This window comes from Nostoc cf. commune SO-36, from assembly GCF_023734775.1.
GTDB lineage: Bacteria > Cyanobacteriota > Cyanobacteriia > Cyanobacteriales > Nostocaceae > Nostoc > Nostoc commune_A.
The window spans coordinates 1,384,118-1,441,788 of the sequence record NZ_AP025732.1 but is presented as its reverse complement, the minus strand read 5'-3'; the positions used below and the strand labels follow the sequence as shown (position 1 = coordinate 1,441,788).

Annotated in this window: 51 protein-coding genes and 8 pseudogenes (1 of these 59 cut by a window edge); 20 read left to right on the top strand and 39 right to left on the bottom strand. The window is 41.4% G+C overall.

The genetic code is table 11. The features are described 5' to 3' along the window. The 4 genes from ANSO36C_RS06415 to ANSO36C_RS06400 form a co-directional block, all read right to left on the bottom strand. On the bottom strand, positions 1 to 227 hold the 5' portion of the coding sequence (locus ANSO36C_RS06415; protein WP_323374570.1) for a ribulose bisphosphate carboxylase small subunit. It extends 1,777 nt beyond the left edge of the window; the window shows 227 of its 2,004 coding nt (coding positions 1–227); its start codon is at positions 225 to 227; the stop codon falls past the left edge of the window. 109 nt (positions 228 to 336) lie between these two features. Then, on the bottom strand, positions 337 to 639 hold the full coding sequence (locus ANSO36C_RS06410) for a EutN/CcmL family microcompartment protein (protein WP_094327600.1): 303 nt from the start codon (positions 637 to 639) through the stop codon (positions 337 to 339). A 6-nt stretch (positions 640 to 645) separates the two neighbouring features. Beyond that, entirely contained in the window at positions 646 to 990 is a 345-nt protein-coding gene (locus ANSO36C_RS06405; protein WP_039748664.1) for a carbon dioxide-concentrating mechanism protein CcmK, read from the bottom strand. 92 nt (positions 991 to 1,082) lie between these two features. After that, positions 1,083 to 1,391, bottom strand: coding sequence for a carbon dioxide-concentrating mechanism protein CcmK (locus ANSO36C_RS06400; RefSeq protein ID WP_012410633.1), 309 nt, complete (start codon positions 1,389 to 1,391; stop codon positions 1,083 to 1,085). 658 nt (positions 1,392 to 2,049) lie between these two features. Between ANSO36C_RS06400 and ANSO36C_RS06395 the strand changes: the two genes are divergently transcribed. The 3 genes from ANSO36C_RS06395 to ANSO36C_RS06385 all read left to right on the top strand — a co-directional run bounded on the left by ANSO36C_RS06395 (position 2,050) and on the right by ANSO36C_RS06385 (position 6,712). Next, a complete protein-coding gene (locus ANSO36C_RS06395; RefSeq protein WP_251958860.1) occupies positions 2,050 to 3,906 on the top strand; it encodes an NAD(P)H-quinone oxidoreductase subunit F in 1,857 nt (618 codons plus the stop codon). A gap of 84 nt (positions 3,907 to 3,990) precedes the next feature. Further along, entirely contained in the window at positions 3,991 to 5,496 is a 1,506-nt protein-coding gene (locus ANSO36C_RS06390; RefSeq protein ID WP_251958859.1) for an NADH-quinone oxidoreductase subunit M, read from the top strand. Positions 5,497 to 5,581: 85 nt separating this feature from the next. Further along, a complete protein-coding gene (locus ANSO36C_RS06385; protein WP_251960259.1) occupies positions 5,582 to 6,712 on the top strand; it encodes a CO2 hydration protein in 1,131 nt (376 codons plus the stop codon). Between the two features lie 3 nt (positions 6,713 to 6,715). Here ANSO36C_RS06385 and ANSO36C_RS06380 read toward each other — a convergent pair. From ANSO36C_RS06380 to petH, 6 genes and pseudogenes are all read right to left on the bottom strand, one after another. Continuing rightward, positions 6,716 to 7,420 (bottom strand): annotated as a pseudogene (locus tag ANSO36C_RS06380) (Uma2 family endonuclease). Further along, positions 7,374 to 7,532: a hypothetical protein gene (locus ANSO36C_RS34755; RefSeq protein WP_410174676.1), complete on the bottom strand. Its 159-nt coding sequence runs from the start codon at positions 7,530 to 7,532 to the stop codon at positions 7,374 to 7,376. Before ANSO36C_RS34755 ends, ANSO36C_RS06380 begins: the two are co-directional and overlap by 47 nt. 48 nt (positions 7,533 to 7,580) lie before the next feature. Further along, positions 7,581 to 7,979, bottom strand: coding sequence for a helix-turn-helix domain-containing protein (locus tag ANSO36C_RS06375; RefSeq protein ID WP_251958858.1), 399 nt, complete (start codon positions 7,977 to 7,979; stop codon positions 7,581 to 7,583). Beyond that, on the bottom strand, positions 7,963 to 8,262 hold the full coding sequence (locus ANSO36C_RS06370; protein WP_251958857.1) for a type II toxin-antitoxin system HigB family toxin: 300 nt from the start codon (positions 8,260 to 8,262) through the stop codon (positions 7,963 to 7,965). The genes ANSO36C_RS06375 and ANSO36C_RS06370 overlap by 17 nt, the downstream gene beginning before the upstream one ends. Positions 8,263 to 8,501: 239 nt before the next feature. Next, positions 8,502 to 9,788 (bottom strand): homoserine dehydrogenase, encoded by a 1,287-nt coding sequence (locus ANSO36C_RS06365; protein ID WP_251958856.1) that lies wholly within the window; start codon positions 9,786 to 9,788, stop codon positions 8,502 to 8,504. Between the two features lie 187 nt (positions 9,789 to 9,975). Further along, positions 9,976 to 11,290: pseudogene (gene petH / locus ANSO36C_RS06360) on the bottom strand (ferredoxin--NADP reductase). A 1,205-nt stretch (positions 11,291 to 12,495) separates the two neighbouring features. On the opposite strand from petH, the gene ANSO36C_RS06355 reads away from it, so the two are divergent. The 4 genes and pseudogenes from ANSO36C_RS06355 (at position 12,496) to ANSO36C_RS06340 (ending at position 16,337) form a co-directional block, all read left to right on the top strand. Beyond that, positions 12,496 to 13,500, top strand: a complete 1,005-nt coding sequence (locus tag ANSO36C_RS06355; protein WP_251958855.1) for a phosphoribulokinase — start codon at positions 12,496 to 12,498, stop codon at positions 13,498 to 13,500. A 436-nt stretch (positions 13,501 to 13,936) separates the two neighbouring features. Beyond that, a pseudogene (metK, locus tag ANSO36C_RS06350) lies at positions 13,937 to 15,210 on the top strand (methionine adenosyltransferase). A 256-nt stretch (positions 15,211 to 15,466) separates the two neighbouring features. Next, the gene (locus ANSO36C_RS06345; RefSeq protein WP_251958854.1) at positions 15,467 to 15,658 is read left to right on the top strand and encodes a hypothetical protein; all 192 of its coding nucleotides are present in this window, start codon (positions 15,467 to 15,469) and stop codon (positions 15,656 to 15,658) included. A gap of 103 nt (positions 15,659 to 15,761) precedes the next feature. Further along, positions 15,762 to 16,337 (top strand): sulfite exporter TauE/SafE family protein, encoded by a 576-nt coding sequence (locus ANSO36C_RS06340; RefSeq protein WP_251958853.1) that lies wholly within the window; start codon positions 15,762 to 15,764, stop codon positions 16,335 to 16,337. Positions 16,338 to 16,584: 247 nt separating this feature from the next. On the opposite strand, the gene ANSO36C_RS06335 is transcribed toward ANSO36C_RS06340, so the two are convergent. Next, positions 16,585 to 17,040 (bottom strand): pentapeptide repeat-containing protein, encoded by a 456-nt coding sequence (locus tag ANSO36C_RS06335; RefSeq protein WP_251958852.1) that lies wholly within the window; start codon positions 17,038 to 17,040, stop codon positions 16,585 to 16,587. Between the two features lie 264 nt (positions 17,041 to 17,304). After that, positions 17,305 to 18,177, bottom strand: coding sequence for an alpha/beta fold hydrolase (locus tag ANSO36C_RS06330; RefSeq protein WP_251958851.1), 873 nt, complete (start codon positions 18,175 to 18,177; stop codon positions 17,305 to 17,307). Between the two features lie 253 nt (positions 18,178 to 18,430). Here ANSO36C_RS06330 and ANSO36C_RS06325 point away from each other — a divergent pair, with 253 nt between their 5' ends. The 4 genes from ANSO36C_RS06325 (at position 18,431) to ANSO36C_RS06310 (ending at position 20,767) form a co-directional block, all read left to right on the top strand. Then, positions 18,431 to 19,576: a glycoside hydrolase family 10 protein gene (locus tag ANSO36C_RS06325; RefSeq protein WP_251958850.1), complete on the top strand. Its 1,146-nt coding sequence runs from the start codon at positions 18,431 to 18,433 to the stop codon at positions 19,574 to 19,576. Positions 19,577 to 19,588: 12 nt separating this feature from the next. Then, positions 19,589 to 20,017: a DUF2358 domain-containing protein gene (locus tag ANSO36C_RS06320; RefSeq protein WP_410174675.1), complete on the top strand. Its 429-nt coding sequence runs from the start codon at positions 19,589 to 19,591 to the stop codon at positions 20,015 to 20,017. 65 nt (positions 20,018 to 20,082) lie between these two features. Then, positions 20,083 to 20,382, top strand: coding sequence for a type II toxin-antitoxin system HigB family toxin (locus ANSO36C_RS06315; protein WP_251958848.1), 300 nt, complete (start codon positions 20,083 to 20,085; stop codon positions 20,380 to 20,382). After that, on the top strand, positions 20,366 to 20,767 hold the full coding sequence (locus ANSO36C_RS06310; protein WP_251958847.1) for a helix-turn-helix domain-containing protein: 402 nt from the start codon (positions 20,366 to 20,368) through the stop codon (positions 20,765 to 20,767). The genes ANSO36C_RS06315 and ANSO36C_RS06310 overlap by 17 nt, the downstream gene beginning before the upstream one ends. Before the next feature lie 92 nt (positions 20,768 to 20,859). Here the strand turns inward: ANSO36C_RS06310 and ANSO36C_RS06305 are convergent, their stop codons facing one another. The 5 genes from ANSO36C_RS06305 to uvrA all read right to left on the bottom strand — a co-directional run bounded on the left by ANSO36C_RS06305 (position 20,860) and on the right by uvrA (position 24,863). Continuing rightward, positions 20,860 to 21,078 carry a hypothetical protein gene (locus ANSO36C_RS06305; protein WP_251958846.1) on the bottom strand — a complete coding sequence of 73 codons (219 nt, stop codon included), beginning with the start codon at positions 21,076 to 21,078 and terminating at the stop codon, positions 20,860 to 20,862. Positions 21,079 to 21,174: 96 nt separating this feature from the next. After that, entirely contained in the window at positions 21,175 to 21,366 is a 192-nt protein-coding gene (locus ANSO36C_RS06300; protein ID WP_251958845.1) for a DUF3387 domain-containing protein, read from the bottom strand. Beyond that, a complete protein-coding gene (locus ANSO36C_RS06295; RefSeq protein ID WP_251958844.1) occupies positions 21,344 to 21,562 on the bottom strand; it encodes a DUF4926 domain-containing protein in 219 nt (72 codons plus the stop codon). The genes ANSO36C_RS06300 and ANSO36C_RS06295 overlap by 23 nt, the downstream gene beginning before the upstream one ends. Positions 21,563 to 21,579: 17 nt before the next feature. Next, positions 21,580 to 21,912 carry a DUF6883 domain-containing protein gene (locus ANSO36C_RS06290; protein WP_251958843.1) on the bottom strand — a complete coding sequence of 111 codons (333 nt, stop codon included), beginning with the start codon at positions 21,910 to 21,912 and terminating at the stop codon, positions 21,580 to 21,582. 62 nt (positions 21,913 to 21,974) lie between these two features. Continuing rightward, complete coding sequence (gene uvrA / locus ANSO36C_RS06285; protein WP_251958842.1) at positions 21,975 to 24,863, bottom strand: excinuclease ABC subunit UvrA; 2,889 nt, start codon at positions 24,861 to 24,863, stop codon at positions 21,975 to 21,977. Between the two features lie 182 nt (positions 24,864 to 25,045). On the opposite strand from uvrA, the gene ANSO36C_RS06280 reads away from it, so the two are divergent. Continuing rightward, on the top strand, positions 25,046 to 25,792 hold the full coding sequence (locus ANSO36C_RS06280) for a Uma2 family endonuclease (RefSeq protein WP_251958841.1): 747 nt from the start codon (positions 25,046 to 25,048) through the stop codon (positions 25,790 to 25,792). A gap of 63 nt (positions 25,793 to 25,855) precedes the next feature. Beyond that, positions 25,856 to 26,563, top strand: coding sequence for a Uma2 family endonuclease (locus tag ANSO36C_RS06275; RefSeq protein WP_251958840.1), 708 nt, complete (start codon positions 25,856 to 25,858; stop codon positions 26,561 to 26,563). Positions 26,564 to 26,987: 424 nt separating this feature from the next. On the opposite strand, the pseudogene ANSO36C_RS34750 reads toward ANSO36C_RS06275, so the two are convergent. The 7 genes and pseudogenes from ANSO36C_RS34750 to ANSO36C_RS06235 all read right to left on the bottom strand — a co-directional run. After that, positions 26,988 to 27,745 (bottom strand): annotated as a pseudogene (locus tag ANSO36C_RS34750) (AAA-like domain-containing protein); the annotation flags it as partial. 95 nt (positions 27,746 to 27,840) lie between these two features. Beyond that, the gene (locus tag ANSO36C_RS06260; protein WP_251958838.1) at positions 27,841 to 28,467 is read right to left on the bottom strand and encodes a type I restriction enzyme HsdR N-terminal domain-containing protein; all 627 of its coding nucleotides are present in this window, start codon (positions 28,465 to 28,467) and stop codon (positions 27,841 to 27,843) included. Positions 28,468 to 28,597: 130 nt separating this feature from the next. Continuing rightward, positions 28,598 to 29,170 (bottom strand): Uma2 family endonuclease, encoded by a 573-nt coding sequence (locus tag ANSO36C_RS06255; RefSeq protein WP_251958837.1) that lies wholly within the window; start codon positions 29,168 to 29,170, stop codon positions 28,598 to 28,600. A 94-nt stretch (positions 29,171 to 29,264) separates the two neighbouring features. Then, the gene (gene recQ, locus ANSO36C_RS06250; RefSeq protein ID WP_251958836.1) at positions 29,265 to 31,424 is read right to left on the bottom strand and encodes a DNA helicase RecQ; all 2,160 of its coding nucleotides are present in this window, start codon (positions 31,422 to 31,424) and stop codon (positions 29,265 to 29,267) included. A 61-nt stretch (positions 31,425 to 31,485) separates the two neighbouring features. Continuing rightward, on the bottom strand, positions 31,486 to 31,722 hold the full coding sequence (locus ANSO36C_RS06245; RefSeq protein ID WP_251958835.1) for a hypothetical protein: 237 nt from the start codon (positions 31,720 to 31,722) through the stop codon (positions 31,486 to 31,488). A gap of 270 nt (positions 31,723 to 31,992) precedes the next feature. Further along, on the bottom strand, positions 31,993 to 33,555 hold the full coding sequence (locus ANSO36C_RS06240; protein ID WP_251958834.1) for an AAA-like domain-containing protein: 1,563 nt from the start codon (positions 33,553 to 33,555) through the stop codon (positions 31,993 to 31,995). 183 nt (positions 33,556 to 33,738) lie between these two features. Next, complete coding sequence (locus tag ANSO36C_RS06235) at positions 33,739 to 35,136, bottom strand: AAA-like domain-containing protein (RefSeq protein ID WP_251958833.1); 1,398 nt, start codon at positions 35,134 to 35,136, stop codon at positions 33,739 to 33,741. A 367-nt stretch (positions 35,137 to 35,503) separates the two neighbouring features. Between ANSO36C_RS06235 and ANSO36C_RS06230 the strand changes: the two genes are divergently transcribed. From ANSO36C_RS06230 to ANSO36C_RS06225, 3 genes are all read left to right on the top strand, one after another. Continuing rightward, positions 35,504 to 36,463 (top strand): protochlorophyllide reductase, encoded by a 960-nt coding sequence (locus tag ANSO36C_RS06230; RefSeq protein ID WP_251958832.1) that lies wholly within the window; start codon positions 35,504 to 35,506, stop codon positions 36,461 to 36,463. Positions 36,464 to 36,525: 62 nt separating this feature from the next. Next, positions 36,526 to 36,651 (top strand): hypothetical protein, encoded by a 126-nt coding sequence (locus ANSO36C_RS33825; RefSeq protein ID WP_267145357.1) that lies wholly within the window; start codon positions 36,526 to 36,528, stop codon positions 36,649 to 36,651. Positions 36,652 to 36,756: 105 nt separating this feature from the next. After that, entirely contained in the window at positions 36,757 to 37,230 is a 474-nt protein-coding gene (locus ANSO36C_RS06225; RefSeq protein WP_251958831.1) for a DUF29 domain-containing protein, read from the top strand. A gap of 29 nt (positions 37,231 to 37,259) precedes the next feature. Here the strand turns inward: ANSO36C_RS06225 and ANSO36C_RS06220 are convergent. Next, positions 37,260 to 38,459 (bottom strand): annotated as a pseudogene (locus ANSO36C_RS06220) (ISAzo13 family transposase). Positions 38,460 to 39,309: 850 nt separating this feature from the next. Between ANSO36C_RS06220 and ANSO36C_RS06215 the strand changes: the two are divergent. Then, positions 39,310 to 39,929 (top strand): annotated as a pseudogene (locus tag ANSO36C_RS06215) (TMEM165/GDT1 family protein). 185 nt (positions 39,930 to 40,114) lie between these two features. On the opposite strand, the gene ANSO36C_RS06210 reads toward ANSO36C_RS06215, so the two are convergent. After that, a complete protein-coding gene (locus ANSO36C_RS06210; RefSeq protein ID WP_251958830.1) occupies positions 40,115 to 41,008 on the bottom strand; it encodes a tetratricopeptide repeat protein in 894 nt (297 codons plus the stop codon). A gap of 378 nt (positions 41,009 to 41,386) precedes the next feature. Here ANSO36C_RS06210 and ANSO36C_RS06205 point away from each other — a divergent pair, with 378 nt between their 5' ends. After that, entirely contained in the window at positions 41,387 to 42,409 is a 1,023-nt protein-coding gene (locus ANSO36C_RS06205) for a hypothetical protein (protein WP_251958829.1), read from the top strand. A gap of 95 nt (positions 42,410 to 42,504) precedes the next feature. Here the strand turns inward: ANSO36C_RS06205 and ANSO36C_RS06200 are convergent, their stop codons facing one another. From ANSO36C_RS06200 to ANSO36C_RS06165, 8 genes and pseudogenes are all read right to left on the bottom strand, one after another. After that, complete coding sequence (locus tag ANSO36C_RS06200; RefSeq protein WP_251958828.1) at positions 42,505 to 43,674, bottom strand: homocysteine biosynthesis protein; 1,170 nt, start codon at positions 43,672 to 43,674, stop codon at positions 42,505 to 42,507. 489 nt (positions 43,675 to 44,163) lie between these two features. Then, entirely contained in the window at positions 44,164 to 45,306 is a 1,143-nt protein-coding gene (locus tag ANSO36C_RS06195; protein ID WP_251958827.1) for an AI-2E family transporter, read from the bottom strand. 90 nt (positions 45,307 to 45,396) lie between these two features. After that, positions 45,397 to 45,588 carry a hypothetical protein gene (locus ANSO36C_RS06190; RefSeq protein ID WP_251958826.1) on the bottom strand — a complete coding sequence of 64 codons (192 nt, stop codon included), beginning with the start codon at positions 45,586 to 45,588 and terminating at the stop codon, positions 45,397 to 45,399. 299 nt (positions 45,589 to 45,887) lie between these two features. Further along, the gene (locus tag ANSO36C_RS06185; protein ID WP_251958825.1) at positions 45,888 to 46,880 is read right to left on the bottom strand and encodes a glycosyltransferase family protein; all 993 of its coding nucleotides are present in this window, start codon (positions 46,878 to 46,880) and stop codon (positions 45,888 to 45,890) included. A gap of 375 nt (positions 46,881 to 47,255) precedes the next feature. Then, positions 47,256 to 49,020: pseudogene (locus tag ANSO36C_RS06180) on the bottom strand (WD40 repeat domain-containing protein). 409 nt (positions 49,021 to 49,429) lie between these two features. Further along, on the bottom strand, positions 49,430 to 50,509 hold the full coding sequence (locus ANSO36C_RS06175; protein ID WP_323374569.1) for an FAD-dependent oxidoreductase: 1,080 nt from the start codon (positions 50,507 to 50,509) through the stop codon (positions 49,430 to 49,432). Continuing rightward, complete coding sequence (locus ANSO36C_RS06170) at positions 50,485 to 50,880, bottom strand: hypothetical protein (RefSeq protein WP_251958824.1); 396 nt, start codon at positions 50,878 to 50,880, stop codon at positions 50,485 to 50,487. The genes ANSO36C_RS06175 and ANSO36C_RS06170 overlap by 25 nt, the downstream gene beginning before the upstream one ends. 59 nt (positions 50,881 to 50,939) lie before the next feature. After that, positions 50,940 to 51,110 (bottom strand): hypothetical protein, encoded by a 171-nt coding sequence (locus ANSO36C_RS06165; protein ID WP_251958823.1) that lies wholly within the window; start codon positions 51,108 to 51,110, stop codon positions 50,940 to 50,942. Positions 51,111 to 51,280: 170 nt separating this feature from the next. Here ANSO36C_RS06165 and ANSO36C_RS06160 point away from each other — a divergent pair, with 170 nt between their 5' ends. Then, the gene (locus ANSO36C_RS06160) at positions 51,281 to 51,958 is read left to right on the top strand and encodes an SDR family oxidoreductase (RefSeq protein ID WP_251958822.1); all 678 of its coding nucleotides are present in this window, start codon (positions 51,281 to 51,283) and stop codon (positions 51,956 to 51,958) included. Position 51,959: 1 nt separating this feature from the next. Here ANSO36C_RS06160 and ANSO36C_RS06155 read toward each other — a convergent pair whose 3' ends face one another. From ANSO36C_RS06155 to ANSO36C_RS06145, 3 genes are all read right to left on the bottom strand, one after another. After that, positions 51,960 to 53,012 (bottom strand): aromatic ring-hydroxylating oxygenase subunit alpha, encoded by a 1,053-nt coding sequence (locus tag ANSO36C_RS06155; protein ID WP_251958821.1) that lies wholly within the window; start codon positions 53,010 to 53,012, stop codon positions 51,960 to 51,962. Positions 53,013 to 53,195: 183 nt separating this feature from the next. Continuing rightward, positions 53,196 to 53,633, bottom strand: a complete 438-nt coding sequence (locus ANSO36C_RS06150; protein ID WP_251958820.1) for a secondary thiamine-phosphate synthase enzyme YjbQ — start codon at positions 53,631 to 53,633, stop codon at positions 53,196 to 53,198. A 93-nt stretch (positions 53,634 to 53,726) separates the two neighbouring features. Further along, a complete protein-coding gene (locus ANSO36C_RS06145; protein WP_251958819.1) occupies positions 53,727 to 54,896 on the bottom strand; it encodes a pyridoxal phosphate-dependent aminotransferase in 1,170 nt (389 codons plus the stop codon). Between the two features lie 446 nt (positions 54,897 to 55,342). Here ANSO36C_RS06145 and ANSO36C_RS06140 point away from each other — a divergent pair, with 446 nt between their 5' ends. After that, positions 55,343 to 55,876, top strand: a complete 534-nt coding sequence (locus ANSO36C_RS06140) for a hypothetical protein (protein WP_251958818.1) — start codon at positions 55,343 to 55,345, stop codon at positions 55,874 to 55,876. Positions 55,877 to 55,969: 93 nt separating this feature from the next. On the opposite strand, the gene ANSO36C_RS06135 is transcribed toward ANSO36C_RS06140, so the two are convergent. Together ANSO36C_RS06135 and nrdJ are read right to left on the bottom strand one after the other, a co-directional pair. After that, on the bottom strand, positions 55,970 to 56,188 hold the full coding sequence (locus ANSO36C_RS06135) for a hypothetical protein (protein ID WP_251958817.1): 219 nt from the start codon (positions 56,186 to 56,188) through the stop codon (positions 55,970 to 55,972). 265 nt (positions 56,189 to 56,453) lie between these two features. Beyond that, positions 56,454 to 57,527 (bottom strand): annotated as a pseudogene (gene nrdJ, locus ANSO36C_RS06130) (ribonucleoside-triphosphate reductase, adenosylcobalamin-dependent); the annotation flags it as partial. Positions 57,528 to 57,671: the final 144 nt, after the last annotated feature.

The window sequence follows — 57,671 nt, the reverse complement described above, 5'->3', positions numbered from 1 at the left end:
CCATGAATCACAACACCATCTTGAATATTAGTGTTTTCACCAAGATAAAAAGGTGTGCCTTCATCCGCTCTAATCGTAGTCCCCGGAGCAACGATTACATTTGCACCTATTCGTACATCTCCAATTAGATTGGAGAATGAATGTACAAAGGCAGTTTTATCGACTTTGGGTTCAGCTAAATTCCTTGACCACGGGGTTGGGGGTGCCGCCGTGCTGCGGACTGCCATCGCGAGACTCCTCCTGTATTGCCTGTCAGTTGTCATAAGTCATTTGCCCTTTGTCATTTGTCGAGAGGTAATGACTAATGACTAATGACTAATGACCAATGACTAATGACTATCGATATTGATCTTTTTTGCTGTAAATTAGGCGATCTTCAACGTAAATAGTATCTATGATCGCCACCACTGCTGCATCCAATGGACGCTGTTCATTGCCAACAACTTGACGAGCGGCACTACCACGAGTGATGAGTACCCACTCATCTACTCCTGCTCCCACAATATCTGCTGCTACTTCATACTCTGGTAGGATATTGCCGTTTTCATCTACTAATTGTAACAACAGTAGTTTCACACCTCTAAGAGTTGGATCTTTTTGGGTGCTAACTACTGTGCCGCGAACTTTGGCAATTTGCATTACAAATTACGGTCTTCTACCGAAAGGACGAATTGCATTCACATTTTCCCGGAACTGCTCTACATCTTCGGTATAACGAATTGGCAGGACGTATTCCAAGTTTTCGTGAGGACGAGCAATGATATGAGTAGACAGCACTTGTCCGCCGTTAACTCGCTTTACAGATTCAACACCTGCGCCTACAGAAGCTTGCACTTCGGAAACGTCACCCCGGACAATCACTGTCACCCTACCACTACCGATTTTTTCGTAACCTACTAAAGTGACGCGAGCAGCTTTCACCATTGCATCAGCAGCTTCCACGACTGCTGGAAAGCCTAGTGTTTCAACCATTCCTACTGCAATTGACATTAGTTTTAATCCCTTTTTTATTGTTTTTAGCCTTGGACAAAAGTGATGCTCTTTTCAGGTAAAGAGCGTTAATTACTTTGTTTAAACAGCTTTTAAGTACGGAATTGTTCCACAGCTTCTGTGTAACGTATCGGCAAGACGTATTCCAAGTTTTCGTGAGGACGAGCAATGATGTGAGTGGATAACACTTCACCACCAAAGACTCTTTTCGCTGCTTCAACTCCAGCTGCTACAGAAGCTTGAACTTCCGATACATCTCCCCTAACTATGACGGTGACACGAGCGCTACCAATTTTCTCATAGCCTACTAAAGTGACACGGGCGGCTTTCACCATCGCGTCAGCAGCTTCCACGACTGCTGGAAAGCCTTTCGTTTCAATCATCCCAACTGCAATTGGCATCGCAGAACTCCTACAAAATGAATCTAATCAGTACTGTCTTGAAATTTTTGACGGGGAGGGCTTTATCTTAAGAGTTAAGAAAACACTTCCAAATTAAGCATAGGAAAGCTTGGCGTCCCTGGCAACATAAATTACTATAATAGTTTATGATAAGAAAGTTTTAAAAAACTTAACAAAACTTTATCTGTCTTTCTGGGCAATTAAAGTTCACTGATTCCTAGAGCGACCACTTATGCTTTATAATTCCTTTATTACATTTATAAAACGACATTCATAACCAAGGCTAATTCTATCTGGCGAGGGGCAAGCAGTGGCTGTGTGTTTTACTGTATCTATCTTTCGTCCAGTATTGTTGTGTGTAGTAAAGACTAAGTGAAATTATAGATAATTTTTTCAAATATATCTTATAAAGTACCTTGCTGAAAGTAGAAAGACAAATGTAAAAATGAAAGTAATGTTAAGGCTAGTAAATGCTTTTGCTTATGTAAAGTTATATTTTGTTTATGTTTGATGGAGTAAATTAAGTAAAAATACTTCTTAAAAAAATAGGTTAAAATCTAGTAAAAAACATCGAATTATTGGTAGATTAATTTTATTAAATAAATAATTGTTTTAAGTATTTTTTAAAATCAAAGCTAAGTTGTCAAGGTAAATTTAAATGGATCAATTTTTCTTTTCAACAAGTTGGTTTGTGCCTTTTTATAGCATACTTGGCGCAATTTTGACATTGCCGTGGGGAATAGGAATAATTCAGCGAACAGGGCCAAGACCTGCGGCATACATCAACTTGTTGACGACCATTCTAGCTTTTATTCATAGCCTGTTTGTATTTAAAAACATCTGGGATAGAGAGCCACAAAACTTAATAGTTTCCTGGTTCAAAGCTGCTGATCTAGATTTATCATTGAGCTTGGAACTATCGCCAGTCAGTATTGGGGCAACAGTTTTAATTACGGGATTAAGCCTACTGGCACAAGTTTACGCTCTGGGTTACATGGAAAAGGACTGGTCATTGGCCCGTTTCTTCGCGCTGATGGGATTTTTTGAGGCAGCGCTGAGTGGTCTAGCGATCAGTGATTCTTTGTTTCTTAGCTATGCCCTTTTAGAAGTCTTGACACTTTCAACATACTTGTTGGTGGGGTTCTGGTATGCTCAACCCCTAGTAGTGACTGCGGCGCGGGATGCATTTTGGACTAAACGGGTGGGTGACTTGTTGCTACTGATGGCTGTAGTGACACTTTCCACTCTAGCTGGGAGTTTGAACTTTTCAAATTTATATGAGTGGGCACAAACAGCTAATTTAAGTCCAATGACATCGGCGTTGTTGGGGTTGGCGTTAATTGCTGGGCCTGCTGGTAAATGCGCCCAATTTCCACTGCACCTGTGGTTAGATGAGGCAATGGAAGGGCCCAACCCCGCCTCAGTAATGCGAAACTCTCTAGTCGTAGCTGGTGGTGCTTATTTGCTGTATAAATTTCAACCATTGTTAGCCCTATCGCCAGTTGCCTTGAATGCCTTGGTAGTCATGGGTACGGTGACAGCGATTGGGGCCACATTAGTATCCATAGCTCAAATTGACATTAAGCGATCGCTATCTCATTCCACCAGTGCATACATGGGGTTAGCATTTTTGGCGGTGGGGTTGCAGCAAGGGGGCGTAGCCTTGATGTTGCTGTTAACTCATGCGATCGCCAAAGCATTATTATTCATGAGTTCCGGTTCAGTTATCTTGACTACCCAAAGCCAAGATTTAACAGAAATGGGCGGTTTGTGGTCACGGATGCCAGCCACCACCACTGCTTTTGTAGTTGGTTCAGCCGGGATGGTAACACTGCTACCCTTGGGAAGTTTCTGGGCAATGTTAGCATGGGCCGATGGTTTCGTAAATATTAGCCCTTGGGTAATTGGGGTTTTAGTATTAGTCAATGGCTTGACAGCATTAAATTTGACCAGAGTATTTAGATTAGTCTTCTGGGGTAAACCGCAACAAAAGACCCGTCGCACACCAGAAGTAGGTTGGCAGATGGCCTTGCCAATGGTGTTTTTAACAGTGCTGACTTTGCTTTTACCTCTGATGCTACAGCAATGGTACTTATTGCCCGATTGGGAAAGTATTAATTGGTATGTGGTGTTAGCCTTGTTTGGATCTACCGTAGTGGGAATAGTTGTAGGTTGTACAGTTCATCTGCACAAAGCTTGGTCAAGATCCAGAATCTTGGCGTGGAGATTTCTGCAAGACTTGTTAGGTTATGATTTTTATATTGACCGAGTTTATCGTGTAACCGTGGTAAGTGCAGTAGCACTGCTATCTAAGGTTTCTGCGTGGAGCGATCGCTACTTAGTTGACGGTTTTGTAAACTTGGTTGGCTTTGCGACAATTTTCGGCGGACAAACTTTAAAATACAGCATTTCTGGGCAATCCCAAGGCTATATGTTGACCATCCTAGCAGTTGTCAGCGTCCTGGGTTTTTTCATCAGCTGGTCATTGGGTTTACTGAATAAATTGCCTTTTTAACTGACTTAGGAGTTAGGAGTTAAAAGTTATTATTCTCCCCCTGCCTCCCCTGCCTCCCCTACTCCCCTTACCTAAATTCCGTCTATGCTTAGTGTTTTGATTCTAGTGCCATTAATCGGCGCAGCTTTAATTGGTTTCTCCCCCTCTGGCATCAGTGGGAAATTCTCCCGTGGGGTGGCTTTGGTCTTTGCCATTATCGCTTTCTTGTGGACAATTGTACTAGCTATTCAGTTCCATCCAGGGGAAATTACTCAACAATTTGCCGAGTCTCTCCCTTGGGTAGATGTTTTAGGCTTGAATTATAACCTGGGAATAGATGGTTTATCTTTGCCGTTGCTGGTTTTAAGTGGATTGTTAACTTGCATTGCCATTTACAGCAGCGATGAATCGCTACAGCGTCCTAAATTTTATTACTCTTTGATACTATTATTAAGTGCTGGGGTAACTGGAGCCTTTCTAGCACAGGATTTACTGCTATTTTTCCTATTTTACGAATTAGAACTGATTCCGTTGTATTTGTTGATAGCCATTTGGGGTGGCGCGAAGCGGGGTTATGCTGCGACAAAATTTCTCATTTATACAGCCGTTTCGGGAATCTTGATTTTAGCAAGTTTCCTCGGCATTGTTTGGCTGAGTGGTTCCTCTAGCTTTGCACTAGCAACCTTGAACACGACAACTTTACCTTTAGCAACACAGCTTTTATTGCTAGCGGGAGTTTTGATCGGTTTTGGGATTAAAATTCCCTTAGTTCCCTTCCATACTTGGTTGCCAGATGCTCACGTTGAAGCTTCCACACCGATTTCAGTGTTGTTGGCTGGGGTGCTGTTGAAATTGGGAACTTACGGTTTACTGCGATTTGGCATGAACTTGTTACCAGAAGCGTGGAGTTATCTGGCTCCTTGGTTGGCGACTTGGGCAGTGGTAAGTGTGCTGTATGGTTCATCCTGCGCGATCGCTCAAACCGATATGAAAAAAATGGTAGCATACAGCTCCATTGGACACATGGGTTATGTGCTTTTAGCGGCGGCGGCGGCTACACCTTTAAGTGTGTTGGGTGCTGTAATGCAAATGATTAGCCACGGTTTGATTTCCGCAATGCTATTTTTGCTTGTCGGGGTTGTGTATAAAAAAGCCGGAAGCCGAGACTTAGACGTCATCCAAGGATTGCTGAACCCAGAACGAGGTATGCCAGTAATTGGTAGCTTGATGATTGTCGGAGTCATGGCTAGTGCTGGTATACCGGGAATGATAGGCTTTATTTCCGAATTCGTAGTTTATCGGGGGAGTTTTCCAGTTTTCCCAGTGCAAACCTTGCTATGTATGCTTGGTACTGGTTTAACAGCAGTTTACTTTTTAATTCTCGTCAACCGCGCCTTTTTTGGACGCTTGTCTGCACAAGTTACCAACTTACCACGTGTGTATTGGAGCGATCGCATCCCAGCTGCAATTTTAGCTGTGCTGATTGTGATTTTCGGCATTCAACCTAGTTGGTTAGTTCGCTGGACTGAACCAACAGTTACAGCAATGGTGAATACCCAAAACGTAGTAGCAACAGTGTCTTTGGATAAAGCAATGGGGACTGGGGACTAGGGATTAGGGACTGGGGAAGAGTTTTCCCAATGCCCAATGCCCCATGCCCAATGCCCCAATCCCTATACTTTTTGGAGAGATGGCAATGATAACTATTAAAAAAAAAGCTACTCACAATCCCTTAGCTGAGTATATTGAACGTTTGCAAAAAGGAGATGCATTACTCCCCGATAATCCCGAAAATGTGCTGGAAGTTGTTGGTATTCTTAAAAGTTATGGCGTAGTTTTAGATGCCTACTCAAAAAATCTTAATTATATTGCCGAGCATCAGTTTTTAATATTTTTCCCATTTTTTAAATACTTTAATGGAGAGGTTTCTTTTCAGAAATTACTCCGTCACTTGTGGCATAACCGAATTAATTTTGAATATGCCGAATATTGCATGAAAGCCATGATGTGGCACGGTGGCGGTGGACTAGATGCCTATTTGGATACAGAAGAATTTCAAGAAAGAGCGCAAGCCGTTATCAACGCAAAATTTAAAAATAATCCTTTAATTTTGGGTATTAACCAACTGTTTCCAGATTTCTTAACAGAAAATTTGCGCGTCTCTGCTTACTACACTGGTTTAGGTCAATTCTGGCGAGTAATGGCTGATATGTTCCTAAATTTATCAGACCGCTACGACCGAGGCGAAATTACATCGATTCCCCAAGTTGTAGAACACATTAAAGCAGGGTTAGTGGCAAATGCATCAAACCCAATTACCTACGCCGTCAAAATTCGAGGTGAGGTCTATGAAATCATTCCCAAAAGCGTTGGTTTGACCTTCTTAGCAGATACAGCAATACCTTATGTAGAGGCAGTATTCTTCCGAGGAACTCCTTTTCACGGTACAGTTTCATACAATGCCCAAGGTTATCAAATTCCCCCAGATCAAACTCGATTTCAATATGGCGCATTGTATGCCGATCCTTTACCCATCGGCGGCGCGGGCATTCCTCCCACCTTGTTGATGCAAGATATGCGTCATTATCTTCCAGAGTATTTGCATGAAATTTATCGCCGCAGTCTTCGGGGTGAAGATGATTTGCGGGTACAAATTTGCATGAGTTTCCAAAAATCGATGTTTTGCGTGACAACAGCAACGATTTTGGGACTGATGCCTTATCCTTTGGATACTAAAGATCCAAATGAGGAAAAAGGTAATCGAGTTTATTTAGAGAAGTGGATGAGTCGGCTAGAAACTTCGCGGTTGCTGGATGTGAATAAATAAAGATTAGACTTCCGGTTCAATGCCTAAAGAGCGCAATTGAGCAGTCAAGCGATCGGCTCTTTCCTCACCAGTCAATAATAAATTACCTTGCAAATCCCACCAGCGTAGTCAGGGTAATTCCATATTGTAATATTGTCCCTGCCAAATTCCTAACTCAACTCCTAAAGGATGTATGGGATAATGTTTACGTTCATTGGCTGTTAATAACTGATATTGTCCACCAATTAATTCATAAACTTCTACGCTGGCTTTATTCACTTCATAAATGCCGTAGAAGGGAGGGCGAATCACTTGCTTATAAATCCAAAATTTCCCCTTCCAAGGAGTTTTGTCTCGCTCCTCACTACCATCACCAGAGACAAATTCTAATGCAATCAATGGGGCAATAAACTCTCGCCATAATACATAAGACCTGCGCGTTTGTCCATCCAGAGTAGGTGGTACATTCCCTACATAAAACCAGTCTGGTGCTTCTGCGCCTTTTTCTGGAGGGTCAGTTATCCGCCAGTATATACCGCTATCTTGACCAATACAGTATTGCCCATCAGGATGACGTTTTTGTAATATCGGTTTAATCGAGTCTGTTAGGAGAATGCTTTGGGGATGTTCCTGAAAGTTTTTGCCTCCGGCACGCTCCGCGAACACAAAAGTACCATCAGATTCAGGAAGCTGTGTATGGTGTGAGGGCGGTGGATGGATCGGTTGCAGAGGTCATAAGGCTACCTTTGCAGGAGTAAGGGTTGTTTTTTAGTTTAGCAGTGGAAGGATGGAGATACCTGCGGTAGGCTATATCAAGGCTATCTAAATATTCTCCACCCATAAAAGATTACTTGCCTAACTACTGCTTTTAAGAGCGATGGAAGATAAGCTAGATAAATAAACTGACATCTACATGAAAATAGTCTGCAAGTGCTTCTGCTTGAGTTTTACTAATGGTGCGATCGCCATTAACAATTTGCAAGGCAATTTCCAATGAACCAATTACCTCGGCTAATGCTTCGGTTGTAGTGTCGCATGCGTCCATTAGATGTACTAACATCGAATTGGGTGTACCTTGGAGAATTGGGTAATGGGTTTCTTCAAATTGCTCAATTAAAGTCACCAACAGTTGCAACAGCATTTCTTCTTCTGGTGTACAATTGGGACGATGTTCTAAGGTTAATGCAAGTGCGATCGCTTGTTCATTTTCTTCTTCCGTAGTAATTATTTTTGGCTGATACTCGGCTAGCAATTTACCATAAGATTCTCGATTAAAAGTACGGGTCATTTTTCCATTTATCTTTATCATATTCAGCGTGAGTCAGGACATATTTAATATAGATTCTTTGAGTTTCGTAAACAATATCAGCAATCAAACGGTAATTGTTTCCTTTAATATTAAACACAGTGAAGTTACCAACTGCTTCTGCTTTTGGATAAATATCCTGAACTTCAAGCAGATTTTTCCATTCAGCTTTAGTTGCTACCCTATACCAATCATAAAGTGCTTCCCTTGTATCTGAATGTGCCTCACAAAATTCTCGTAGAATTCTGCGACTAATAACGTGCATTTAAATTTACTATGATTACGTGTTTAGCAATAGTTTTTAGCTTTTCTATAATTACAAGAGCTAAGTTTTCAACTAAGATTTGAGCCATATTTCAGAGTAATTTTTGGCGTTGCTTATACTTCCCATTTTAAGGTAGTTTAGCAGGCAATGTCTGAAGACAAGCCGCTACGCGTCTACGCACTTTTAACCCAAATCAAATTGGAGCAAAGCAAATTGACGAGCTTCACTCCCGACTAATCTCAAAGTACACGTAGTAAGCTAGGAATGCTTTCTATAGCTTCCAAATCTCGAATTTCTGCCAAAGCTTGCCGAAAATTACCTTCCCGCACATCATGGGTAACAACCACAATCTCTGCGAGTTCCCCTTGAAAGCCAGTTTGGACAATTGACTCTAAGCTAACGCCATAGTTACCAAAGCAAGTCCCCAATTTACCGATAACTCCAGGTTGGTCATTGGTGAGGAAACGGGCGTAAAACCGAGTTATCAATTCTGCCATCGGTGCAATTTGGCAGTATTCCTGATGTCCACAAGTTAATAAGGGATTTGCAACTGCTGTATTGGTTTTGAGGACAGCAACTAAATTCAAAATATCTGATGTGACAGCACTGGCGGTTGCACCAGCACCAGCACCGGGGCCGAAAAACATTACTTGCCCGATGGGTTCTCCTTCGACAAGAATGGCATTGTAAACGCCGTTGATGCTTGCCAAAGGATGGGCTTGAGGCACTAAAGTAGGATGAACTCTGACGGAGAGTGGAGATGAAGGAGTATCACGTTTAGCGATCGCTAATAATTTAATCACAAATCCCAACTTTTCGGCGTAGGCGATATCTGTCTTGCTGACTTGCCGAATTCCCTCGGTATAAACATCTTGTAGGTTGATGCGTCCACCAAAGCCTAATGATGCCAGGATAGCAATTTTATCGGCTGCGTCCAAACCATCGACATCAGCTGTCGGGTCAGCCTCAGCATAACCCAAGCGCTGGGCATCAGCTAAGACATCATCAAAGTTGCTCCCTTCTGTCTGCATCCGTGTCAGGATGTAGTTAGTTGTACCGTTCACGATACCAGTTACAGTATGAATCCGGTTAACACTTAAAGACTGCTTTAGGGGTTGAATCACCGGAATACCACCACCCACAGCAGCTTCTAGCATGACGTAGACGCCAGCTTGATTGGCAGTTGTGAAAATTTCCGCCCCAAAGCGGGCGATCGCTGCTTTATTGGCAGTGACTACATGCTTACCATTACTTAAAGCTTTGAGGATAAGCGATCGCGCCGGCTCTAGTCCGCCCATCACTTCGACAACTATATCTACCGCCGGATCGTTGACAATGGATTCTAAATCTGTAGTTAAGACTTCCGTAGACAATTCTACTGCACGGGGTTTATCTAGCGATCGCACTCCCACCCGATAGATTTCTATCTCTTGCAACAATGGGTGACGCCCAGCGCTATCTTGCAACAACTGCACTGTTCCCGTTCCCACGGTGCCTAATCCCAGTATTCCTAGTTTCACACCCATTTTGCACCCAATTTCACCAATAACAATTGTAGGTAGAGCGTTTGCTCTACCTACTGATTATCCTGCTTCCTTTGTCATTTGTCCTTCGCTCTTCGTCCTTTCTCTAAAATTAATACTTCTCTACGAGAGGCTGCGCCAACGACTACGCTCAGTACAAGTGACTAATGACTAATGACTAATGACTAATTTAGTATGTTTCTACGTGCCAGCGATGAGCTTTCTTGAGTTGCTTCTGGTAATCACTCCAGGTTACGCCTTCCTTAGCAGCAGCAGCAGTTAAGGCTGCATCGATACCTTCTTCCATACCGCGCAAACCGCAGATGTAGGTGTGGGTTTTTTCATTTTTAATCAATTGCCACAATTCATCAGCGTGTTCAGCTACGCGGTCTTGAATATACATTCTACCGCCTTGGGGATTTTTCTGTTCGCGGCTGATAGCAGCAGTGAGGCGGAAGTTATCAGGATATTTTTGTTGAATTTCTTCCAGTTCTTCCTTATACAAGAGGTTTGGAGTTGTTGGTACGCCAAATATTAGCCAAGAGAATCCTTTAAATTGGTATTCTGGGTTAGCTGCTCTTTCTGCATCTTTAAACTGACGCCACAGATAAGCCCGCATCGGCGCAATACCTGTTCCGGTTGCCATCATGATGACATTAGCTTCGGGATCTTCGGGTAACAACATTTCCTTACCCACAGGCCCGGTAATTTTTACCTCTTCCCCTGGCTTGAGGAAACACAGGTGCGTAGAGCAAACACCATAGACTGTTTCGCTAGTTTCTGGGTGCTTATACTCCAACTGACGGACGCACAGTGATACAGTCTTATCATCTACATCATCGCCATGACGAGTTGAGGCAATGGAATATAGTCTAAGTTTTTCCGGCTTGCCGTTCTTGTCTAATCCTGGCGGAATAATCCCAATACTTTGACCTTCTATATACTTCAAATCCCCGCCAGATAAGTCAAATTTCAGGTGTTGAACAATACCAATACCGTCTTCTTTGACTAGCGGTTCATTAGATACTACCTTAGCCAATAAATGGAGCATTGGGACGGTAAGTGTTAACAGGAACGTCACCGTGGTCTTTTTTGGCTTTCGCTTGAGTCATGGTGTTGCCTTTCTTGTCCTTGTTCTGTTCTTCAGCACTATGAGCATTTACAGGTGTGGCTTTACCATTCCCTTCACTGTTAGCAGTTTCCCCAGATGTAGCTAACTCGCTGACAACGCTTGTAGTATTCCCAAATGAGGTTTTACCATTAACTGGCTCTAACGCAGTTGTGGGCTGGATGCTAACAATTGTGCCGCCTAGACGAGTGATACGTCGCATTTCTTGATTCATGCGGTTGTAAGGCACTCTGATGAACACACTGCCACTTTTCCGAATTGGGTAGTTAGTTTGATCAGTTTCTTCGCTCTGACGCAAACCCACCACTTCATAAAGGAAGATGCGGCTACCTAATTCTGTATTGGCAGCACCCTCAACAGCACCTTGATTGTACATTCGTTCTACCACTCCGATAATTTACTTAACCGTTTTTCAAAAAAAAACTATTCCCATGCCATGCCAGCTTTAGTTTACCGGATTTTCGTTTCACAAAACTGGCTCTCTGGGAAAAAGGCATCATTAAATTAATGCCTTGCTAAGTACACTCACCGAAGACATGCAGGCATAGCAAAAAACACACCTGTTCATCTTCTAAGGTAAAGGATAAGTCTTTTGGAGAATGTTAATAATGAGTCAATTTAATCTTTTTTTCGTTAATTACTACCACCCTACTAGGGTAATAGCTTTGTTACCTTACTATCCAATGAGCAACTTATAATAGCAAGTATTGTCGGAGGAATGATTTGATTGGTGGAAGCTAACGCTCAGTTTACCTCCAAAATTTGCTGTTAGGCTTGCTCTAAAGGTTAAAACCGGAGAATGGTAATCCCGGAAGGTTTTCTTCCGATTGGTTTTACTGCTCCGAATTTGGTACTATATCAGAATGTTGTTAGCTATATTCATAACCTATTAATGGATAATTACATGAATAGAACAACTGTCACTAAAAAGATAACGACAGAAGCGGAATTGATTTAAGCAACTGTAATTAGTTTCACTTGATGTGAAAAATCTGTCAATCTTTATCAGTACTTTGCCATAACGTCAACGCTTCTATATGAGCATATTTATCAATTTACAGCCAGTAATTTGACTAATGCAAGTTGTTGGCTCATTCGTTGGATAGATTTTTGCTTTGAATATATTAGGTATTGTCGAGCAGGAATTACAATTTAGGAACATTAAAAAATTCACAACGATAATAAATTATACCTTATAGTCTTGATTTTATAAAGTTACAACTGGCATACTGATAAAGATGCAAGGCTGATAGGTGGGGCTGATCCCCATTTTTAAATTAACAACTAAATCAACAAAAAAATGATTGATGAACTACGCTAATTCTTCTTGGCAGCAATATTGTATGGGATACACCCTTCTGTTAAAATCAAATATACCACTAGGATTAAATACTTACCGGCACCAACATTCAGGCTAGTCCGACGAGTAGCAGCTTAATTACTTTGTTGCCTACCCGCTTGGTGTCTTATAGATGTGCTAGGTAGCAAGAACGCAGGATAAACCAAAGGGGTAAACTCCTGGCTTCAAAATCTGCTGTGTGAAAAATTATTGACACAACTTTAGTATTTTAGAGGAGATTTATGACAAATAAGCCGGAACGCGTGGTATTGATTGGAGTAGCCGGAGATTCTGGGTGCGGTAAATCTACGTTTTTGCGTCGTTTGATAGATTTGTTTGGTGAAGATTTAATGACAGTCATCTGCTTGGATGATTATCACTCCTTGGATCGCAAACAGCGTAAAGAAACTGGGATAACGGCACTAGACCCCAGAGCAAACAATTTTGACCTGATGTATGAGCAAATTAAAGCGCTCAAAAGCGGTCAAGCGATTGATAAGCCGATTTACAACCACGAAACCGGCTTGATTGATCCGCCAGAGCGGGTGGAGCCGAATCATATTATAGTTGTTGAAGGGCTACATCCTTTATATGATGAACGGGTGCGATCGCTAATCGACTTCAGTGTATATTTTGACATTAGCGATGAGGTCAAAATAGCCTGGAAAATCCAGCGAGATATGGCTGAACGCGGTCATCGCTACGAAGATGTGTTAGCGCAAATCAATTCCCGCAAACCTGACTTTGACAAGTTTATCGAACCACAAAGAGAATTTGCCGATGTAGTTCTCCAAGTATTGCCCACGAACTTGATCAAAAACGATACCGAGCGCAGAGTTTTACGGGTACGTATGCTCCAGCGCGAAGGTAAAGAAGGCTTTGATCCTACCTACCTATTTGATGAAGGGTCAACAATTAATTGGACTCCCTGTGGACGCAAGCTGACCTGTTCCAATCCTGGTATGCAACTGTACTACGGTTCAGATGTTTACTACGGCCGCTATGTCTCAGTACTAGAGGTGGATGGTCAATTTGACAACTTGGAAGAAGTAATTTATATCGAAACCCATCTCAGCAATACATCCACGAAATACCAGGGTGAATTGACTCACTTGTTACTCCAGCACCGCGAGTATCCAGGTTCAAATAATGGTACTGGTTTCTTCCAAGTGCTTACTGGTTTGAAAATGCGTGCTGCTTATGAGCGCTTAACAGCTACGGAAGCAAAGTTAGCGGTTCAGGTTTAAAAGCAGCAGTGTTTGTGTCAAAGTTTGTGGGGGCGCTTCTGGGTGTCCCCCTTTTTTGTGTTATTAAATACATTCTACTCAAAAAATAATTAGCATAAATTTATCTTTTTTATAGATACTTACCTTATGGCTAGAGGATAGCTAGAGGTTTTTATCAATATGAAAAAGATACTAACTACTGAAGTATAAATATTGTTATGATTTCATAAATTAACGTAAGTTCAACGGCTTAGGTGGTATTCGCCTTACGAGGTGAATCAAAGACCTCTAAGAGGTTTTACTACGCAAAACCGTCGCTCTTCAATGTCCGAGAGGGACAGACTTGAACTTTAGTTCAAGTCAGGGAGAGGTTCATCGAACTCACGTTAAATTTAGGTAGTTGAACTAAATACTCACATTTAGTCAGCGAAAAAACTCAAGTCAGGAGGAATTTCCTTTGTCTCGTCGATATTTATTTACCTCCGAGTCAGTCACCGAAGGTCATCCAGATAAAATCTGCGATCAGATTTCTGATACAATTTTGGATGCACTACTGACACAAGACCCCAGCAGCCGTGTTGCCGCTGAAGTAGTAGTTAATACTGGTTTGGTGCTAATCACTGGTGAAATAACCACCAAAGCCAATGTAAATTTCGTCAATCTCGCCCGCAAAAAAATTGCCGAAATTGGCTATACCAATGCCGATAATGGCTTTTCTGCTAACAGCACCAGCGTTCTGCTGGCTTTAGACGAACAATCACCCGATATTGCTCAAGGCGTTAACACCGCTCAAGAAACCCGTGAGCAAGATAGTGATGAACAATTCGACAAAATTGGTGCGGGCGATCAAGGTATAATGTTTGGCTTTGCCAGCAACGAAACACCAGAACTGATGCCTTTACCTATCAGCCTGGCCCATCGCACTGCTCGCCGATTGGCAGCAGTTCGCAAAACAGGTGAATTGTCATACCTGCGTCCTGACGGCAAAACCCAAGTAATGTGGTCTACGAAGATGGACGCCCAGTAGGTATTGATACTATTCTAATTTCCACCCAGCATACAGCCAGCATTGGGGAAATCACGGATGAGGCGGCTGTCCAAGCCAAAATTAAACAAGACCTTTGGGCAGCAGTAGTCGAACCTGTTTTTGGCGACATTGAAGTTAAACCTAATCAGGAAACACGTTTTTTAGTCAACCCTACTGGCAAATTTGTTGTTGGTGGCCCTCAGGGAGACTCTGGCTTGACAGGACGGAAAATAATCGTTGATACCTACGGTGGCTATTCACGTCATGGTGGCGGCGCTTTTTCCGGCAAAGACCCCACAAAGGTAGACCGTTCTGCTGCTTACGCGGCTCGCTATGTGGCGAAAAATATTGTCGCTGCCGGGTTAGCAGAAAAAGTTGAAATCCAGCTATCTTATGCTATTGGCGTAGCACGGCCAACAAGCATTCTGGTGGATACCTTTGGCACTGGCAAAGTGGATGAAGAAACCTTACTGGAATTAATCAACAAGTATTTTGAACTGCGTCCAGCAGGGATTATCCATACTTTCAACTTACGTAACTTACCAAGTGAACGAGGCGGACGTTTTTATCAGGACGTCGCGGCTTACGGTCATTTTGGGCGGGCTGATTTAGACTTGCCTTGGGAACAGACCGATAAAGCTGAATTGTTGAAGCAAGCAGCAAATGAGTCACTTTCGGCAGCAGTTGCTCAGGCACTAACTTAACCTTATACGCTACTGCAAAAACTTAGTTTATCTATCTGAGGGTATTGGCAACTTAAAAAGTTACCTATGCCCTCATTTTTGTTAGCCACCAGAATATCGAAAAGTAAAACTATTAGTACGGGATGATTATGTGTCACTTAAGTCAACACATTTGAATCTTAAGTTGAGCCGAAATTCAGACCAAAAAGTGCAATAGAACCCAAAAATCCTGGTATATATAGCTTTAACGAAGAAAACACCGAAGTATAAATTATTGATGAAAAAGAATAATTCATCTGCGTCGGAGCCTACCAATAGAAGCTTGCAAGTACGTCGTTTCAGGTTATCCTTTCTCTACGCCGTGCCAATTGGGGCGTTAGGGGGATTGATTGGCTTAGGGGGTGCAGAATTTCGCCTGCCAGTCCTTGTTGGCACATTGGGCTATTCAGTGCGACAGGCTGTACCTTGAAACCTGGGTGTTAGCTTGATTACGATTGCTGCTTCCCTGTTAATTCGGGGTAGTACGCTTTCTTTAGCCCAAGTGATTCTATTACTTCCTGTGAATCTTCTCATTGATTGCGGGAGCAGTTATCACTGCTTTTTTTGGGGCGGCGATGGCAGGAAAGTTATCAAACGAACAACTTGAGCGAATCATCTTAGTGCTACTAGTAGTGATTGGCATTGCCCTAATAGTCGAGGGTTTTCTACCTCAACAAATACCAGCCCTTTTACCGCCTGCTTTAAGTTGGCGTATTCCAGCAGGTATTTTATTTGGTCTAGCTATTGGACTGGTAAGCAGTTTACTTGGGGTTGCAGGGGGTGAAGTGATCATCCCAACACTTGTTTTCGCTTTTGGTGCAGATATTAAAACAGCAGGTACAGCCAGTCTTCTAGTTAGCCTACCAACTGTCCTTGTAGGAGCTCTCAGATATGCAAGTCGAGGTGCATTTGCAGAAGATCGTACAGCCTTGGTTAATACCATAGCACCTATGGGAGTTGGTTCGGTGATTGGAGCCATTATCGGAGGAATGCTTGTCGGTATTGTTCCAGCAGCAGTACTGAAAGTTACGCTAGGGGTAATCTTGAACATCTCCGCATTTCGGGTTTTTCACAAAGTCAATTCCTCTAATAAAAAAGCTGAAAGCTAGTTTTGGCAAAGATTTCTAGAATATACTGTACTTTTTTACGTGCTATCCGCTTAATCCAAAACCCTAATAAGAAACCCCCTCGGCCTTCATCATAGTGATGTAATTACAAGGCAGAGGGGTTTCATTGATCTTAATATTTTTATAGAGGCAGATTTTGAGGATAATGCTGGTAAACAATCAGTTTTTTTGATTCAAAATCCATCAAAACCTATGTTGTGTTGATTTTAACCTGCCAACTTAGTTCAGCCTAGTCCCAATCGGGAATTTCGGCATCTTCTCCACCAATCCCGATTCCAGTGTTAAATATTTCGGCATCAGTGAGATTCAGATCATTCATTGATGCTTTATACACATTAGAATCGTGAATTGTAGCGCGAGTAAAATTTACCCCGTTGAGATTGGTTTGCTTCAAATTCACGTTGGTTACATAAGCTGATGTTAGATTAGCACCTGCCAAGTTTGCACCAGTTAAGTCAGCACCTTCGAGGTTAGCCCCTACAAGGTTGGCTCCTTGGAGCTTCGAGCCTCTTAAGTCAGCACCAATTAAATGAGCGCCACTGAGGTTAGCTCCCGATAGATTACAGTTAACACATTCCCCAGTTGAAAGCAGCTTTTGTAAATCCTGCGGATTATCGGCTCTAACCGAGTTCATCAAAAATAGGGGAGTTGCTAAGGCCATCGCCGCTAATAGCTGGAGTTTCATAATTTTCCCCCTTAAATAATCAAGTTGCGTCCGTTCTGTCCCTCACAATTCTATTATCTCATTAAACTTCATAAGGTCAATCTATCTCTTGACAAGTTAGTTGTGATATGGAACAGGGATAACGGTAATCTAAAAAATGCCGCTAATTCTGATTTTTGGCGATTTTTACTTGACAATCCTTAAAAAACTGCCAATGTTAAATCACTGTTAAATCTTTTTAAAAGCTTGCACTACCCACCATAATTTGGCTATTTTGATAAGTATTTATACTTCTCTATTTTTCAGAAATTCTCGCATATACTGATTAACCAATTCAGGCTGTTCTTGCTGCACCCAATGACCACAATTGGGTATGTACTTGATTTGAAAGTCTCTAACGTATGCTGCGGTGTCGTAGGTTAGTTCCTTGCCGAGTGCAGTGTCATTTTCTCCCCAAATCATCAGTGTTGGTACTTCGAGAATGCCCCAATTTGGATTTAGCATTCTCTGCTGAAAAATATTGCGGTAATAGTTCAACATTGCTGTGAGCGCACCGCGTTTTGCCGCAGCATTTTTATAAGCGTCAATATCGGCTTGTGTGAAAGCACTCTTGTTAACTGCTGTACCTTTAAAAGCTGTTTCAATTGCTTGGTAGTCGGAAGATTGTAAAAGTAATTCTGGTAGCCACGGTAGTTGAAAGAGAAATATGTAATTGCTACGTAGCAACTGTTGAGGAGTGCGTAACCCTTGGGCAAATTTGGCAGGATGAGGCAGGTTAAGAATAATTAATTGTTCTAACATTTCGGGGTGAGTGTATGCAAAATTCCAAGCGATCGCACCTCCCCAATCATGTCCAGCTAATACACATTTTTGGTATCCTAATCCTTTAATTACTCCCTCAACATCTTTGATAAACTCATCCATTACATAAGCTGATTGCTCACTTGGTTTATCACTATCATTGTAGCCACGCAAGTCAAGGGCTACAACTTTAAAATTTTGGGCAAATTCTGGTATTTGATGCCGCCAAGAGTACCAAAACTCAGGAAACCCATGCAACATCAACAATAAAGGGCCTTCACCTTGGGTAACGTAGTGTAGCTTTACCCCATTGGTAATTATATATTCGTCTTTCCAAGAACTTTCTACTAAAGACATAATTAATCCAAATTCAGCATTATAAAATACTAAATAATATTACATATTATTTTGAGCAGCCTCACATCTATTAAAAGACAGTATTACTATAGTGATTTTTTGCAAAAATATTAGACAATTTGCCCTGGGGTAGATGTGAATTGTGGATAAACTTTGGTAGAAGGTAAATATAGTTCTCTCCAAAATACAGGCGCGGTATCGTCGGCTAGTCAATGTTTAGATGTTGTAGTGCCGAGAATTTCAATTTATAGAAATGGCAATAATAGAAACCCGTGGTATCTGGCTGACTACTACTGATAGTAAGGTTCTCAGGTCAAAGCAACGCGTTGCTGAGGCGATGGATTTTCTGGCCGAGACGGGATTTAATGTGGTGTTTCCCGTTGTTTGGAACAAGGCAGTAACTTTATATCCTAGTCAAACAATGCAGGAGACTTTTGGAGTCGAAATTGACCATCTGTCTGTAGGTCGTGACCCTTTAGAAGAAGTGGTGGTTGAGGCGCGGCGAGTTGGGTTGAAAGTCATTCCTTGGTTTGAATACGGTTTTGCCAGTTCCTACAATTTGAATGGTGGTGTACTTTTACAGAAAAAACCGGAATGGGCTGCGCGCGATCGCAACGGCAACTTACTAAAGAAAAACGGCTTTGAGTGGTTGAATGCTCTCGACTCTCAGGTGCAAGAATTCTTCTTGAACTTGGTGCTGGAAGTTGTGAAGAATTACGATGTGGACGGGGTTCAAGGAGACGATCGCTTCCCTGCATTCCCCTGTGAAGGTGGCTATGATGAGGTAACTGTCAACCGCTATCGCCAAAAATTTAATTGCAATCCACCACAGAATCCTAAGGATAAGCAATGGTTACAGTGGCGTGCAGATATTCTCACTGAGTTTTTGGCGCGTCTCTATGGGGAGGTTAAAGGGGTGAATCCTAATTTATTAGTAGCGATCGCACCCAATATCCACGATTGGGCATTCCAGGAATATCTGCAAGACTCACCCGCATGGCTGAAGCGGGGAATAGTTGATATGATTCAGCCGCAGATTTATCGCCGTGACTTTGGGAGTTACCGTGCGATCGCTGATAAACTAGTAAACCAGCAATTCACAGATGTGACGTTGCCCAGGTTAGCACCGGGAATACTGATGAAGCTTGGCTCTTATTGTATTAGTCCAGAATATTTGGTGCAGGCAATTGAATACAATCGTCAACTTGGCATTCAGGGAGAAGTATTCTTTTTTTACGAAGGTTTGCGCGAAAATAACAATACCCTAGCTAGAGTTTTACGAAATGGCCCTTATGCTAAGTCTGCATCATTTCCTACTCTGTCAGATTTGAGTGCGGGTGGTGTGACTAACAAGAGGACATCTTCTATTTGGCAAAGGTTGTTAAAAAAGATTTTTTAAGGAAAAATGCGCGTGGAATCTCAATTATTGGTTGAACGGGTAATTAAAACTCTAAAAGAGGATTTACCAACACTTTTTGAAAAAGATATTTCATACCACATTTATACAGACGATATCTACTTTAAAGACCCAGTAAATACATTCAAATACAAATTTAACTATCGCATTATATTTTGGACTTTGAGATTTCACGCTCGGCTATTTTTTACCCAAATTTACTTTGATGTACATGAGGTTTATCAGTCAGCCGAAGATACGATTTTAGCAAAATGGACAGTGCGGGGAGTGTTGCGGGTTCCTTGGAAAGCAGGTTTGCTTTTTAATGGCTATTCAACATATAAACTAAACCCAGATAATTTGATATACGAGCATATCGACACATGGGATAGAAAGCCAGGAGAAATTTTACAACAGTTTTGGCAAAGGGGAGAAGGGAGCTAATTTAGATACATATTGAGTTCCAAATTTATCCAGAACAAGCTGAGACACGCCGAAATAAGAAATTAATGCACGTTATCAGCCGAAAAAAGCTACGACAATTCTGCCAAAAACACGCTGATTGCTGTGAAGCACTTGATGACTGGTACATAATTGCTAGTAAAGCAGACTGGGGCAATTTGCTAGAAGTTCAAACTATTTATCCTAAAGCCGAAGCAGTAGGTGAGTTTACAGTTTTCAACATAAAAGGTAATAAATACCGCTTAATTGCTAGTATTAACTATGAAAAGCAGGTCATCTATATAAAATATGTCTTAACTCATGCCGAATATGACAAAGACTCCTGGAAAAATGACCCTTACTTTTAACTCAGACATTTACAGCCAATTGCTATCTCAACATCAACCTCGGATTATCAAAACAGAAGAGGAAAACGAAAAGTTTTTAGAAACTGTTGAAAAATTGCTTTCTCGTTCTCATCTGACTCCTGAAGAAGATACTTTGTTGGAATTATTGTTAAAGCTGATTGAGGATTTTGAAGATAAGCATTATAAGCTTAATGTTTCAACACCTCAATCAAGACTCAAGCATTTGATGGAAGCTAGGAGTTTAGAACAAGCTGATTTGGTAGAAATACTTGGTTCGAGTAATATTGTTGCTAAAATAATTGATGGCGAGTTACAAATCACTAAAGAACAAGCTGAGGTTTTAGGAAAATTTTTTCGCGTTGATGCAAGTTTGTTTATTTGTTGATTTTCTTTTCCCTATACCTCCAAATCTCGACAAAACCCTCAAAGTGCTTAGTCTTTGAGGGTTTTGTTATGTGAAAAATACTAATCTAAAATTTACCAGTTAAACGCTTTTTTGATGCCATAAGCTGCCAACCCTATAACAGCACCCGCTGCTACAACTGGAGCTGCCCCAATACCAATCGCAACACCAGCGGCAGGAGCTAGTACACCAATACCTCCTAATGTAGCCGCAGCACCACCTCCTAGCACAGCACCACCTGCTGCAAATCCTGCTGCTTCTCCAAAATTATTGTCATCATTTTTTGTACTCATTATTAACACCTCAATGTTTTCTGTATTTATTCTCTATAGCAGTAGCTTTTTTAGCCAATAGTATTCTTACTGTATTGAATATAATTTTTTTATGAACTAATAAAACCTTTGGTGTATAAACACTCTGAGGGTTTTACTGTAGAGAATTAGCTTTATAAAGCCATCTAAATCTTCTGGACTGTTACCCTTGGCTGTGGTGTGTTTAACGAAGGCGGCGCGAATTGCCTGAAATAAACCGACCTCAAAAGTATTGTAGGGAGGGGAGTTAAACCAATAAAGTTTTTCCACCAATTGGTTGATGATATAAAGTCATTAGCTGGCTAGCATTTAAAGTTTCTACGGCATAAGCTTTTCCTGTTAAGTCGCTGAATTCTACTTCAAAAACTCCAGGTTCATATTCTTCTACAATCGTTCCTACTTGACCGCGATGCAATCCCAATTCTGGTAAGTCTTCGGTTAGGGCAACCACATCTAATAATTTCATTGGTATTACCTCATTGCTTAGATTACATAACAGGTGACTAGGCGGGGGAAGCCTTCATTATTACGCACTATCCAAACGCTTTGAATAATTGCTTGTTTATCTGAACGATTCAGGGGAAAATCAATAATATATTTTTGACCGTATGAATTCCTTTTACCAGGGATAGCATCATAATTTGCTACTGCTTGTAAAAGGATCGCTTGTAATTCTTCTGCATCATCTAAATTTAAGTCTAGTGCAGATTTAAATACACGGGCTTTGTCTTTTCCCTCTGGATGTTCTGGGTTGAGACAGTAACCCGCAATTTTATCTATTTCTACGATCGCACATTCAGGGTTAGGAAGTTTCATAATAGGGTTGCTACAACCTTTTCCGCTTTTTTGCCTCGATATCACCCTCTACTTGGAAAAGACTAAGATTTCGTAGCCGGATACTGTTTCAACACCTGCTTTAAATATTGCCCAGTATAAGACCTGGGATTTTTTGCAACTTCCTCTGGTGTACCCACAGCAATTAATTCTCCCCCTTTATCGCCACCTTCTGGCCCCAAATCTATCACCCAATCAGAACAACGAATTACATCTAAGTTGTGTTCAATTACTAAAATTGAATTACCTTTATCTACCAATCTTTGCAACACATCTAACAATTTGTGGACATCGTAAAAAGATAACCCTGTTGTCGGTTCATCTATTAAATAAAGTGTTTTACCTGTAGCGCGTCGAGATAGTTCTGTTGCCAGTTTTACCCGTTGAGCTTCACCACCAGATAAAGTAGTCGCAGGTTGTCCTAGTTGCACATAACCCAACCCGACATCAAATAAAGTTTGCAAACGCGCGATCGCTTTGGGTATATTCTGGAAAAAGTCTAAACTTTCCTCAACTGTCATTCTCAAAACATCAGAAATTGACTTATCTTTATACTTCACCTGCAAAGTTTCGCGGTTGTATCTAGCACCTTTACAAATTTCGCATTGCACGTAAACATCCGGGAGAAAGTTCATTTCAATAACATTCACACCCTGTCCGCTACAAGCTTCGCAACGTCCACCTTTAACGTTGAAGGAAAATTGTCCGGGTTTGTAACCCCTAGCTTTGGCTTCTACTGTTTGGGAAAATACATCCCGAATCGCATCGAAAATTCCTGTGTAAGTTGCAGGGTTAGAACGTGGTGTGCGTCCAATGGGAGATTGATCGATAACGATCGCTTTATCAATCGCGTTTAATCCCTGAATTTTATCCAAATGTCTGGGTAAGGGAACTTTCTTCGTTAAATGGTGTTGCAGAGATGGGTACAGTAATTCGTTAATCAGCGTAGATTTGCCAGAACCAGACACACCAGTGATGGAGACGAGTTTACCTAATGGAATGTCTACATCTATATTCTGTAAATTGTTGCGATGGGCATTTTTAATTCCCAAACTGCGCCCATTTCCTTCTCGGCGTTCTGCTGGTGTGGTAATTACTCGCCTTCCTGATAAATATGCACCCGTCAACGAATCTTCTGCTGCTAATAACGTCTGAAAATCACCTTGGGCGATAATATTTCCGCCGTGAATTCCTGCACCAGGGCCAATATCTACTATATGGTTAGCTGCGCGAATTGTTTCTTCATCGTGTTCAACGACAATTAATGTATTACCCAAATCACGCAATTTAGTTAAGGTTTTGAGCAACCTGCCATTATCTCGTTGATGCAAACCAATACTCGGTTCATCTAAAACGTAGAGAACTCCTGTTAAACCAGAACCAATTTGCGTTGCTAGGCGAATTCGTTGGGCTTCGCCACCGGAAAGAGTCATTGCGGGACGGTCAAGGGTGAGGTAATCTAAACCTACATCTAACAAAAATTGCAATCTAGCTTTGATTTCTCTCAGGACTAAATCAGCAATTTGTAACTGGCGATCGCTCAACTTAAATTGCTCAATTCTCTCCCGACAATCCCGAATTGATACGGTAGTCAATTCTAAAATTCCATATTGTCCCAACTTCACCGCCAAGGCTTCCGGTTTTAACCGTTTTCCCTTACAAACTTCACACGGTTGATCGATTAAATACTGCTCTAATTTTTGCTTAATTAGTTCAGAACCACCCTCATATTGCCGTTGCAAAATTGGAATAGCACCTTTAAAACTCTGCTTTCTTTGTGCTTCTGCGGCTCGTTCGTCTTTCTCGCCAAACAAAATAATTTGCTGCTGTTCTTCTGTCAGCTTGCTCCAATTTGTCTGTAACTCAAACCCATAAATCTGTCCGACACTATAAAGTAATTCCAGATAATAAGAATTATCTTTTTCTGACCAAGGCGCGATCGCAGCATAAACTGGCGCTTCCCAGTCGGGTACTATCAAGTCTGGCGCAAATCTTCTTAAAGTCCCGATGCCGTGACAGTGCGGACAAGCACCATAAGGCGAGTTAAAGGAGAACAATCGCGGTGATAATTCCTCCATTACCGCGCCATGTTCTGGACAGGCAAAATTTTCCGAAAATACTAATTCTTCTTCTTTTTCTTGTCCGTTATCACCAAGCAGACTCACCAGAATGGCTGCAATCCCACCCGATTGCTTGAGACACGTAGACAGGGAATCAACCAAACGCTCTTGGATATCAGCCTTTTTCACTAAGCGGTCAATTACCACTTCGATGGTGTGAGTAAAATTTTTATCCAATTCAATGGAATCTGACAGTTCACGGATCTCGCCATTGATTCGCACGCGGACAAAACCTTGGGATGCCAGACTTGACAAAAGCTTACGGTGTGTGCCTTTTTTCCCCCGGACAACGGGTGCAAGAATTTGGAAGCGCGTGCGATCTGGTAATTCCATGATGCGATCGCACATCTCATCGATTGTCTGGGGTGCAATACAGCGATCGCATATCGGACAATGGGGTTCGCCAGCCCGACCAAACAACAGCCGCAAATAGTCGTAAATCTCCGTCACCGTACCGACAGTGGAACGGGGGTTATGAGACGTTGACTTTTGGTCAATGGAAATTGCTGGACTTAAGCCTTCAATGGCTTCTACATCCGGCTTATCCAGTTGTCCTAAAAATTGCCGTGCGTAGGCGCTGAGAGATTCCACATAGCGACGTTGCCCTTCAGCGAAAATCGTATCAAAGGCTAGGGAAGACTTACCAGAACCAGAAACGCCAGTAAATACGATTAGGCGATCGCGTGGCAATTCCAAGTCAATATTTTTCAGATTATGCTGCCTAGCACCCCGAATCCGAATGGTATTCTGGCTGTTGTGGCTGGGGTTGGGAAGATGTCCATTCAAGGATGCTGCTAGCTGTTTGTCTGACATATTGGGCGGCGAAGAAGGAGTTTCTTATGAAACAGTCCTTAATAATACTATCTTTAATCGGTTTATTGTAGAACAATAGTACTGTTATATTGAGTTATCGTTCCAGATTCATGCCGCAGACATACTTAAGAGTCTGCTAATTTGGAAGCATCCCGATTAAATATCCTTCTGAGGGCGAAGCTATGGTATCGCAAATCCAACCGCCGACCCAGCCAGAGGTCATCTACCCAGATAGTGACGGACAACCAGTTGCTAACAATACCATACAGTTTGGCTGGATTGTAGAAATTAAGCAGAATTTAGATTGGCTATTTGCCGACGATCCAAATGTATTTGTCGCCGGGGATTTATTTTGGTATCCAGTAGAGGGACGTAACAAAATTGTTAATGCCCCAGATGTGCTGGTGGTATTGGGTAGACCAAAGGGCGTAGGCGTAGCCCGTCGTAGACATCGCCTTTGTTATCAACAATGGAAAGAGGAGGGAATTGCACCACAAGTGGTGTTTGAAATTCTTTCTCCGAGCAACACCCAAACTGAAATGGATAAGAAATTACTTTTCTACGATCGCTATGGCGTGGAAGAGTACTACATTTACGATCCTGAGCGAAATAATTTGCGTGGATGGTTGCGTAGCGAAGATGGTTTAGATGTCATCCCCCAAATGGCAGATTGGGTGAGTCCCCGTTTAAAAATTCGCTTTGCTTTATCAACAGAGACTCTCCAACTATATCGCCCTGATGGAGAACGGTTTTTAACTTACACAGAAATTTCTCGCAACGTCGAACAAGAACGACAACGGGCGGAACTTGCAGAACAAGCCAGAAGAGATGCCATACCCCGATTATTGCAAATGAATTTGAGCATCGAACAGATTGCCCAAGCTTTGGGATTGTCAGTGGAAGAAGTGCGAACCCTTGCTCAGGAGTAACGCGGTATGCAATTTTTTAATCGGGTCATTAGAAATTGAATTTGTACTTGAGATATTCTGATTATGCTAGCCAATGCAGCCACTCATAATGTCACCTGGGAAAAGTTACCTGATGATTTTGTTTTAGACGACGAACCAGTGGATAACATTAATCAGCCACTCTTGGCTGCTGCTTTAACAGAAAGCTTAGAACTTGCCAGCAGATTACCTGCCGATGCTTTAACCATCACTAACTACGGTATCTGCGCCACCTTAAATAATCGATTTGTGGTTAAAGCACCAGATTGGGGATATGTATCATCGATTCGAGTCTCACGAGAAGAAGTGAAGCGCAGTTATACGCCACGGCTCCAAGGTGATATTCCCGTAATTGTGATGGAATTTCTCTCAGATACAGAAGGTGGAGAGTATTCTAGTAAACCGACCTATCCCCCTGGTAAATGGTTTTATTATGAGCAGATTTTACAAGTGCCGAACTATGCCATTTTTGAACCAGATGGCGGAGTCTTAGAAGTTTATCGGCGAGATGATTTAGGAAATTATCAACTGCAAACACCAGATGCAAATAATCGTCACTGTATTGCCGAAATGAACTTGTTTTTAGGCGTATGGCAAGGAAGCCGAGAAAATCGCACAGGTTATTGGTTACGTTGGTGGGATGACAACGGCGAATTATTACTGTGGGGTTTGGAGTTAGCAGCAAAAGAACGCCAGCGTGCAGAGAGATTAGCAGCCCAGTTAAAAGCGCTGGGAGTCGAACCGGAGGTTTAACTTGGAACTTCGACCTTTTTACTCGGACGTTGGTGTTCAGAACTCGGAACTTCGACCTTTTTACTCGACCATTCTTGTTTGGAACTCGGAAGTTCGACCTTTTTACTCGGCCATTCTTGTTTGGAACTCGGAAGTTCGACCTTTTTGCTCGGCCGTTGGTGTTCAGAACTCGGAACTTCGACCTTTTTACTCGGTCATTGGTGTTTGGAACTTGAAACACCGAGATCAGAACTTGAATTGCACCTTTTCATTACCAAGCGATGTCTACGACGGGCTACGCCTACGCCCTGCCCCTATATTTAAACTCCAGGTCTGACTCTAATTTTGTCTACAGCTTCTAATAGTCCACTCATATTTATTTCATCATCTACTTTGATTATTTATAGAGATTCTAACTCTTCAACAATAAATTGTTCACTTAGACAGTCCGGCGTTTGTCTTGAATCAAATCTGAAGGTGTAGATACGCCAATCAAAGCAAAGGTGAGGCGGTTATATTCAGGATGGTCTGCTCGTCGGTTGTAGCAATCGCGGATAACTGCAAAAAAGTCATCTAAGTTAAATGAAAGACTCAGAATGCTGTCAATTTCATCAATAGAAATAACAATCTTTTCAGTAATTCTTTTTAGTAAAATCGTTTCAATAAACTTGCTCAAGTGCTGCACTGGTGAAAGCAAAGCGTTATCAGTCCACCAAGTATCTAAATCAAAAGTTGTATAAATATTAAAACTTCCCACCAGAGTATCAATCACCCCGGCATACCACTGTTCTGGCGTAATATCCGCCGTACCAATAGCTGTAATATCAACAGCAGCACAAGCAAATCCCTCAGTTTGCAACGGGAGCATCCCAATTTTGCAAATTTACCAATTAGAACTAGTCATTGCGAATGGAGCGAAGCGGAATGAAGCAATCGCAAAGTCTAGCGGCTGCGATTGCTTCGCTTCATTTCATTACGCTCGCAATGACAAAATATGTTTTTACACATTTGGGATGCTCCCGTTTGCAACTGCTGCATTACCTGCACCCGCAAGCTAGATTTCCCCATCTGGCGAGAATTGAGTACATAACAAAAATTCCCAGCCTTCAAGCCTTCATAGAGATCATGGTCAGCTTGCCGTCTAACATAAGTTGGCGCATTTTGAGGAAGACTACCACCGACTTGATATTGATACTGGGGCATAAACAATTAAAAATTAAAAATTAAAAATTATGAAGTCCAAGCTAGTTTGGTTTTGGTATAGTGCGTTAGCCAATGGCATAAAACACCCTACAAGATTACGAATTGCGAATTAAATGAGCTAAGTGTTTTAACACTTTCAAGACAATATATATATCATCACGACTATCTAAAGCAAACAAATCAGATAGAGCGTATTGTGGAGTTTCAGTTTTTAGCAGTTTGATAAATCTAAATTCATTACCATTGGTGACAAACCCAAAAACAGGTTTTGCCGAAGTTGCATCTGCCAACATATAAGCCAATGCCTGGGGAATTGCTGGCACTAACGAGTAATCTGCTCGTTTTGCTTCAATAACGAGAACCCAAAGTGGAGGATGGAACACCAAGATGTCAATACGTCCTCTGATAATCATGCCTTCGTCTTCAGAAGAAATTCTGACCTCTTGTTCTGAGGACATGTAGAAAGGCGGTTGATAAAAACCTGCTAGGCGCAATAGTGGAGATAGCACTACCATTTTGACTACAGGTTCTAAAATAGGATATTTCGAGAGATGCAAATATTCTGTCTTGACTTCGTTGAGAGATTGCTTTTCTAAATCACTCAACTCAGGTAAATCTTGCTGCCACTCTGAAAAAAAAAGTTCGTCGTCTGCAAAGTGTAGACCAAATTCATCGATGAGTTGGGCTAGGGTGATATCTTTTCCTTGAATAAGTTGAACCATTGTTGAGCTTTTTACTTAAATGGTAATTGCAGATGTTAGCAACACAGACACCAGCTGCGGTCGCCATAATCAGTACCTGGACTTTAGTTAATGCGTTAGTTGAGATTTGTTTTTCCATTTAACCTAAAATTTATACAGGAAAAAACTGGTCTACAGTACAGTTAAAACTAGGCAATAGTGGAGAAATTAGATTATCACTACTAAATAAAGTTGCTACCAATTTAAGTTGACTTTGTTCGCGCCGATAGACCTCTAGTTTACGCGATCGCCAATCAGCAATCCAATATTCTTTTACTCCTCTGGAAGAATAAAGTTTAAGTTTAGCTTCCTTATCTCGTCTTAGGTCTTCGTTGCTAGCAGACAAGACTTCGACTACTAAATCTGGTGCGCCAGTTAAATGTCCCGCTTCATCCAATGTTAGCCCCAAGGTTTCTTTAGTAGCCCAAACTACATCAGGAATCACATTATCTGATTCTGAAAACAAAACGCCAGGGTTAATTACAGCTTCTCCTAAACCAGTAGAATCTGACCAAATATCAAGTTGTCGAAAAATCTTGCCACAAGTTTGCTGATGTTTAAAGTGAGGTGCCCTGGTCATAAATAATTCTCCATCAACTATCTCGTAGCGCGTCCCTTCATTTTCTGGTAATAATTCCACATCCTGAGTTGTCCAACGTACTCCTGTATTAAGCATCTGACTCATCGCCTAACTCCTTTAATCTGGCTTTTGCATTTTAATAAAACAGAATTTATGAATCATACTAATTGATTCTGTATTCTGTATTCTTCTTCAATTATCATTTGCGATTTTCGCGCCGCCACTTACACCGCACTAAGCGAATTTCATCAAAAGTGTAGCTTTCGCCTAGTTGTTCTTTAATGGGAGTCAGGGAAATATCACCGAGTACTTCTAAAACTTGCCAAATTTTTTGTTGATGTTCTAAAGGTACTAATTGATTTAAATCAACTGGCTGATTTTTTTCAATTAGTTTTTCTAAATGACTGCTAACTGTTGCTGGGCTAAGGTTGCGTTTTTGGGCAATTTGAGCGATATTTAAACCTTGTTGATGTAATTGTAATGTCTGTAATTCGGTGTAAGAAGAAGATGACTTAGCAGAAGATACCGAAGTAACAGATTTATTTTGCAAACCTTTTTCTTGGCGGTAGGCGCGAATTTCTGTAATAAACTTTTCACCATATTGAGCGAGTTTGTGACTACCTACACCAGAAAGTTTGGCAAATTCAGCTAAGTTTTGGGGTTGCACCTGTACCATCAATTTTAAAGTGGAATCGTGGAAGATGACGTAAGGTGGTACAGATTGCTCATCAGCTAATTGTTTGCGTAGCGATCGCAACTTCTGTAATAATATTTCTGCAACTTCTGCCTTTTCATTCTCCGGTTCCCAGGTAATCTTTTGGACTGTGGTTACAGCTAGCGAAACTGTACGTTGTTTTCGCATTACTTCCCAACTGTGGGCATTTAGTTTTAAAACTGAGTAACCATCGCTAGTTTGTTCTATTAACCCTTGATGTAAAAGCGATCGCCCCAACATTCGCCATTCATCTACAGTTCTATCTTTACCAATACCATAGGTAGAAAGTTTATCGTGTTCGTACTGGATAATTTTGTCTTTTTTTGCCCCCCGCAACACATCAATTATGTGTACCATCCCAAATCTTTCTTTGCAACGCGCCACACAAGATAAAAACTTCATGGCTTCAATTGTCCAATCTTGCATGGGTTTAGGATGACGACAATTGTCACAGTTACCGCAATTTCCAGGAAACCTTTCGCCAAAATAACCCAGTTGAATCGTTCGCCGACAATCAGTGCCTTCAGCGTAATCGATCATCTGCCGCAATTGTTGTTTAGCAATTAACTGTTCTTGAGGATCAGTTTTTTGATCGATACTCCATTCAATTGTTTTAACATCACCAAAACTGAAAAATATTGTACATCGAGATGGTTCTCCATCTCTCCCGGCTCTACCCGATTCTTGATAATAACTTTCTATATTTCTAGGCATATCAAAGTGAACTACCAGCCGCACATCGGGTTTATTAATTCCCATCCCAAAGGCAACTGTTGCCACCATCACCCGGACATCATCTCGAATAAATCGTGTTTGATTACTACTACGTTCTTCATCAGTTAATCCGGCGTGATAAGGCAGAACACCAACTTTATCATTTTGCAGTTTAAAAGTGAGTTCATCAACTTTTTTACGAGTTAAAGAATAAATAATTGTCGAACCTTCAGTTTCTCGAATTAGTTCTAACAATTCAGCGTAAGCATATTTCGTTTTCGGACGGACTTCGTAATAAAGATTTTCACGATTAAAGCTGGCAAGATGAATGCTTGGTTGCTTTAGCCCTAATTGTTGAATAATATCAGCACGCACGCGATCGGTTGCTGTGGCGGTAAGGGCGACGGTAGGGACATCAGGATAGCGTTTCCTGAGAGATTTCAACTGGCGATATTCTGGACGAAAATCGTGTCCCCATTCCGAAACGCAGTGCGCTTCATCAATAGCAAAGCTAGAAATACCAATTTTTTCTTTAACTAAATCGAGAAACGGGAGAAATCTTTCACTCAGGAGACGTTCAGGGGCGACGTAGAGCAATTTTACTTTACCACTGAGGATGGCTTCTTCTCGCGATCGCACCTTGTAAGCATTTAAGCTGCTATTGAGAAATGTGGCGTTAATATTATTATTTCGCAGTGCTTCCACTTGGTCTTGCATCAAAGCAATTAACGGCGACACCACCACCGTTAGTCCATTTTTTAACAACGCTGGTAGCTGAAAACACAGAGATTTCCCCCCACCAGTTGGCATCACAACCATTAAATCTCGATTTTGCAGCGCATCTTCGATAATTTGCCGTTGTCCGGGGCGGAATTGGTCATAACCGAAGTGATATTTTAGCGATTGTTCGAGATGGGGATACTGAAGCATAGCGATCGCTTTTTCGGAGGCTGTCTGCGTGAGTAGTTATCAAAGATATCAGGATTTTAACTCACATCATCGGCTGCATTTGGGTTTCCCGTAATTCTTGAATTGCTTCGGCAGCAGTCTGGACTTTGAGCTTACCTGCTTGAAATTCAGCAATGGAAGCTGCTGCATCTGAGGCAATTTCATCTCGCCGACTTTCAATAATTCGGTTTTTGAGAATTTGAACCAGCATTTCTTGCTGCTCTAAAGGCAGCTCCATTGCTGCATCTAAAATTCTATCTAGGTTACTCAATTGCTTCATCGTCTTAATTATTTGTGTTGATAACGTAACTAATAATATATAAGCTTACAAGTTTTACCCTCGTCGCTTTTAAGCTTCGTCAAACTTATGTTAAATTATCTCACTAAATTAACGATGATACATGATGCGATCGCTTTTTCGGGGGCGTTCTGCGTAGATAGTTATTGAAGATACCAGGATTTTAACTCACACGATCGGCAGCTTTCAGAATAACCGCGTTTTTTCACTAAGCTTTTTAGTAACAAGCAGATTTATAATCTAAAATTAACTTTAGCATCCATCTAACCGAGAATTTGCAGTTATCTCTTTGTTTTGATGTCCTATCTGGGTACATTTTAACTGTGATTCTAAAGCATCAATCTTTCGTAAAAGTGACACTCCCCACACTAAAGAAATCACCAACTTGATTGTCATGCCCACGAGTAAAAGTGTCACTATTGTGGCATTTTTCTTTTGTTGAGCCAGCCTTTTTTGTTGTTCTGCTAATCGTGCTTCGACTTCTTTAGCACGTTCAGCCTCTAATGCCTGCTGCACTTCTCGCCGATCTAATTCTTCACTAGCAGCTAAAAATCGATAATCTAAGTTACTCAAGCTTTTACCATTTGCCCAACTTTGGGCATCAATCAAGGCTTGTCCGCGCAATAAGCGAGACTCATCCTTTTCCTTTGAGGCTACCCATGCATTGAAGGTTTCGTAGTAGGGGCGCAAGTAAGCTAGTTTTTTTCTAACCCATTCTAAATTGAAAACTTCTTGATAAATTCGGTTTTTTATTTTGAGAAAACCTTGCTTTTTGATTACTAAACCAGAAAGCAACAGTTCTACCTGTTCTCTGCTATCGTCGGCTGATACTTTTATTCCTTGGAGAATTTGTTGATAAATTCCTAGCAATCTAGCGGCAATTTCTTCATTTCTGAGGAGGCGATCGCGAACTGTCCGTAAATGCTCTGGTTCATCTTGTGATTCCCACTTATCGATGATGTGCGATCGCACTACATTTTCTATCCAAAATTCTTCTGTACCAGGGGGAATTTTGAGCTTTCTAGCCATATCATCTTGAGATAAATTTACAAGCAGTCGGCACAGCTTTTGAGTAAGAAATGGTTGCCCTTCTGTCCAAGCTAATATTTCTTTCAAAAGTTTTTGGGGATGATTGTCTTTAATATCTAATCCCAAAGATAGTGGTTGAGCTTCTTCAAATGTAAAACCATTTACTTGTATGGCTTTACCAAGATTAAACGAAGTAGTGTGATTCCGATATAAAATTAAGTCTGAAGGTGTTGCAACGCCAAAAATTGCAAAGGTAATCCGATTATACTCTGGATCAATTGCTCGTTGGTTATAACAAAAACGAATTAAGTTAAAAAAGTCATCAACAGAGAAATCGAGGCTGAGAATACTATCAATTTCATCAATGAAAATAAATAATCTTTCGTTAGGAAACTGAACTAACAAAATTTCCGAAATAAACCGACTGAATTTTTGAACCAAAGAAATGTCATTTTGTTCTTGCCACCAAGTTTTCAAGTTGACTTTTCCTAAGAGTTTAAAACTCAACCACAAGTCTCCTACAACTCCTTTGTACCACTGCTCTGGAGTTATATTTTCACAACCAATATTAGTCATATCAACGGTGGCACATCTGAAGCCCTCTTGTTGGAAGCGATGTTTCGTTTTTACCAAAAGTGAGGATTTGCCCATTTGCCTACTGCTCAGAATGTAGCAAAATTCCCCCTGCTTCAAGGCTTCGTAAAGTTCCACATCTGCTTTACGCTCAACATAGCTAGGAGCATCACTGGTGAGTGTACCGCCAACTTGGTATCGATAATTTTTCATTTAATTTTAAATTTATTTTACGTTTTACATCTAAATCAACAAACTCTTGCTGGAACAATTAAAAAATTTCATATAATTATAATATTGATGGGTAAGCAAGTTTGTAGTAAAGACTTTAGTCTTGATTTTATAATCATTAAATTATAAGCAATAAAGTGCTTACTACGAACCCTCGAAACTAATTTAAAAAATGCTAGGAGGATTAGCATTTTGCATTCCCAACTGTTGAGTAAAATAAAGACGATATAATTCACACATGGCACTAGCTTGATTGCCGTTAAGTTGAACCAACCCCATACTTTCTAGTTTGTAAGCAGCGATCGCGTCTAACTCCACTTTTTTATCTGTTGCAATTACCTGTTGCATAGCTAACATTAATTCTGGTTCTTTTTGCAGTAGAGTCAACAATTCTCGTAAATGCTGGCCGTAAATTCCTACCGGTGTAGATGCAGTTTCTAGTAATAACTCCAACGTCATTTCCCCCTGACATAGATGATAAAATGCAAGGTTAACTAGATAGGGATGTCCTCCTACCATTGCGTGTAGAGGTGCAAGGCGTTTTGCCCCTTCCGAATCTGCTGCACAATCGAGTCCGTAGCGTAAAGCTGAATTTTGTAACTGCTTGAGGGTAAATGGTGGCAGTGTAATTGTTATCCCAACATTGAAAGGCGATTGGTTAAGCTGAAGCGGAATATAAATATCTGTTGTGTGAACTACTACCATCCGCAACTTTTGCCAGATTGGATCTTGTTTTGCTTGTTCATGCCAAAATCGCAACATTGGCAGAAAGTCTTGGGCAATATTAGGATGTTCAAAAATTCGATGGACTTCATTTAAAGCCAAAACCACAGGACTTTGCTCAATATGTTGCAGCAGATATGCTTCAAAATAGATTTTGCAGCTTACCTTGCTGCCCATTTCCGTATCCCAAAAATCATCTAAACAGGGAAGGAGATTTAACTGTCTGCTGACATTCACAGAAAACCAACGCAAAAATTTATCCAGGCAAGCAAAAACGTCTTGATCAGCTTCTTGAAAATCCAAATAGACAATTTTATAATCTTGCTCTTTAGCATAAGCAATCATCCGATTGAGCAGGGAACTTTTTCCCATCTTTCTAGGTGCTTTGATTCGGATTAAAGCACCAGGGTATAAAAGCTCGTGACAAACAAGTTCTTCTAGGGGAGGGCGGTTGATATAAAGAGGAGAACCAAGTGCTACGGGGCCGCTAGGAAATTCTATATTACTTGCTGAAAATAAGTCTGGAGAAACTATTTCTAAGCTAGATTCTTCGCCTAACTTTGGTTCGAGAAAATTCTCCTGAACACCAATCTCAGATTGCAGGTGTTTCTTCAAAGCTAAGTGTAGATTTTTTTTCGTTACTCTTCTTCCAAGCGCGACAGAAAGGTCTTGCCACAACTCAGAGCCGATTTCCTTGATGTAATTGTTGCCGTAGCCAGATTCCTCTGCCATTTCACTGTAAGTTTTGCCTAACCAGGATTGATTAAGCACAAACAACTGAATAGAACCGAGAGGCTTGTCTTGTAGGATTTTTTTAACAGATTCCAGAAGCTCATCCACGGTGTATAAATAGTTAAACAGCTAGCAAGTTTACTTTTCAGCTTAGTAGTATAATATATCTGAAAAAATACTTAAAAACAAAAAAGTAAAGATTGTATTGATACAATCAACACCTAATAATAGCTCATAAATAATTATATATTTTTTCTTAAAGATTATTCTCTCTTACTTAGAGTACGAGGTTAGTTCCGCTTACAGTGCCTTTCAAGTAATTCAACTACGCCACTCCCTACTTCTTATTCTCTACTCTCCATTTCAGTGTGGTCTAAATACCTAAAAAATAATGTAATACAACCTTGAAAAAGCTGGCGACAATAATGGTTCACTGGTGTGAGATCCTAGAGACAGTCAATAAAAAGCGAAGATAATGGAACAACATCATAAGCCAACGGTTGTAATTACGGGTACTTCTTCAGGGGTGGGTTTGTATGCGGCAAAAGCTCTTGCTCAAAGAGGATGGTATGTGGTATTGGCCTGTCGAGATTTAGCTAAGGCACAAAAAGCTGCTCAAAGTGTGGAAATCCCCTACAACAGTTATACCAGCATACATATTGACCTTGCCTCTTTAGATAGCGTTCGACAGTTTGTGAATAACTTCCGAGCAACTGGAAGGTCTTTAGACGCTTTGGTGTGCAATGCCGCAATTTATATGCCCTTAATAAAGGAGCCGTTACGCAGTCCAGAAGGCTACGAGTTAAGCGTTGCCACAAATCATCTTGGTCATTTTCTATTGTGCAACCTGATGCTAGAGGATCTGAAGAAATCATCTTTAGAACCAAGGCTTGTCATTTTAGGAACTGTGACTCACAATCCAGACGAACTGGGTGGGAAGATTCCACCGCGTCCCGACTTAGGTGATTTGCAAGGCTTTGCAGAAGGGTTTAAAGAGCCAATCTCGATGATTGATGGCAAGAAATTTGAACCAGTCAAAGCTTACAAAGACAGTAAGGTTTGTAATGTGCTGACTATGCGGGAACTGCATGATCGTTATCACGAGTCAACCGGTATCGTCTTCAATTCTCTCTATCCGGGATGTGTTGCAGAAACACCGCTATTTAGAAACCACTATCCCTTGTTTCAGAAAATCTTCCCATTATTCCAAAAGTACATCACTGGGGGATATGTGTCTCAGGAGTTGGCGGGAGAAAGGGTTGCTGCGGTAGTTGCCGATCCTGAATATAATCAATCCGGTGTCTACTGGAGTTGGGGAAATCGCCAGAAGAAAGATGGCAAATCCTTCGTTCAAAAAGTCTCTCCTCAAGCCCGTGATGACGAAAAATCCAAGCGAATGTGGGAACTAAGCGCCAAGTTAGTTGGACTTGCGTGATGGGATAGGATGCAATAATTTGATTTTTACTTGATAAATGACCTCTAAAAGTCAGGTGAGTGATGGCAAAGGTAAAACGCAGTGGTGGAAAAGGTTTTGGCAAACCACCTAAACTACCTCGTATTGATGGTTCGTTTGACTTTGAAGAACTTGTTAACGGCAAACAAATCTTGGTAGCCAACGTATGACAAAACTAATATCTCCCAATTCTTAGAATCCGTAAGGTGCGTTACACTTTTTTAACGCACCGATGTTAATTGTAAAGATATCGAAAAATTATCTAACCATTTCCGATGGAAACTGCCATGTCTTCCCTAAAGGCGCATTCCCAAACCCTATATGAGACTGATTACTTGCAATGGATAGAAACGACTGTAGAAAAGTTGCAAAGTCAGGATTACGCAAACGTTGAGTGGGAGAACCTAATTGAAGAAATTGCCGATATGGGAAGGAGTGAGCGCCGGAGTCTCAAGAGTAATCTGATTGTAATTCTGATGCATTTGCTCAAATGGCAATTTCAGCCCGACAAAAGAAGTGGTAGCTGGGAAAGAAGCATCATTGAACATCGTAGACGTGTCAAAGAAGCTCTAGATGATTCACCTAGTCTCAAATCTTATCTTGAAATAGTTTTTGCTGAGTGTTATGCACAAGCAGTTAAGCAAGCAAAAGCTGAAACTGGCTTGTCAATGGAATCCTTTCCTCTGAACTGTCCATACCAGCTAGCAGAAGTCACAGATGATGAGTTTTTACCGAAAAATTGGGTTTAGAGAACTCCACAAAAAAAATGATCCAATAGCTATGTGGGTTTAGCAAAAATTTCTACAAACCATTTTCTGAGATTGGGGAGGCGGTGAATCTGTGTTTCAATTTCTGCCATAGCGGAGGTAGTAAGTTTAACTCCTGTAGAATAAACTGTTTCTACCAATGTGACCACCGGATTTTTACCCTTAAATGTGAGAGTTTGGGCGAAATTCAGTACAGTCTCAACAGTGTCAAGTAAACTACCATTCCAATGCTGTTCTAACCAGCCAAAACAACGTTCTATCGGGTTATATTTGCTATGATAAGGCGGATAATAAGCAAGTTGTAACGTCAGTTGAGATGATGTACCAAAATCTACAATCCGCTTCATAAATTGAGTGCGGCGAGAATTATTTTCAGGTCCATTATCCTGATTAATCACCAGTTTTTGAATATGAGCAAATCTGTGTTTGACAGTTTGCCACCAGCTTTCAAGCAAATCAACAATACAATCAGCGGTTAATTTGGAAGAAACAAAGAATAAAAATAACTCGTTGTATTCAGGTATAAAAATGCCGTAGGGAATCAGAGTTATCTCCGTCGGGAAGTCGTGGTCTACTGAGATGGTTGGCATTCAATTTTTACCCCCACGGTCAAATTCTCCAATCTTAACTGCTACCTTAGCATCAATGGAAATTCGCAGAGTATGAGGGTCATTGTCAGCTTCACTATTAATTTGTTCAACTTGTTCAAAAATCGCTTCTGTTTCGGGAATTTTCTTGATAGGCTTGGTTTTCAGAACTCTTTTTAAGGTATAGCCTAAATCATTCAATTTTCGTCGAATTGTTTCTGATGAAGGTAGTTCTTCCTCTGTGTAACCAAATTGTTCAATTAGTTGACGACGGACTTCGCTTGCCGTCATGCGTGTATACAAACGTATACTTTTAAAACTGGGGTCAGTTTGACTTTGTGGGTCTACTAACGATTTTATATCCCTCAACAAGTTTGATAATTTTGCTTCAGCCCGCTTGCGTCCACTACGCCTGAAACCATCAATAAAAGGCTGACCACTCTCTAACTCCTGCATCCCTTTACGGATAGTGCGCCTATTCCATCCCAACTCCCTTTCCGCCACAGTTTGTCCACCTATTCCCAAACCTTTGACTACTTCTGCCATGAATTGTCTTCGGTCACTTCCCTTGAGTTTTTTCGCTGTTTTGATGTACAGAGATTTTAGGTGCGCGGTGAGTTGAATGATAGATTTTGGATACATGAGCTAGACTGCACACTGAATTTATCTTTCTCTTATCATAGGATCAATTATTCTGTGGAGTTCTCTTAGAGCTACGTCGTTCTACGACGGCTTTCAATTAATTAGTCTACCAATACACTATACTAATGAACTAATGATAGTGGAAAGGTAATCAACCACTTAAAAAACCTAGCTGTCAAAAGACAAGGCACTGAACCTTGATAATTGAACGGCAGTTGCTCTACTTGGGGAAACCCCAAGACCGCACTGCCTCATCTATGCGGTTCTACTGCATTGTTCTAGCTTCCTCCTAGCAGTAGGTAAAAGGTTCATAGGGGCTAGACGACTCAGAATTTTGGAACAAATTGTTTCAAGTAAAACAGGACTTGCAGCGATGCAACTACCGAGGGGCACTCGGAAAGTTAACGCTTGGGGAGAATCCCACCTCTGGTCTAGATGACGCAAGGACTCTAGATTAAGTGGTTTCGTTGAACCAAGAATCCCCGTCGATTTATCGCGGGGAGTGTCAACTCAGTAAGCGCTGAATCGATCTGTATGCGCCGTTTAACTCTACAGTTATACCTCTTTATTCCCTGATCCCTTGACTTAGTACATGGAAACTATGTATAATTATGAGCGCGTAGAAGGGGAGTAGCTGCTGGCAAAAAAAAGTTGAAAGCCAGTACATCTGAATCAACATACTGGGCGATAAAGCCCTGGTTCAGGTGGCAAATAATCAATATTTGAAAGCGAGACCTTCACTAAGTTCACACCGAAAAGTGTAAACTTGGTGAGGTCTTTTGGCTCTCATCAAGCTTCACATCGGTAAACGATTCTTCAGGAGCTTGAGAGAGTGTTAACAGCTTTTACCGCAGGTTTATTATTAATTACAGTTTCAGAACTAGGCGATAAAACATTTTTTATTGCTGTGATTTTGGCAATGCACCACCCACGGCGGCTGGTATTTATAGGTGTGACAGCTGCTTTGGCGGCGATGACAATCCTTTCGGTGATATTTGGACAAGCGGTATCTTTTTTACCAAAAGTTTTTATTCATTACGCTGAAATAGCTTTATTTATTGCCTTGGTATTAAGCTGTTGTATGACGCTAGTAAGATGTCTAGCGCTGCTTGTGATACAGAAGTTGTACAAGAAGCGGAAGCTGCGGTAAAACAAGCCGATTTGCAATTGCCAAAACAAAAGACTGGGTTGGCAATTGTCATAGAAGCCTTTGTGTTGACATTTATGGCAGAGTGGGGCGATCGCACCCAAATTGCCACCATTGCCCTAGCAGCAGGTAATAATCCCATTGGAGTGACAATAGGTGCAATTTTAGGACACGCCTTATGTGCTGCGATCGCAGTTATCGGCGGCAAAATGATTGCTGGACGCATTTCTGAACGTCAACTCACCTTTATTGGCGGATGCCTGTTTTTAGTCTTTGGCGTCGTTGCTGCCGTTGAGGGAGCGTGAGGGGCAGGGGCAATATGGTTCTGTTAACAAAGTTATCTGTTGAGGCGAGCGGGGGGAGCAGGGGGAGAAGAGAAGCAGGGGAAGAGAAATTGTTTAATAATAAATAACTCTGTTTCCTCCCCTGCCTCCCCTGCTTATCCAAACCGTATTGGGAGCAGGGAGAGAAAAATAATAACCAATCCCCATCATTTAGGCTTACTTTCGAGTGAAGGCGAGGAAGATGCAGCAGGACTAGGAATAGGAGAAACTGTTGCTGCCTTATTAATTTCGTCTCTGTACTGAGCAGGTGCTAAAGCTGCGGCACTATCAAACAAAGGTTTTGCATCTGCATCTTTGCCCTGTTGTTTTAGGAGCATGGCTTTTGCCACAACCGGGCGAAAATCCTTGGGATCTTTCTTAATTGCCTCGTCATATACAGAGCTAGCTTGAGCGTAGCGTTTCTGGGAAGCGTGAACAGAACCTAATAGTACCTGCACGGCTACTGTATCGACACTTCCAGGCTGAATTGTATTTGCTTGGGCTGCATTAGAAAGGGTTTCTTGCAACAAACCAATGGCTGCTTCCGGGCGTTGCTGACTAATCAACAGAGCCACCATTCCTTGCAAAGCCTTCAAATCGCCTGGTTTTGTAGACAAAATCGAGCGATAAGCTTGAGCGGCTCCTTCGCGATCGCCAATTTGCTGTTTGGCTTGAGCTAGTAGCACTGAATATTCTGATTGTTCAGGATTCAGTTTGGCTAGCTTTTCTAGAGGTTCAATCACAACTTGGATATCAGCTGGTTTAACCTCACTTTTTTCTTTTTGACTCAGTAGTTGCAGCCGCGCCTGTAATAGTCCCTTAAGCGCAGTCTGATTTTCTGGTTCCCGTTGCAAAACCTGTTCATAACCCCGTACTTCGTCTTCCAGCTTTGATTTTTGGTCAGCGGAAGTCAAACTGCCTCTGGTGCTAGCAGTATTCTGATTTGAGGGTGGCGTATCATTAAATGCTCCAATGATGGGAATCACCGAAACACCCACAAAAGCAAGAATTGCCAGCGCCAAGATGACTTGAACTATCCAGCGATTGCGTGTTTGAGACACAGTTTTGTCTTTCTCCTGAATTTTAATGACATTATCATTTACACAAATCGTAAAGTTAAAAATTTCCAAAACTTTGCGGAATACCGCCAATTGCCTGTGAATTTTATAACAATTAACTATCCACACTGCTAAAGTAAGTGATGACTTTAGGAGGAGCCGTCAGAATTGTAGCTATGATATGCTTCCGAAACTAGTGTAAAGCCGCTAAATTAGACATTTAGTGTTTATACACTAAATTTAGCGCCTTTAGGATTGTCTAGAGCACCCTAGTGTGACTTTGTGAAAAGCCAATATATTTTCATCAGTCGCACAAATGCTCTTTCCAGCTGCCTTTGTAAAATCCCACAATGGGATGTGTCTCCGCCGCAAGGAGTTTTTATGAATTCCGACCTGATGCCGTTGCCTGAATCCTCCAATTCTTCTGCCTCTAACCAGGGCCAAACTAACATAGAGGCAGCCGCTAATGTTCATATAGCAGCTCACTCCTCTAAACCTGAAAATTCGCCTGTTAACCCCATCGAGACTGACTCAAATGGGAACCTAGTCAATCGACAGCAACCAATTCCGCCTCCCAGCGAGCCGATGCAATATCGTGCGATCGGGTTAGTCCGGGGTCGCTATCATGCTAGCAGCGAACAATTTACTCAAGGTACACTGCTGACTACAGATGGTGTAGAACTCAATGCCGTCCTCCTAGGCCGGATTATGAGCTTAGTCAAGAATCACCTAGACTTAGAAAAAGAACATCTGTGGGTAGTGTATCCACGTACAAGACAAGAAAATGATACCTTGCACATCCAAATCGTCGGAGTTTGGGAGCCAGAAAATCTGGCTAAAAACTCAACAGATGAGGACGAGTCAGATTTTGAGTTGCAATTACAGACACCCGATGATGGCTTATCCGAAAATTCTGAACTAAGCACAATTGCCGTAGTACCCTCATCAGAAGTTGTAGATGGTGGTTTTTCTGTTCGTGGTGAAGTAGTATACCAGTCTTTTGATGCTAAAAGCTTGGTAGTCAAAATTAGACAGGCTCCTCGTAAATCAACTGATAAACCTAAGTATTTTAAGTTGAAATTGAGGGGTGTGCTGACCACCAAAGCAGTAGGAAAATTCTGGGACTTCCAAGCCAAGCGAGAAGCTGATGTTTTGGTGGTAGAAAAAGCTGAGGCGATCGCTGACTTGCCCAAAAAACGCAAACCACCATTCAAAGGTGGCCCTCGTGCTGGCGGTGGCGGTGGTGCTGGTGGTAGAAAACCATTCCCCCCCAGACGCAGTGGCGAAACTCCTCGTCCCATCAAGAAAACAAGTACAGGCGGCGACCCCTCAGTGGTGTCAAAACCTATACCAAAAACACCTGCTCCTAAACCCATTAAGCGACCGAAACCAACTCAAGACTAGGGAATTGGGGATTGGAGATTAGGGATTATTAGATTAAATATTAGGGTTCAACTAATTTTTTCCATTCCCAATTCCCCATTCCCCATTCCGCACGATCAAAAATCCGTCCGACGGTCTTGGGGTAGAAAAGATCGCTCCATCGGAATTGGAGAAACTGGTTCTGTAAGGGTAAAGGTACCTGCTTCGATCCACTTTTTCAACTCTAGGGCGACTTGCCTAGAAAAAAACAGACTCGCTAAGGGGGCAGAGCGTATTGCTTTGCCCTCAATGGTGATCCTCCCAGATTTAAGTTGGGCGTAACTCACCAAACCAAAGGTGGGACGGACGCGCCGGGGAATGGAAAAATCCACTATCGGGGCTACCAAGTCTTGATCTTGGACGGCACAGTGTTCAATTACCAGTTCATTTAATACTGGTAGTGGGACACCAACGCCTAACATCAATGAGGGGCCATAACTTTTGAAGTAACAACCCCGCACCCAATGAGCATCCATTTGCTTGGCATCACCAATTAAAGCTAAAGTGGCGGAAGGCCCAATCGGTGTCCGATTAGCTAAACGCTTTTGTAAGGGGAAGTGCTGAGTGCCTTCCCAAGCGACATAGCCAATACCACCGCCTAAAAAAATTCGAGTACCTATACCAACGAGTTGCAAATCTGGGTCGTTGAGTAGGGGAGAAATAGCACCTGGGTTGGAGTAAACGGCATTCCCCAGACGCGGTTGTAAAGGGCCGAGATAGGTGAAGAGGGGGCGATCGCCACCATTTACACCAACAATAAAATTTTGATAAAGATTGCGCGGATTGAATAAATAGAACTGATTAATTGTTTCGCTGGTGATAGTAGTTTCAAAAGTTGCTCTGGGATAACAATCTGTTACTTGTCCTTGGGCTTTTACGTGTATAGGTTTACCAGCGATTAAATCTTCGATTATATGACCACCGCCACGTTCTCTGACTTCTTCACCGTCTGTAGTCTCCACAGCAGAACTCGCACCCACATATAAATCTACTGCCCCAAAACCAGAGTATGCTGGCACACCGTCTAACCAGCAGCGACGAATTTTTATTGGGGGGTCAGTATGTCCCAAATTGATAATTGCACCACTTGATTCCATTGGCTCAAATGTGCCAGTGGTAACTACATCAACTTCTTTAGCAGCTTTAGTAACACCGATTTCTACAACTCGTGCTTTTAATTCTTCAGTTGTCAACACTACCGCACGTTGGCGGCTGATTTTCTCGTTAATTTCTGCAATTGTTCGCATCTTATCAGTGCTAGCGCTTCCTGGTAGGGGAGTAGGGAAAAGAAATTTTGATTGCTCCTTGTGAGCGCTCCAGAAGTTAAATATACGTTATCCAGAACTTTTGTAGAGACGTAGCAGTACTACGTCTCTATATTTTCACTAAATGTATGTCTATTCATCTCGAAATATTTGCTGCCAATCTCTGCACGATAGCAACAAAAGGCAAGTCAGCACAATTCGCAATTCGCAATTCGCAATTCGCAATTCGCAATTAATGCCCCAGGATTTATCCTGAGGCTTGAACCCTGCATTGTTTAAAACTTATCTATCCATAAATGAATTTAGGGGCTTGTACCATCAAGGAAGAATTGGTCAAGCATTAGAATAATTTATTTTTGAATTTTGAATTGTTATTATTGTAATTTGTCACGCTAGTTTTCAGGGTTTTTAGTCAGTACTTTAGCGTTTAGAAAATAAGGGCTAAAGTCCTGACTACCAACGGGCTTAATCTTATTTCAAGATATCATCACCAATTGAGGGATTCTCATTTATATCTGGATTTTCTGCCGTCCAATGATCATCTGCTGCGGGAGATTCAGAAACTATAACCAGTTCCCTTTCTTTTAGATGATTATTTCCCCATTCATCTAAAACATCTTTAATTAACACTTCTTGCAACCAAATCTTAGCGACAACAGTTAGAGGTAGCGCCAGAAATAATCCGAGGAATCCAAAAAAAGTAACGAAAAATAATTGGGCTATTAAAGTTACAGCTGGCAGCAACGAAACTTGTTGTGCCATCACAATTGGCGTGATGAAATTACTTTCAACCTGTTGAATAATAAAGTATAGAATTAAGACAGCGACGACTTTCCAGGGATCATCCAACAGTGCGATCGCCATTGCTGGCACTACACTCAGCGTTGGGCCAAGGTTGGGAATTAAATTCAAAAATCCTGCTAAAATTGCTAAAGCTAGTGCTGCTTTTATACCCAAAACTGATAAGCCAATTAGACTCATCAGCGCCACTACAAACATGGCAATAAAAGCACCTGTAATCCATCCCTCTAGAGAGACTTCGCATTTATTTAAAATTCCTTCCACCCGCCGCCGATAAAATGAGGGGAAAAGCCGTACAAAGACTTTGCGGTAAGCCACGGGATCGGCTAATATCATTCCTGTTAAAACCAACACTAGCAGAATCTTGAGAACAACTTCTAAAGAGCCAGATACAAAGGCGAAAGAGTTTCCTAGTACCCGATTGACGAAGGGCTGTGCTTGTTGGATGAGGCTATTGATATCTGGAATGTAAGGAACTAACTCGTCAGGGATACGAGTTCTCAGGGCATCAAGCCAACCATTAAAGCGCCCAAACCCTTTAGGAACCTGATATGTTAGTTCTTGAAACTGTTGTGCAAATGGCGGCACAATTAGCCAGAAAAAACCCACGACACCTGCTAAAAAGATAGCTACCGCTAGCAGAACGGCGAATCCACGCTTCATTCCAAAGCGTTGGAAGCGTTTTGCTAGCCGATTTAAGGTTGTGGCTAATACAACTGCGGCAAACATTAGCAAAAGCACTTCCCGAATTTGCCACAGGATGTATAAAGAAAGAACTATGGCGATTAAGCCGATCCATTGACCGAGGTTCACAGGCTGACTCCCAACGGTTGGCGAGATGCAATTTTATTGTAATTAAGCTAGGTTAGCTGATTTTAGTAACTTCTGCGTAGATAGTTTAAGTTAATTTTGTTTCTGTGCTTGGAATCGCCACAGTAGCGCGATCGCTATAATCACAATTGGCAACAATACTATAATTAGCGCGTTGCTTGCTGTCGCCGGAATTGATAGGCTAGGCCCTGCATACTTAATCAATACTGATAATAAAGCCGAGAGTAAAAGCAGTTTCAGAACCAATCCTAGTTGATTTTGCATAAAAGTACAGCATACAAATTTTTGTGGTACACAAGGATTTGGGCTGTACCGCCCAGTTTCTACAATAAACCTACAGATACAATCCTTGTGAGTTTCACAAAAATATAATTTTTAATACCTGCCACGAGCGAAGGACGGGAAGTTTTGGTTTGTATCTTCTCAGGTTCGATGAAAATTTTTAAGTGCTGCCTGAACCGCAGACAGCACTTTCTATGCAAGTAAAGTTATGCACAAAGTAACCAGGGCAGCCTTTGAGTGATTTAGAGTAAGTACAAAGGGATGCCGAGTCTTCCCAAATTTTATTTGCTACGAATTAACTGAGTTTTGTATCTACTTTTAATCAACTCAGGTACTTGCCTCAAAAGTTTTTTCACTCTAGCTTGAACATACTGAGGATTTTTAGGTACACGTTTTGCTATATACCTTAATAAGGCAATTTGATAGCCAAACTTATATTTAATTGTGGAGAGTATATCAGACTTGATCTCGTTAGTGGAACCTTTATTTAGGTTTTTTAATCTTGATACTTCCCGATGATATACGGGATGTTCTCCCCAAACGCAGGCAAAGTGTACAAGAGCAGGAGACACCACCTCATTGTATTTTTGAAAACTAGATTTACCTTTAATAGCATCTATATCAAAAGAACCACGAAGACCAATAGGTGTTCGCATCATCTGACCATAATCTTCAAACATACTTTGATTGTGTAGCATCATCGCTATACCAAAAAGACGTTCATCATTAGGGCCATCACCACGAAATTCACCAATACCTAGCTTTTTCCAGTCGCTCGAAAATTCTAGCGCTGTTTCAAAAAATGCCTTAGCAGTATCGTTTTTCTCGAAATAATAAATACCTCCATTAAATTTAGGTAATTTTGTCAGATTAAATCGTTTGAGGATGTCATCTAATTCAACGAAATTATCTTTATCACCTGCTTTAAGATATACATTACCTGGCACACTAAAACTTCTACCTTTAAAATCATCAAAAATAAAGTTAATATCTTTTACTGCTATGCAATCACTATCAATATAAAGTGTATTTTCAAATGGAGAGTAATCATAGACATGAAGCTTTTGTCTCACATTAGAACCGTATTCTTCTTTCATAGTTATAACGTAATCAAAAAGTTCGAGTAACTCTTTATCATTTTGATTGTCAGTAACAATAGCGCGGGGAACATTTGGTGAATGAAGACGTAGAGAACGCGCTAGTGACTTTGCCATTTCTATATAGTAAGATGCCCCGTAAGCGTAGGTAATAATACCACGTTGTGAAATAACCATTGCTTTTTCCTTAATTATCAGTATCCGAAACTTTTGTTTTCTACTTGCATTACATTCTTGACAGTTCAAAGTCATAAACAATTTGTCAATCAAGTAATAGTGCTTAACATATTGGCGAAAATAAGGGTGGAAAACACAATTTTTAAGTTAGCGATGCTTATGGCAGGGTGTTGGGTGACGCTTTATGTGAAAAAGCATCACTCATTTTTGTCTTCAAAACCCCGTGTAAGATTGAGTTTAATACCCACACACTGAGCTAATTTACAGCCTAAGTGCTACTGACAAAATTAATTTTGTTTTAGACTGCCAAGAATGCTTGCATTATAACTTACATACTGACGAAAATCTACTGATATGCATGAAGCTTATCTACTCCTAACTTCGTTGCCAAATTTTAATTGTCTTATCTAAACTCCCGCTAACCAACATCTCGCCGGAAGCTGTGAAGGCTAATGCTGTAACTATATTCCCATGACCTGTAAAAGTACCGAGCAATTCCCCAGTTTGTAGATGCCACAACTTGATAGTTTTATCAGCACTACCGCTAGCGATTATTTGCCCATCGGGACTTAAAGCGATCGCATATACTCTATCTCTATGTCCTTTAAGAGTATGCAGTAATTCTCCAGTCTCCAAATGCCAAATTTTAATCGTTTGATCCCAGCTACCACTCACCAGCAGTTTACCATCTGCATTGATTGCTAAGGAACGAACGATGTGAGAATGACCCATGAGGGTATGTAGTGGTTGTGCATCCTTTAAACTTTTAATCCCAGTTTTGGGTAAGGTACGCCAGACTTTGATTTTGCGGTAGCTACCTGTCACCAAAGTTTCCCCATCTCGACTTAAAACCAGGGAATGAGCAGCTGTATCATCTAAAGAAAGTGCGATCGCTACCTGACGTTGCATCAAATCCCAAAAAAGAATTTTTCTATCATCTCCGCCTGTGGCTAACATTCTGCCATCTGGGGTGAAGGCAGCACACCGCACTACCCCATTATGTTTGTGCAAAATATCTATCAAGTCTAGTGCGCCTACGTGCCAAAGCTTAATGGTGGAATCTGCACCGCAACTCACTAAAGTCTGTCCATCGGAACTAAAAGCTAGGGAATTGACTTCATCCACTAGCCCAGATATTACCCAAGGATACTCTGATAATGTATCTATTAATTCACCCTTGCTTAAATCCCAGAGTTTCGTTTCTCCCCGACTACCACTTGCCAATATGGGTAAGGCTTTGCCATTCTTACACCCAGAACTGAAAGCTAGACAATTAATGCCTCTGGTGTGTCCTTGCAAAGTCTGCCAGCATTCCCAGTCACCGACTATATCCTTGAGGCAATGCTCTGATGGTAGAGTTTGTATTGTATCTGCGAGTACGCTTTCTCACTAATTAATGGCGACGTGTCTTTTTTGCCAAAAAGTGATTCTAAATACCAACTTAACCCTCCTGCATACAATAAGTTACTCGGAGTTACATACAGTTTTGGTTCAGTAAATTCAAGTTGATTTGTCGGTAAAAAACCTGTTATTATACTTTGCCTCTCGTACCTAAATTACCTGTAGAAGGATAAAACAAACACAGAAAAATTAATACTTGGTGATTTTTCAAATCTTCTTGAGTAATCGACCACTTAATTTTGTCTTTCTTAATACCATTAAAACTTTCTCCATCAGCAACGTAAACTTGGATACTTAGCTGAGGATGATCTTTGAGTACATAAGAAAATTTGCTTTCACCACACAAATTTCCCTCATCATCTAAAATCATGTTTTGTAAGGTATCTTGCGACACCTTTTTTACCAATTTGCCCAAGCGTTCAGCCATTACCCCATCAACAAGATGCTCCCGCAAAAGATAATCTTGGGCTTGTTGTTGGAAGTGTTTGGGAAAAGGTATTGTCCAGTCGGGAGGTTCAGGATATTCAGACGGTGTAGGCGGCGGATTTTTAGCGAGAACTTCTGCTTGTTGGCGAGAAAGCTCTTGGAGTCTAGCCAATGGCTCACCCCAAAAACCCATAACTTCAGTGTGACAACCTTTAACTTGACTTTCCAGCAAAGATAAGTCATAAGTTTTAGGTTTTTTCACACGTTGAAGGAAGTCAGTTTGTTGAGCTTTGAGTAAGCTAATCCAATCCATCTGCATTCCTACGGCAAACTATTGCATACCTACGGTAAGCTATACCAATGCAATTATTCAAGTTTATAACCTTTTAAAAATTTAGTAATGTTAGTAGTCTAATAAAACACAGCCATTAGCAGATGTTTACAGGAAAGATAGAGATTATTGCACTTAGATATTTCATGAACTAATGCAGTTGAAGTATATAGAATTAAACGATGTCAGTCAATTCTAACGGAGATAGAGAACGAGATACTGTTTCCCTAGAAACAGTTATAGCCACAAAGGAAAGTTTAAAATGACACGGATTTCCAAGGTTGCGGTAACTTTAAGTCAACAAATACTTACACAAAAACAACCTAGTACCGCAAAGCTGAAGTCAAAAGTCACACGTAATTGTATTCCGAGCTTCTTGCACCATTTGAAATCAATAAATACTTACTAAATCCTTCAATACTAAAGCCAACAACCCACAAAGGAATATTATACTGAGTATATAAAATGTTTTGGTGGTACGTTGAACCATAACCCAGATTTGCTGGTAGGAAAGTTGATAATTCTGGATGAGAAAGAATGCTGGAGGATTAAATATAAAGGGTAGTAACCGACTAAGTAAAAGTCGCAGAAAAAAGTTGACATACCACACCAACTTGCCAAGCGAGTTTTGGTTATACTGCCAGGGATAAGCAGTTTGGGCAAGGTATACCAAGGCTTTTGTATCAGGTAAGCGTAAAGATTCGTATAAAGGCAAACTACGCGAGAGTTCGTCGTTACTTTGAGAAAGTGCCTCATTTAGAATGTACACATCCTCCAATGCTGAGTTTACCCCTTGTCCAATATCTGGAGGAAAGCAGTGAATGGCATCTCCTAAAAGTATTATTCCAGAAGATGAAGACTGGGGTATCTCAAGACATCCTGGTTCGTGCATTAACAACAAGTGCAATCCAGAACAGTATTGAGGAATGGGGAAGTAAGCGCCTTCACTTTTAGCAAATCTCTCAGCCTCTTCAGGTGATACTATTTGACGTATAGGCAATTGTGGGAAGGCTTTTTCAAAAAAATTGTACAGTTCCTCAGAGTTTTTCAATTCCCATATTTGGTGGTCTGGGTATTTAATAATATTTGCAGAACGGGGTTCATCTGGGTTTTTAAGCGGCAATATGCCAAGAGAAACAGAACGCTTGCGACCTCGCAAAGCTCCAGGAATTGCGTATGCCATAGTACTCACGGCGTGTTCGTTACTACTATGAACCAGAGGAAAATTTGGTGGCAGGGTTAACACTTTGTATCTCAGGCACGAACTGGGCGAGGGAAAAAGCTTCATCTCAAATCTGTCTGATGTAGGTTTATCCCAGTCTTTTAATGTGTTACGGACGATGGAGTGAAGACCATCACAACCAACCAAAAGATAAGGTTCAAATGTGACAACCTTACCATTCTCTGTATGGACAAAAACTTCTAAATTTTCTTGTTTTGAGTTATTTATAGCTTTTTTGTTGATTTGCACACATTTTGCACTGAATCAGAGGAGTCGCTAAAAGTATCTCTTGCTTCGATCTGTTTAATTTTCATTTGCAAGTTTAAGTCATCACTGCTCACAATTGTTTCTAAATTCGCTAATCTCTGCTCTAGCAGTTCTATTTGCTGCTGTTGCAAATAGTTAGTTTTTGATTTTTGCTCATCAGAACGCCAAACAGCAACTGTACCAACAGCTGCGCCACCAATTGCAACTAAAGGAAGAATAGCACCGCTTCTAGTAACGGCTGACAGTGGGATGCAAACTCCGAGAATAGCTACTGTAACTACCCAAATTCTTGTGGTGGCAGATAATCTGACATCTTGGTATTGTTCTAGATTGGCTTGAGATTTTTTAGCCATAAGTTTATCCAAAGAAAAGTTATTTGTTAGATTGGCACAATTGGTGATTAGAATACTTCCTACAATTGGGCTAAGTACAGCATTTCATTAATTTGTAGCGAATTAAATTTGGCAATACCCTGCAATGCCAACGCATCACCTAACAATGCCAACGCATCGCCTAACAATGCCAACGCATCGCCTAACAATGCCAACGCATCGTCTAACAATGCCAATGCGTCCCCTTGCATTAAAAACGCTACGATTTTACGCAAAGCTGTACTAAGTAAATTTTAAGTAGGGTGTGTTACGGCTTTAGCCTAACGCACCATGTCATATAGGGGTGTCTTAGGCGCTCATGTGATGTTTTTCGTGACAATCCTCTGATAAAATCCTTTGAGCGTAAATAGTTAAATTTATTATGACAAGTGCATCTTATATTTTTCTGGCTGGAGCAAGTCGCGGCGTTGGTCGAGAAATTGCCCAATATCTGACAGCGCAACAGCTAAAGGTAAAAGCACTCCTGAGAACAGAAGCAACCGCTAGTGAACTAGAAACAATCGGTATTGAGGTAGTTTTGGGGGATGCCTTGAATGTTAGCGATGTAGAACGCGCAATGCTTACAGATGAACCTATTCACACCGTTATCAGTACAATTGGCGGTTTACCATCAGATGTAGAAAGACCGGATTACCCTGGTAATAGAAATCTGATTGATGCAGCAGTTAAAGCTGGAGTGCAAAAGTTTATTCTTGTATCATCCATTGGTGCTGGCAATAGTGTTGTTGCTGCGTCACCCCAAGTTTTAGCAGTACTGGGAAAAGTTTTAGCTGAGAAAGACAAAGCTGAACAACACTTAATTGCCAGTGGACTCACCTATACAATCATCCGTCCTGGTGGACTCAAGTCAGAATCAGCAACGGGTAATGGTGTTTTAACTGAAGATCCGCACATTATTGGTAGCATAAATCGTGCAGATGTGGCACAGTTAGTTGGTCGCTGTTTGAATAGCCAACGCGCCAATAATAAAATCTTGTCCGCCGTAGACCGAAATATGCTATTTGGGCAAAGAGAATTTGCAGAATTTACTTTGGACTAATTTAAGCACGCCACCGGAGTATTTGACCCTTGACAGGATTCACAAATTCTCGTCCTTCAGCGACAGACTTAGCATACTCCCGCTTTAACTGGTAATACCACTGCGCCTGCATATCTGAGTCTTTAATCAGCCGTAGCACAGGATTATATTTCAAACCAATTTGCTGCTTTTCTACAACCGTTCGGTCTTGATCAATGAAAGTCCGCGCCAGCACATGTAGTAGTGGCTTGAAAAATCCCACCCAAGGAAGTGTCCAGTAAAGAGCAAAAGTTACCTCAGTTTCGGTGTCCGAAATTGGTGTAACTGCCGTCAAATTAACGACTCGATGGTTGCCAATTGTGGTTTCTTCGATTCTGACTCCAGGTAAACGAAAAGAAATCTCCGTTTCCGGGATACCACCGCCAATCAGCCAGTATAATCGACCCCCATTCTCTGGTAATCGGTGTCGTCGCATTGTGAAGCCGTAAGGCGAAGCATCAAATTGCTTTACTTCCTCGTGTAATTGTTCACTTCGCCACCACCAAGCGCGATGAACATAAGGTGAATGAGCAGGGTCCATCAGACCTACCACTGCGTGATCTATAAAACAAGGGAATTTTACCACTTTTACGAACTGGTGAGAGCGATCGCCAAACCCTGGAATTACCGGAATTTCCATCTCAGAAGCAGGTTGAGGGTTATCGGGATCAGCTATATATATCCAGATATTCCCTTGGGCTTCTCGGATTGCATAAGACTTTACGTCGAAGCGGCTCAAATCCATCTGCTGTTCCTCCACAAGAGAAGGTATCGCAGTACAGCCCCCACCGGAGTTAAAGCGCCAACCGTGGTAACAGCATTCAACTTCCTCCCCATTGAATCTTCCACAACTCAAGGGGACACCACGATGGGGACAAATGTCTGTCATAGCAGACACTTTACCATCCTGGCTGCGAACTAACAGTACCGGTTCTCCTAAGAAAATGCGGCTGATCATCATACCTGGCTTGATCTGATCGCTAGGCAAAGCATAGTACCAAGTATTACGTAATACAAAATTATCGTTATTTTTCATAACTAATGGCCTCTGCCTTTGACACAACGAAAGTCCTGGTTTGTGGAAAGGAAGGTGATGCTGGAAAACATTCTTTCAGATTTTTAATTGCTGTAGGTAAATTCAACTGATACACTTTTTGGTCGTGTTCGTAATTCTCTCAGATTTAGGTTGTTCTGGGAGAATTGCAGGTTTAAAATTGCATTATTCGCCAGAAATTTGTACAAATACTGTTCTTTGACGCGGGCCATCCAACTCAAAAAACAACACAGATTGCCAGGTTCCCAAAGCTAATTTACCATCCACAATGGGAATTATCTCACTAGTGGTCAGCATCATTGCCATTAAATGAGAGTGAGCATTAATCGGCTCATCTTCTGGGACATCTCTTAAATGTAAGTCATTATGCAAATAGCTGTCTGATTCCGGTGCTAATTTTTGCAAGAATACTTTTATATCTTCTAATAATCTAACTTCATTTTCGTTGATAGATAACGCTGTTGTAGTGTGTTGAGAAAATACTAAAACTTGTCCATTTTTAATAGATGTTGAGGTAATAAAATTTTGGATTTGTGGTGTAATATTATAAATATTAATTTTTGGCTCAGTTTCAATTTCAATTAACTTATTAATAATTGACATCTGTTGAATTTTATATATGGGATTATGGACGAGGTACGCTAAAACAGCTTAACGCCTTCTTGAAGGAGGCAGGAGGCAGGAATTGAATGACTCTTAGTTCCTAACTATAGTTTCCAAACCTTGCACTAATCTCTCTATACCTTCTTTTGCTGTCTCTTTTTGCAGTGCCCCATAAGCAACACGTAGATAGCATCCGTGATCCATGCCAAAGGTTGTACCTGGAATAACTGCTACTTTATGTTCCTGAATCAGTCTTTTGACTAACTCAAAAGCATCCATCTGGGTATGAACTTTGAGGAAAAAATAGAAAGCACCATCGGCAGGAATAATACTACATAAGCCTTGTAGGCGATTAAGGGAGTCTAATACTAGTTGGCGTACTTGAGCAATGGCTCCTATATTACTCTTCAAATACTCCTCTTTTGCTTGCAATGCCCCTAAAGCTGCATATTGAGAAATCACTGGTGGACAAATCAAAATTGTATCCTGGACTTTTTTGACGGCGACAAGCAAATGTTTGGGAATCACCATGTAGCCAATACGCCAACTAGCAAAACCGTATGCTTTGGAAAGGCTATAAAGAGAAATTGTGTACTTGCTACTATTATCAAATGCACCAGGTGAAATGTGTTTTATCCCGTTATAGGTAAAGTATTCATAAGCTTCATCGCTGATGTGATAAATACTGCGAGTAGCACAAATTTGATTTACTTGACGCAATGCCGCTTCAGAATAGACAACTCCAGTCGGGTTATTCGGTGAAATTGTCACCACAGCCTGTGTTTTGGGAGTTATTGCTTGAGCGATCGCATCTGGGCGTAGTTGGTAATTTTCATCCGTTGCTACTAACACTGCACGACAACCAGCCATTGCGATTGCCATTTCGTGGTTGAAATAGTAGGGGGTATTCAGAATAATTTCGTCGCCTGGGTTAGTGATAGCAAGAATGGCATTCATAAATCCCATATTGCTCCCGGCTGTCACAACGATGCGGTTTTCCTCGTTGCTTTCAATCCCGTTGAAGGTTTGCAATTTTGCTGCAAGTGCTGTCAGTAAAGCGGGAATTCCCTCAACTGATTTGTATAAATTATTAGCAGGTTCAGCTAAGAATCTGGATAAAAACTCTCTGGCTTCATCTGGTGGGTTGTAAGAAACAACACCTTGTCCTAGAGAGATTGTTCCAGGAGAGTTTTTAATTAGTTCCCCAACCACAGGAATAATTGGCGATTGTACCGCCTGCATACGAGAGGTTAGGGATTCCATATTTTCTTGCCTATGTACCTGCCTTTAGTATCTCTTAATAGGGGAACAACCAGCTAGTACAGCACAGCAGAAGTTTGGCTACCTTTAACAATTGATTAAGCTCCCAATCTTTTTAATTAAGATGGTGTTTAGATTTACTCAACTATATACCAATACTTACTTTAATGATATGATAAGATTATACAATTTACTAAGCGAATATACTTTTATAGCAGATAGAAAATCAATTCTTAACTTCCGCCCTATAACCTATGTTTTCCTTCGGTAAAGGTTCCATCTGTGATGCAGAGGTGCTGATATTGTTTCTTTGTGAAGTTGTATATATTTACTCCCCAATTACACTGTCATCCCAAGTCATTAGGGAGACTAAATGGGGTTTTTTTATATGTATCTTCACATAGGACTGGTATGAGTCAGGAACAATATAAAACCAAAGGAGTAAGGGAATGCGTCTGAGAAAGCTAGTCAGTTATGGAATTTTTGTGGTATTGCTCGTCATTGGCTTCAGTTTCACGGGAATTGCCCGTGCTTTTGACTATCCACCTCCAACTGGGCAGGTTGCGATCGCTCAACAAACAAGCGATCTTATGTTCAACACGTTGTTCGCAGCACTGACGCAGGAGTTCGACGAGACCACGCCAGATAACGTGGAGCAAGGTAAGCATTCCATCTCACTGATATTTAACGATCAGAACAAGGATATGCGGTTAGTCGGCACCGTTGACCCGCTTCGGGAAAGCGATCGCCCCCGCGATAACTTCGAGCGTCAGGCAAACGCGTTAGCAATGGCGGGGCAAGCATACACGTCCGTCCAGCGTGTGAACAATCAATGGTACTATCGACGCTCGATTCCTCTGAGCAACTTCAGGGCAGAGTGTGCGCTCTGCCACATCAATTTCAAGCCCGGCCCTACGCCAGACCAAGTGGGCGCACTCATGCTTAGAGTGCCAATCAAGCAGCAAGGGAATTCTAAAAAATAAAATAATCATTGTATAAAGTAGAAGTCAGGGCTGCCAACGCAGCCCTGACTTCATGTTTTGTAGTGAATTTAACTATGTTATGATTAGAGTTTTTTAATCAATCGAAATCTGCTGAGGGCCACTGGCTTTACCATTATGTGCGTCTGTTGTGTTACTGGTGTAACTATTTGAGCGGATCTGTTTATCCAGCCAGCTTTTAACGGGATCATCTGCAAGATTGAGCCGAAGCACACCAGAGAAGAACCCACCCACAAATGAGACTGGATGCTGAGTAAATTCTTTGAATATAGGCGACAATTCACTAATGAACATTAAGAGACTCCTGGCACTGCCGTAAAAAATTATTACTTCTTAATTGATCGTAACGTGTTGAGCGATGTTGGGCATGGGGCATTGGGCATTGATAAGAAGCAGGGGGCAGGGGGAGGGGAGCAGGGGGAAATAAAGGTACAAACCTCACCCGCAAGTGGCGTGAGTTGTCTCCCTGCTTTTTCATTATTTTCCTCTGCTTCCCAGTCCCCATTACCCCTTATCCCCAAAGGGGGCGCCGAGTTCCCCAGCCCCCAGTTATCTAAACTTATGAGCTTGGTTGCTGATCGGGAAACATACACTTATCAGAATCACAACCACTAGGGCCAGCTTCTGCCATTTCGCCTAAATCATAGCGGCTTAAGACTGCACAGAAATCATCTGTTTTGCGCCGTGCTTTGACTTCTTGATTCAAGCGATTATAGGTTGATTTGTCTATTGGTTCAAATGGCAAACGTGGGAATGATTGCAAATCGTCAAAACGAGCTAAAAGAGCGGCTGAAATATATCCTTCATCATTCTGGATAGTTTCGTAGATTCGCTGTCCTAAAGGTTCGATTTCATCAGAGCGAAGTTCTAAAGTTGCTGATGTGTTGTGAGTCACATACCAACGTTGAACTTGGAGGACAAAATCAAATTGGGCTAAGACTGAAAACTTAGAAACATCAATTTCATCAGCCCCTGGTAAATCAGCCCAAGATACAGAAACAGGAATTTCTACTAACCACTCACTCACCCGTGAATCAAAAGGATCGTTAAGCAAATTGCCCTGTTCATCTTTATCTGATTGAGAGGGAATGACGTTGTAACCATAGTCAATACAAGCTAAAGCTACTGGGTCATTTTTGCCGAAGGTGATCCGGCGAATGAATCTTTGCGCTTTCGGGGGATGCCATCCTGAACTAGCATTAGTTAATAATGCCTTCGTGCCACTAGGTTGAACTGTGGTACAGCGATTTGGACGTTTGAGATTGTGGCGATCGCAGTAATCCCAAACCACCCGATGTACAATATCTTTCCAAGAACTGAGATATTTTTCTTCCTCACGCTTGAAAGCTAATCCTTGTGGAGTTGCAGGTCTTCCTTCTTCCCACCAGCGCAGCCAATCAACACCAAAAGCATGGACAAAGAAATCAAATAAACCTGTAAAAGAAACTCCTACAATCGGGTCTAGTTCACGGCTGTATTGATAACGTGGTTCTAAGAATTTGTGATTTAAAAGTGCTGCTACAGATAGCGCCCCAGCAGTAAAAGCTTCCTCCTGTTCTTTGTAGTTATATGGATCGATTTGATTGAGGTGAACCTCAGACAAATTGCAGTGGAAATTACTGCCGATGATTTCCAGATTTGTTACCCTAGAGGCTTTTTATCCCCTAGTTCTACTGCTTAATTATTTGCAGTAGCTCCGCGTACCTTTTGCAGATGTGACTTTAGATAATAAAAGTGTTTTTCACATCCACCCCCGCACTCTTGGAGAGATTATATT

Bases quoted from the DNA above. Each gene is read 5' to 3' on its own strand.
- ANSO36C_RS06400 (WP_012410633.1), bottom strand. From the start codon at position 1,391: ATGCCAATTGCAGTTGGGATGATTGAAACGAAAGGCTTTCCAGCAGTC.
- ANSO36C_RS06200 (WP_251958828.1), bottom strand. From the start codon at position 43,674: ATGCGAACAATTGCAGAAATTAACGAGAAAATCAGCCGCCAACGTGCG.
- ANSO36C_RS06330 (WP_251958851.1), bottom strand. From the start codon at position 18,177: ATGTCTTTAGTAGAAAGTTCTTGGAAAGACGAATATATAATTACCAAT.
- ANSO36C_RS06410 (WP_094327600.1), bottom strand. From the start codon at position 639: ATGCAAATTGCCAAAGTTCGCGGCACAGTAGTTAGCACCCAAAAAGAT.
- ANSO36C_RS06355 (WP_251958855.1), top strand. From the start codon at position 12,496: ATGACAAATAAGCCGGAACGCGTGGTATTGATTGGAGTAGCCGGAGAT.
- ANSO36C_RS06335 (WP_251958852.1), bottom strand. From the start codon at position 17,040: ATGAAACTCCAGCTATTAGCGGCGATGGCCTTAGCAACTCCCCTATTT.
- ANSO36C_RS06375 (WP_251958858.1), bottom strand. From the start codon at position 7,979: ATGACCCGTACTTTTAATCGAGAATCTTATGGTAAATTGCTAGCCGAG.
- ANSO36C_RS06155 (WP_251958821.1), bottom strand. From the start codon at position 53,012: ATGAAAAATAACGATAATTTTGTATTACGTAATACTTGGTACTATGCT.
- ANSO36C_RS06170 (WP_251958824.1), bottom strand. From the start codon at position 50,880: ATGGCTAAAAAATCTCAAGCCAATCTAGAACAATACCAAGATGTCAGA.
- ANSO36C_RS06385 (WP_251960259.1), top strand. From the start codon at position 5,582: ATGATAACTATTAAAAAAAAAGCTACTCACAATCCCTTAGCTGAGTAT.
- ANSO36C_RS06370 (WP_251958857.1), bottom strand. From the start codon at position 8,262: ATGCACGTTATTAGTCGCAGAATTCTACGAGAATTTTGTGAGGCACAT.
- ANSO36C_RS06185 (WP_251958825.1), bottom strand. From the start codon at position 46,880: ATGGTTATTTCACAACGTGGTATTATTACCTACGCTTACGGGGCATCT.
- ANSO36C_RS06135 (WP_251958817.1), bottom strand. From the start codon at position 56,188: ATGTTCATTAGTGAATTGTCGCCTATATTCAAAGAATTTACTCAGCAT.
- ANSO36C_RS06390 (WP_251958859.1), top strand. From the start codon at position 3,991: ATGCTTAGTGTTTTGATTCTAGTGCCATTAATCGGCGCAGCTTTAATT.
- ANSO36C_RS06290 (WP_251958843.1), bottom strand. From the start codon at position 21,912: ATGAAACTTCCTAACCCTGAATGTGCGATCGTAGAAATAGATAAAATT.
- ANSO36C_RS06405 (WP_039748664.1), bottom strand. From the start codon at position 990: ATGTCAATTGCAGTAGGAATGGTTGAAACACTAGGCTTTCCAGCAGTC.
- ANSO36C_RS06310 (WP_251958847.1), top strand. From the start codon at position 20,366: ATGACCCTTACTTTTAACTCAGACATTTACAGCCAATTGCTATCTCAA.
- ANSO36C_RS06260 (WP_251958838.1), bottom strand. From the start codon at position 28,467: ATGGTTCAACTTATTCAAGGAAAAGATATCACCCTAGCCCAACTCATC.
- ANSO36C_RS06245 (WP_251958835.1), bottom strand. From the start codon at position 31,722: ATGAAGCAATTGAGTAACCTAGATAGAATTTTAGATGCAGCAATGGAG.
- ANSO36C_RS06275 (WP_251958840.1), top strand. From the start codon at position 25,856: ATGCTAGCCAATGCAGCCACTCATAATGTCACCTGGGAAAAGTTACCT.
- ANSO36C_RS06150 (WP_251958820.1), bottom strand. From the start codon at position 53,633: ATGTCAATTATTAATAAGTTAATTGAAATTGAAACTGAGCCAAAAATT.
- ANSO36C_RS06345 (WP_251958854.1), top strand. From the start codon at position 15,467: ATGAAAAAGAATAATTCATCTGCGTCGGAGCCTACCAATAGAAGCTTG.
- ANSO36C_RS06145 (WP_251958819.1), bottom strand. From the start codon at position 54,896: ATGGAATCCCTAACCTCTCGTATGCAGGCGGTACAATCGCCAATTATT.
- ANSO36C_RS06190 (WP_251958826.1), bottom strand. From the start codon at position 45,588: ATGCAAAATCAACTAGGATTGGTTCTGAAACTGCTTTTACTCTCGGCT.
- ANSO36C_RS34755 (WP_410174676.1), bottom strand. From the start codon at position 7,532: ATGGGTGGAGAATATTTAGATAGCCTTGATATAGCCTACCGCAGGTAT.
- ANSO36C_RS06325 (WP_251958850.1), top strand. From the start codon at position 18,431: ATGGCAATAATAGAAACCCGTGGTATCTGGCTGACTACTACTGATAGT.
- ANSO36C_RS06165 (WP_251958823.1), bottom strand. From the start codon at position 51,110: ATGCAAGGGGACGCATTGGCATTGTTAGACGATGCGTTGGCATTGTTA.
- ANSO36C_RS06160 (WP_251958822.1), top strand. From the start codon at position 51,281: ATGACAAGTGCATCTTATATTTTTCTGGCTGGAGCAAGTCGCGGCGTT.
- ANSO36C_RS06255 (WP_251958837.1), bottom strand. From the start codon at position 29,170: ATGAGTCAGATGCTTAATACAGGAGTACGTTGGACAACTCAGGATGTG.
- recQ (WP_251958836.1), bottom strand. From the start codon at position 31,424: ATGCTTCAGTATCCCCATCTCGAACAATCGCTAAAATATCACTTCGGT.
- ANSO36C_RS06140 (WP_251958818.1), top strand. From the start codon at position 55,343: ATGCGTCTGAGAAAGCTAGTCAGTTATGGAATTTTTGTGGTATTGCTC.
- ANSO36C_RS06225 (WP_251958831.1), top strand. From the start codon at position 36,757: ATGGAAACTGCCATGTCTTCCCTAAAGGCGCATTCCCAAACCCTATAT.
- ANSO36C_RS06280 (WP_251958841.1), top strand. From the start codon at position 25,046: ATGGTATCGCAAATCCAACCGCCGACCCAGCCAGAGGTCATCTACCCA.
- ANSO36C_RS06305 (WP_251958846.1), bottom strand. From the start codon at position 21,078: ATGAGTACAAAAAATGATGACAATAATTTTGGAGAAGCAGCAGGATTT.
- ANSO36C_RS06295 (WP_251958844.1), bottom strand. From the start codon at position 21,562: ATGAAATTATTAGATGTGGTTGCCCTAACCGAAGACTTACCAGAATTG.
- ANSO36C_RS06205 (WP_251958829.1), top strand. From the start codon at position 41,387: ATGAATTCCGACCTGATGCCGTTGCCTGAATCCTCCAATTCTTCTGCC.
- ANSO36C_RS06315 (WP_251958848.1), top strand. From the start codon at position 20,083: ATGCACGTTATCAGCCGAAAAAAGCTACGACAATTCTGCCAAAAACAC.
- ANSO36C_RS06395 (WP_251958860.1), top strand. From the start codon at position 2,050: ATGGATCAATTTTTCTTTTCAACAAGTTGGTTTGTGCCTTTTTATAGC.
- ANSO36C_RS06230 (WP_251958832.1), top strand. From the start codon at position 35,504: ATGGAACAACATCATAAGCCAACGGTTGTAATTACGGGTACTTCTTCA.
- ANSO36C_RS06240 (WP_251958834.1), bottom strand. From the start codon at position 33,555: ATGAAAAATTATCGATACCAAGTTGGCGGTACACTCACCAGTGATGCT.
- uvrA (WP_251958842.1), bottom strand. From the start codon at position 24,863: ATGTCAGACAAACAGCTAGCAGCATCCTTGAATGGACATCTTCCCAAC.
- ANSO36C_RS33825 (WP_267145357.1), top strand. From the start codon at position 36,526: ATGGCAAAGGTAAAACGCAGTGGTGGAAAAGGTTTTGGCAAACCACCT.
- ANSO36C_RS06365 (WP_251958856.1), bottom strand. From the start codon at position 9,788: ATGGGTGTGAAACTAGGAATACTGGGATTAGGCACCGTGGGAACGGGA.